General features: G+C 43.4%; 59 protein-coding genes (2 of these 59 only partly in view). 20 read left to right on the top strand and 39 right to left on the bottom strand.

Going from position 1 to position 57,671, the window contains the following annotated elements; genetic code table 11:
- A protein-coding gene (locus tag J7384_RS06655) for a tetratricopeptide repeat-containing sulfotransferase family protein (RefSeq protein ID WP_209112319.1) crosses the window boundary here: on the top strand, positions 1–1,870 show its 3' portion. 92 nt of this gene lie to the left of the window's left edge; only the last 1,870 of its 1,962 coding nucleotides appear in the window; its start codon lies off the left edge, out of view; it ends in the stop codon at positions 1,868–1,870.
- Positions 1,871–1,897: 27 nt separating this feature from the next.
- On the opposite strand, the gene J7384_RS06650 is transcribed toward J7384_RS06655, so the two are convergent.
- Genes J7384_RS06650 through J7384_RS06640 form a run of 3 tightly spaced genes read right to left on the bottom strand, consistent with a single transcriptional unit; the run spans position 1,898 to position 4,819 of the window.
- Positions 1,898–3,610 (bottom strand): GMC family oxidoreductase, encoded by a 1,713-nt coding sequence (locus J7384_RS06650; protein WP_209112317.1) that lies wholly within the window; start codon positions 3,608–3,610, stop codon positions 1,898–1,900.
- The gene (locus tag J7384_RS06645) at positions 3,607–4,260 is read right to left on the bottom strand and encodes a gluconate 2-dehydrogenase subunit 3 family protein (RefSeq protein ID WP_209112315.1); all 654 of its coding nucleotides are present in this window, start codon (positions 4,258–4,260) and stop codon (positions 3,607–3,609) included. Before J7384_RS06645 ends, J7384_RS06650 begins: the two co-directional genes overlap by 4 nt.
- A 40-nt stretch (positions 4,261–4,300) precedes the next feature.
- A complete protein-coding gene (locus J7384_RS06640) occupies positions 4,301–4,819 on the bottom strand; it encodes a thioredoxin family protein (protein WP_209112313.1) in 519 nt (172 codons plus the stop codon).
- Between the two features lie 266 nt (positions 4,820–5,085).
- Here J7384_RS06640 and rph point away from each other — a divergent pair, with 266 nt between their 5' ends.
- Complete coding sequence (gene rph, locus J7384_RS06635) at positions 5,086–5,799, top strand: ribonuclease PH (RefSeq protein ID WP_209112311.1); 714 nt, start codon at positions 5,086–5,088, stop codon at positions 5,797–5,799.
- 34 nt (positions 5,800–5,833) lie between these two features.
- Positions 5,834–6,487, top strand: coding sequence for an orotate phosphoribosyltransferase (pyrE, locus tag J7384_RS06630; protein WP_209112309.1), 654 nt, complete (start codon positions 5,834–5,836; stop codon positions 6,485–6,487).
- Positions 6,488–6,565: 78 nt separating this feature from the next.
- Here the strand turns inward: pyrE and J7384_RS06625 are convergent, their stop codons facing one another.
- The 6 genes from J7384_RS06625 to bioH form a co-directional block, all read right to left on the bottom strand.
- Complete coding sequence (locus J7384_RS06625) at positions 6,566–8,167, bottom strand: methyl-accepting chemotaxis protein (RefSeq protein ID WP_209112307.1); 1,602 nt, start codon at positions 8,165–8,167, stop codon at positions 6,566–6,568.
- Between the two features lie 10 nt (positions 8,168–8,177).
- The gene (locus J7384_RS06620) at positions 8,178–9,182 is read right to left on the bottom strand and encodes a cytochrome c peroxidase (protein WP_209112305.1); all 1,005 of its coding nucleotides are present in this window, start codon (positions 9,180–9,182) and stop codon (positions 8,178–8,180) included.
- Between the two features lie 261 nt (positions 9,183–9,443).
- Positions 9,444–11,465 (bottom strand): hypothetical protein, encoded by a 2,022-nt coding sequence (locus J7384_RS06615; RefSeq protein ID WP_209112303.1) that lies wholly within the window; start codon positions 11,463–11,465, stop codon positions 9,444–9,446.
- 161 nt (positions 11,466–11,626) lie between these two features.
- A complete protein-coding gene (locus J7384_RS06610; RefSeq protein ID WP_209112301.1) occupies positions 11,627–12,631 on the bottom strand; it encodes a putative metalloprotease CJM1_0395 family protein in 1,005 nt (334 codons plus the stop codon).
- Between the two features lie 12 nt (positions 12,632–12,643).
- Complete coding sequence (locus tag J7384_RS06605) at positions 12,644–12,937, bottom strand: hypothetical protein (protein WP_209112299.1); 294 nt, start codon at positions 12,935–12,937, stop codon at positions 12,644–12,646.
- Positions 12,938–13,081: 144 nt separating this feature from the next.
- Positions 13,082–13,864, bottom strand: a complete 783-nt coding sequence (gene bioH / locus J7384_RS06600; protein ID WP_209112297.1) for a pimeloyl-ACP methyl ester esterase BioH — start codon at positions 13,862–13,864, stop codon at positions 13,082–13,084.
- Between the two features lie 120 nt (positions 13,865–13,984).
- On the opposite strand from bioH, the gene J7384_RS06595 reads away from it, so the two are divergent.
- Positions 13,985–14,827 (top strand): ComF family protein, encoded by an 843-nt coding sequence (locus tag J7384_RS06595; RefSeq protein WP_209112295.1) that lies wholly within the window; start codon positions 13,985–13,987, stop codon positions 14,825–14,827.
- A gap of 6 nt (positions 14,828–14,833) precedes the next feature.
- On the opposite strand, the gene J7384_RS06590 is transcribed toward J7384_RS06595, so the two are convergent.
- Positions 14,834–17,398: a M14 family zinc carboxypeptidase gene (locus tag J7384_RS06590; protein ID WP_209112293.1), complete on the bottom strand. Its 2,565-nt coding sequence runs from the start codon at positions 17,396–17,398 to the stop codon at positions 14,834–14,836.
- Between the two features lie 197 nt (positions 17,399–17,595).
- On the opposite strand from J7384_RS06590, the gene nfuA reads away from it, so the two are divergent.
- Positions 17,596–18,174, top strand: coding sequence for a Fe-S biogenesis protein NfuA (gene nfuA / locus J7384_RS06585; protein WP_209112291.1), 579 nt, complete (start codon positions 17,596–17,598; stop codon positions 18,172–18,174).
- Between the two features lie 93 nt (positions 18,175–18,267).
- On the opposite strand, the gene J7384_RS06580 is transcribed toward nfuA, so the two are convergent.
- Positions 18,268–19,602: an MATE family efflux transporter gene (locus J7384_RS06580; RefSeq protein WP_209112289.1), complete on the bottom strand. Its 1,335-nt coding sequence runs from the start codon at positions 19,600–19,602 to the stop codon at positions 18,268–18,270.
- Positions 19,603–19,697: 95 nt separating this feature from the next.
- Here J7384_RS06580 and J7384_RS06575 point away from each other — a divergent pair, with 95 nt between their 5' ends.
- A complete protein-coding gene (locus tag J7384_RS06575; protein ID WP_209112287.1) occupies positions 19,698–20,819 on the top strand; it encodes a polysaccharide deacetylase family protein in 1,122 nt (373 codons plus the stop codon).
- A 16-nt stretch (positions 20,820–20,835) separates the two neighbouring features.
- Here J7384_RS06575 and J7384_RS06570 read toward each other — a convergent pair whose 3' ends face one another.
- The 5 genes from J7384_RS06570 to J7384_RS06550 are packed head-to-tail and all read right to left on the bottom strand — an operon-like array spanning position 20,836 to position 24,894.
- On the bottom strand, positions 20,836–21,468 hold the full coding sequence (locus J7384_RS06570) for an SCO family protein (protein WP_209112285.1): 633 nt from the start codon (positions 21,466–21,468) through the stop codon (positions 20,836–20,838).
- Positions 21,469–21,502: 34 nt separating this feature from the next.
- Positions 21,503–22,423: a heme o synthase gene (cyoE, locus tag J7384_RS06565; protein ID WP_209112283.1), complete on the bottom strand. Its 921-nt coding sequence runs from the start codon at positions 22,421–22,423 to the stop codon at positions 21,503–21,505.
- A 9-nt stretch (positions 22,424–22,432) separates the two neighbouring features.
- On the bottom strand, positions 22,433–23,425 hold the full coding sequence (locus J7384_RS06560; RefSeq protein ID WP_209112281.1) for a COX15/CtaA family protein: 993 nt from the start codon (positions 23,423–23,425) through the stop codon (positions 22,433–22,435).
- Positions 23,426–24,106 (bottom strand): SCO family protein, encoded by a 681-nt coding sequence (locus J7384_RS06555; RefSeq protein ID WP_209112279.1) that lies wholly within the window; start codon positions 24,104–24,106, stop codon positions 23,426–23,428.
- Between the two features lie 2 nt (positions 24,107–24,108).
- A complete protein-coding gene (locus J7384_RS06550) occupies positions 24,109–24,894 on the bottom strand; it encodes an SURF1 family protein (protein ID WP_209112277.1) in 786 nt (261 codons plus the stop codon).
- Between the two features lie 32 nt (positions 24,895–24,926).
- Between J7384_RS06550 and J7384_RS06545 the strand changes: the two genes are divergently transcribed.
- Positions 24,927–25,157 (top strand): DUF2909 domain-containing protein, encoded by a 231-nt coding sequence (locus J7384_RS06545; protein ID WP_280636323.1) that lies wholly within the window; start codon positions 24,927–24,929, stop codon positions 25,155–25,157.
- A 29-nt stretch (positions 25,158–25,186) separates the two neighbouring features.
- Here the strand turns inward: J7384_RS06545 and J7384_RS06540 are convergent, their stop codons facing one another.
- The 4 genes from J7384_RS06540 to coxB are packed head-to-tail and all read right to left on the bottom strand — an operon-like array spanning position 25,187 to position 29,892.
- Entirely contained in the window at positions 25,187–26,074 is an 888-nt protein-coding gene (locus J7384_RS06540; protein WP_348523849.1) for a cytochrome c oxidase subunit 3, read from the bottom strand.
- A 35-nt stretch (positions 26,075–26,109) separates the two neighbouring features.
- Entirely contained in the window at positions 26,110–26,664 is a 555-nt protein-coding gene (locus tag J7384_RS06535; protein WP_209112273.1) for a cytochrome c oxidase assembly protein, read from the bottom strand.
- A 12-nt stretch (positions 26,665–26,676) separates the two neighbouring features.
- A complete protein-coding gene (ctaD, locus tag J7384_RS06530) occupies positions 26,677–28,275 on the bottom strand; it encodes a cytochrome c oxidase subunit I (protein ID WP_209112272.1) in 1,599 nt (532 codons plus the stop codon).
- Between the two features lie 12 nt (positions 28,276–28,287).
- Positions 28,288–29,892, bottom strand: coding sequence for a cytochrome c oxidase subunit II (gene coxB, locus J7384_RS06525; RefSeq protein WP_348523848.1), 1,605 nt, complete (start codon positions 29,890–29,892; stop codon positions 28,288–28,290).
- 555 nt (positions 29,893–30,447) lie between these two features.
- Between coxB and dld the strand changes: the two genes are divergently transcribed.
- Positions 30,448–32,157, top strand: coding sequence for a D-lactate dehydrogenase (dld, locus tag J7384_RS06520; RefSeq protein ID WP_209112270.1), 1,710 nt, complete (start codon positions 30,448–30,450; stop codon positions 32,155–32,157).
- 90 nt (positions 32,158–32,247) lie between these two features.
- Here the strand turns inward: dld and J7384_RS06515 are convergent, their stop codons facing one another.
- The 3 genes from J7384_RS06515 to J7384_RS06505 form a co-directional block, all read right to left on the bottom strand.
- The gene (locus J7384_RS06515) at positions 32,248–32,799 is read right to left on the bottom strand and encodes a cytochrome b (RefSeq protein ID WP_209112268.1); all 552 of its coding nucleotides are present in this window, start codon (positions 32,797–32,799) and stop codon (positions 32,248–32,250) included.
- A gap of 191 nt (positions 32,800–32,990) precedes the next feature.
- Positions 32,991–33,608 (bottom strand): transcriptional repressor LexA, encoded by a 618-nt coding sequence (gene lexA / locus J7384_RS06510; protein ID WP_209112366.1) that lies wholly within the window; start codon positions 33,606–33,608, stop codon positions 32,991–32,993.
- Positions 33,609–33,780: 172 nt separating this feature from the next.
- Positions 33,781–34,437 carry a hypothetical protein gene (locus J7384_RS06505; protein WP_209112266.1) on the bottom strand — a complete coding sequence of 219 codons (657 nt, stop codon included), beginning with the start codon at positions 34,435–34,437 and terminating at the stop codon, positions 33,781–33,783.
- A 170-nt stretch (positions 34,438–34,607) separates the two neighbouring features.
- Here J7384_RS06505 and plsB point away from each other — a divergent pair, with 170 nt between their 5' ends.
- Positions 34,608–37,061 carry a glycerol-3-phosphate 1-O-acyltransferase PlsB gene (gene plsB, locus J7384_RS06500; protein WP_209112264.1) on the top strand — a complete coding sequence of 818 codons (2,454 nt, stop codon included), beginning with the start codon at positions 34,608–34,610 and terminating at the stop codon, positions 37,059–37,061.
- 162 nt (positions 37,062–37,223) lie between these two features.
- Positions 37,224–37,547, top strand: a complete 324-nt coding sequence (locus J7384_RS06495; protein ID WP_209112262.1) for a DUF4870 domain-containing protein — start codon at positions 37,224–37,226, stop codon at positions 37,545–37,547.
- 61 nt (positions 37,548–37,608) lie between these two features.
- On the opposite strand, the gene ubiA is transcribed toward J7384_RS06495, so the two are convergent.
- A complete protein-coding gene (ubiA, locus tag J7384_RS06490) occupies positions 37,609–38,469 on the bottom strand; it encodes a 4-hydroxybenzoate octaprenyltransferase (protein WP_209112260.1) in 861 nt (286 codons plus the stop codon).
- On the bottom strand, positions 38,466–39,083 hold the full coding sequence (locus J7384_RS06485) for a chorismate lyase (protein ID WP_209112258.1): 618 nt from the start codon (positions 39,081–39,083) through the stop codon (positions 38,466–38,468). Before J7384_RS06485 ends, ubiA begins: the two co-directional genes overlap by 4 nt.
- 151 nt (positions 39,084–39,234) lie before the next feature.
- Between J7384_RS06485 and J7384_RS06480 the strand changes: the two genes are divergently transcribed.
- Entirely contained in the window at positions 39,235–39,951 is a 717-nt protein-coding gene (locus tag J7384_RS06480) for a ZIP family metal transporter (protein WP_209112256.1), read from the top strand.
- Positions 39,952–40,154: 203 nt separating this feature from the next.
- A complete protein-coding gene (locus J7384_RS06475) occupies positions 40,155–40,544 on the top strand; it encodes a flagellar basal body-associated protein FliL (protein WP_209112254.1) in 390 nt (129 codons plus the stop codon).
- Positions 40,545–40,549: 5 nt separating this feature from the next.
- On the opposite strand, the gene J7384_RS19300 is transcribed toward J7384_RS06475, so the two are convergent.
- The 4 genes from J7384_RS19300 to J7384_RS06455 form a co-directional block, all read right to left on the bottom strand.
- Positions 40,550–41,023 (bottom strand): rhomboid family intramembrane serine protease, encoded by a 474-nt coding sequence (locus tag J7384_RS19300; RefSeq protein ID WP_280636326.1) that lies wholly within the window; start codon positions 41,021–41,023, stop codon positions 40,550–40,552.
- A 184-nt stretch (positions 41,024–41,207) separates the two neighbouring features.
- The gene (glpE, locus tag J7384_RS06465) at positions 41,208–41,528 is read right to left on the bottom strand and encodes a thiosulfate sulfurtransferase GlpE (protein WP_209112250.1); all 321 of its coding nucleotides are present in this window, start codon (positions 41,526–41,528) and stop codon (positions 41,208–41,210) included.
- A gap of 36 nt (positions 41,529–41,564) precedes the next feature.
- Positions 41,565–42,590 (bottom strand): L-threonine 3-dehydrogenase, encoded by a 1,026-nt coding sequence (tdh, locus tag J7384_RS06460; protein ID WP_209112364.1) that lies wholly within the window; start codon positions 42,588–42,590, stop codon positions 41,565–41,567.
- Between the two features lie 8 nt (positions 42,591–42,598).
- Positions 42,599–43,804 (bottom strand): glycine C-acetyltransferase, encoded by a 1,206-nt coding sequence (locus J7384_RS06455; protein ID WP_209112248.1) that lies wholly within the window; start codon positions 43,802–43,804, stop codon positions 42,599–42,601.
- Positions 43,805–43,997: 193 nt separating this feature from the next.
- Here J7384_RS06455 and J7384_RS06450 point away from each other — a divergent pair, with 193 nt between their 5' ends.
- Both J7384_RS06450 and waaA read left to right on the top strand, forming a co-directional pair.
- Positions 43,998–44,429, top strand: a complete 432-nt coding sequence (locus tag J7384_RS06450; RefSeq protein ID WP_209112246.1) for an Lrp/AsnC family transcriptional regulator — start codon at positions 43,998–44,000, stop codon at positions 44,427–44,429.
- 104 nt (positions 44,430–44,533) lie between these two features.
- On the top strand, positions 44,534–45,823 hold the full coding sequence (gene waaA / locus J7384_RS06445; protein ID WP_209112245.1) for a lipid IV(A) 3-deoxy-D-manno-octulosonic acid transferase: 1,290 nt from the start codon (positions 44,534–44,536) through the stop codon (positions 45,821–45,823).
- 50 nt (positions 45,824–45,873) lie between these two features.
- On the opposite strand, the gene J7384_RS06440 is transcribed toward waaA, so the two are convergent.
- Positions 45,874–46,944 (bottom strand): glycosyltransferase family 9 protein, encoded by a 1,071-nt coding sequence (locus J7384_RS06440; RefSeq protein WP_209112243.1) that lies wholly within the window; start codon positions 46,942–46,944, stop codon positions 45,874–45,876.
- 136 nt (positions 46,945–47,080) lie between these two features.
- On the opposite strand from J7384_RS06440, the gene J7384_RS06435 reads away from it, so the two are divergent.
- The gene (locus J7384_RS06435; RefSeq protein WP_209112241.1) at positions 47,081–47,842 is read left to right on the top strand and encodes a 3-deoxy-D-manno-octulosonic acid kinase; all 762 of its coding nucleotides are present in this window, start codon (positions 47,081–47,083) and stop codon (positions 47,840–47,842) included.
- A 54-nt stretch (positions 47,843–47,896) separates the two neighbouring features.
- Here J7384_RS06435 and J7384_RS06430 read toward each other — a convergent pair whose 3' ends face one another.
- Positions 47,897–48,553 carry a TetR/AcrR family transcriptional regulator gene (locus J7384_RS06430; protein WP_209112239.1) on the bottom strand — a complete coding sequence of 219 codons (657 nt, stop codon included), beginning with the start codon at positions 48,551–48,553 and terminating at the stop codon, positions 47,897–47,899.
- Positions 48,554–48,793: 240 nt separating this feature from the next.
- Here J7384_RS06430 and coaD point away from each other — a divergent pair, with 240 nt between their 5' ends.
- Positions 48,794–49,279 (top strand): pantetheine-phosphate adenylyltransferase, encoded by a 486-nt coding sequence (coaD, locus tag J7384_RS06425; RefSeq protein ID WP_209112237.1) that lies wholly within the window; start codon positions 48,794–48,796, stop codon positions 49,277–49,279.
- Positions 49,280–49,314: 35 nt separating this feature from the next.
- Here the strand turns inward: coaD and mutM are convergent, their stop codons facing one another.
- From mutM to radC, 8 genes are all read right to left on the bottom strand, one after another.
- A complete protein-coding gene (mutM, locus tag J7384_RS06420; protein WP_209112236.1) occupies positions 49,315–50,130 on the bottom strand; it encodes a bifunctional DNA-formamidopyrimidine glycosylase/DNA-(apurinic or apyrimidinic site) lyase in 816 nt (271 codons plus the stop codon).
- 53 nt (positions 50,131–50,183) lie between these two features.
- On the bottom strand, positions 50,184–50,666 hold the full coding sequence (locus J7384_RS06415) for a hypothetical protein (RefSeq protein ID WP_209112234.1): 483 nt from the start codon (positions 50,664–50,666) through the stop codon (positions 50,184–50,186).
- A 108-nt stretch (positions 50,667–50,774) separates the two neighbouring features.
- Positions 50,775–50,930, bottom strand: a complete 156-nt coding sequence (gene rpmG, locus J7384_RS06410) for a 50S ribosomal protein L33 (protein ID WP_033078277.1) — start codon at positions 50,928–50,930, stop codon at positions 50,775–50,777.
- A gap of 11 nt (positions 50,931–50,941) precedes the next feature.
- Positions 50,942–51,178 (bottom strand): 50S ribosomal protein L28, encoded by a 237-nt coding sequence (gene rpmB / locus J7384_RS06405; protein ID WP_084692866.1) that lies wholly within the window; start codon positions 51,176–51,178, stop codon positions 50,942–50,944.
- Between the two features lie 296 nt (positions 51,179–51,474).
- Positions 51,475–51,888 carry a hypothetical protein gene (locus J7384_RS06400; RefSeq protein WP_209112232.1) on the bottom strand — a complete coding sequence of 138 codons (414 nt, stop codon included), beginning with the start codon at positions 51,886–51,888 and terminating at the stop codon, positions 51,475–51,477.
- Positions 51,875–52,543: an AAA family ATPase gene (locus tag J7384_RS06395; protein ID WP_209112230.1), complete on the bottom strand. Its 669-nt coding sequence runs from the start codon at positions 52,541–52,543 to the stop codon at positions 51,875–51,877. Before J7384_RS06395 ends, J7384_RS06400 begins: the two co-directional genes overlap by 14 nt.
- 89 nt (positions 52,544–52,632) lie before the next feature.
- Complete coding sequence (locus J7384_RS06390; protein WP_209112228.1) at positions 52,633–52,947, bottom strand: PilZ domain-containing protein; 315 nt, start codon at positions 52,945–52,947, stop codon at positions 52,633–52,635.
- 117 nt (positions 52,948–53,064) lie between these two features.
- A complete protein-coding gene (radC, locus tag J7384_RS06385) occupies positions 53,065–53,736 on the bottom strand; it encodes a DNA repair protein RadC (RefSeq protein WP_209112226.1) in 672 nt (223 codons plus the stop codon).
- A gap of 101 nt (positions 53,737–53,837) precedes the next feature.
- Between radC and coaBC the strand changes: the two genes are divergently transcribed.
- The 4 genes from coaBC to rpoH form a co-directional block, all read left to right on the top strand.
- On the top strand, positions 53,838–55,055 hold the full coding sequence (coaBC, locus tag J7384_RS06380; RefSeq protein WP_209112224.1) for a bifunctional phosphopantothenoylcysteine decarboxylase/phosphopantothenate--cysteine ligase CoaBC: 1,218 nt from the start codon (positions 53,838–53,840) through the stop codon (positions 55,053–55,055).
- A gap of 90 nt (positions 55,056–55,145) precedes the next feature.
- On the top strand, positions 55,146–55,730 hold the full coding sequence (slmA, locus tag J7384_RS06375) for a nucleoid occlusion factor SlmA (RefSeq protein ID WP_209112222.1): 585 nt from the start codon (positions 55,146–55,148) through the stop codon (positions 55,728–55,730).
- A gap of 81 nt (positions 55,731–55,811) precedes the next feature.
- Positions 55,812–57,281: an aminoacyl-histidine dipeptidase gene (locus tag J7384_RS06370; protein WP_209112220.1), complete on the top strand. Its 1,470-nt coding sequence runs from the start codon at positions 55,812–55,814 to the stop codon at positions 57,279–57,281.
- Between the two features lie 387 nt (positions 57,282–57,668).
- Positions 57,669–57,671, top strand: the 5' portion of a protein-coding gene (gene rpoH / locus J7384_RS06365; protein WP_209112218.1) for an RNA polymerase sigma factor RpoH. Its footprint extends 864 nt past the window's final position; the window shows 3 of its 867 coding nt (coding positions 1–3); it begins with the start codon at positions 57,669–57,671; the stop codon falls past the right edge of the window.

Raw genomic sequence — 57,671 nt, 5'->3', positions numbered from 1 at the left:
GCCGACCGATCAAGAACTACTGTATTTTAGCGCAGTTGCCCAGCGCTTTTTAAAGCAGCCGCAGCAAGCCATTAACAGTATCAACAAGCTGTTAGATATTGTGCCTAATCACGGCCGAGCGCACCAAGAAGCAGGCTATTGTTACCTAGCACTCAATCACGTTGAGCAAGCCCAGCAAGCGTTTCACTATGCGACCGTTTGCAATCCAGCGTTACTAACAGCATGGCAACAACTAAAAAAACTGCAAGATAACCATACGGAATTAGCAGCAGATAATAATAACAGTGCAATAACCCAACAAATAACCCGGTTATCGGCACTACCCAAACAAATATTGGGGGCAATGGATTTAGTGCACGAAGGCAAATACGCCTTGGCAGAGCAAGTTTGTCGCGGCTACCTCAAACAAGATAAGCACAATCCAGATGCCATGTGCCTATTGGCAGAAATCGGGGTATTGACTAAGGTTTATGACGATGCGATCTTTTTACTGGAAACCTGTATTGAGCTACACCCTGAGTATTTACCGGCAAAAATTCAATGGGCGAATTTGCTCAATACCTTGGGTCAGCACCATAGAGCCAAGCCCGTGGCGTTAGCATATTTAGCTGAAAAGCCCGATGATAATTTTGCTCAGTCAGCCCTTGCTAACAGTTTAATTGGCATTGGTGAAATGGAACAAGGCATTGATATTTATCACCAAATTCTAAAACGCGAACCTCAGCGAGCTGGTATTCATCTGCAACTTGGTCACGCCTTAAAAGCTCAGGGTAAACTCAGTGAGGCGATCAACGCCTACCAACAGGCTTATCAAATTAAACCGAGCTTTGGCGACGCTTATTGGTCATTGGCCAACACCAAAACCTATCGCTTTAGTGAGCAAGAAATTACTAGTATGAAACGCTATGCTGACCTTAGCCAAGGGGAACATATCGATCGCATTCAATTTTGTTTCGCGCTCGGTAAAGCGTTTGAAGACCAACAACAATTTGAGCAGTCATTTCACTATTACCAGCTAGGTAACCAGTTAAAAGCCAAAACCACGGGTTATGATCCTGATTACCAGCAAAAGCTTGTCGATTTGCAAATAAAGCACTGCACCACTGAATTATTTGACCAAGCACCACCAGCCAATTCATTGGCAGCCCCGATATTTATTCTCGGCTTGCCCCGTGCAGGCTCTACCCTGTTAGAGCAAATTTTGTCGTCGCACTCACAAGTTGATGCAACAATGGAGTTGCACAACATCTTAGGCATGGCAATGAAGCTGCGTGGCCGTATGACTAACGACACGCCAGCATATCCAGCTAATTTGGCTCAGCTCAGCGGTGAGCAGCTCAAAGCCCTGGGTGATAAGTTTATTGAAGAAACTCAACACTATCGCCAAGGTGCACCTTATTTTATTGACAAGATGCCGAATAACTTTATCCATATCGGCTTAATTAAGCTGATTTTGCCTAACGCTAAAATTATTGATGCCCGACGGGCGCCAATGGCTTGTTGTTTTAGTGGCTTTAAACAGTTATTTGGCGAAGGCCAAGAGTTCAGCTATGGTCTAGAAAGTATGGGCCGTTACTACAACGACTACCTTCGCTTGATGGATCATTGGGACCAAGTGCTACCTGGTTTTGTTTTACGGATTAACCACGAAGACGTCATTGACGATCTCGAAGGTAGCGTCAAACGCATCCTCGACTTTTGTCAGCTGCCGTTTGAACAAGCCTGTGTTGAATTTCACAAAAACAAGCGAGTGGTAAAAACGCCTAGTTCAGAGCAAGTTCGACAGCCAATTTATCGCAGTGCCATGGAGCAGTGGAAAAATTACGAGCAATTTTTAACGCCACTAAAACAAATACTAGTGCACCAGTAATCGAGGGCTAAACTAGTGGCGCTAATGCTATCCGTTTACTTGCTTTTTCCAACGCTGTTTTATGTGGTCGGCAACGCGGAATGCGTTCGCATAAATAGTGTAAGTGTATGGCACACTGCCACCTGTTGGCATAAATGAAGCATCAGTAACGAATAAATTGTCAACCTCATGAGCTTGGCAGTATTTATTCAATACCGATGTTTTAGGATCGTCACCAAAACGACAGCCACCCGCTTGAAGGTTGGGCGCTGGTGAGCCGCTGATTGAAGAATAAACGTTGGTGGCGCCCATAGCTTTTAACAGTTGCTCACCCTTTTCAGCAAGGTATTCACCCACTTTCAAGTCGTGCTCATGAAAGCCAACTCGAATCTTAGCTACTGGGTCACCCCACTTGTCGGTAACCTCTTCGTCGAGCTCAACAAAGCAGTTGTCGGTTGGTAACCAATCGTTAAACACTTCAAAACGCAGTGTTTTATACGTGGTAAATTCTTCTTTCAAGTTGGCCTTGAGTTGCTCGCCCCAAACGAGGTTGTCGTTATTGTCCCACTGACTGCCTCTAGCGCGAGCAATCGGATTTTGGTGAAAGAGAAAATCTATTGTCCCGCCTTTGGCTTTGCCGCTGGCATTAGCTCCTTCAAAGCTCTTGTCGTCAATTTGATACCAGTCTTGCAAGGCGCGATTAATAAACGGCCCTACTTGGCGAATTTGCGCTTCTTGTTCTTTGGTCAAATCTTTAAACAAAAAATCACCGCGCCCTGTGCCACCAGCACTGAACACGATATTTTTGCCAACTTGGCCATTATTATTGGCCAACCCATTTGGAAACTTAGCGCCTTTTGACGCCAGCAATAATCTTGACGTTTCAACCGCCTGACAAGCGATGACATAAATGCCCGCTTGAACTTTTTGCTTTCGGCCTTGTTTGTCGTAGTACCAAACCCCGTCGATTTCGCCTTGATCATCCGTTGATATTTTAAAGACTTTGGCGTTCGGTTTAATGGTGCAGTTGCCGCTTGCAACAGCGTGATTTAATAACGCCGCTCTGCCACTGCCTTTGGCGCCAGTGGCACAGCCATAACTACTGCAATAGCCGGCGTATTCACAACTGCGTCGGCCCATTGCAGGTAACGACAAAACTGCACGAGGCACCGGCATGCTGTGAAAGCCAATATCACTCGCGGCTTTGTCAATCCAACTTGAGACCGCGTGTTCAGCCGTAGGTGGAAAGGGAAAATCTTTCGATCTCGGCTCTTGATGCGGATGATCTACAACTTTGCCCGACACCCCAACCTTGTGGTCAACCATAGTGTAGTAGGGTTCCATATCATCATAGCTGATTGGCCAATCGACCACGTTGGCGCCATCAATATCACCAAAAGTTGATTTTAATTTGAAATCAACCGGTTTAAGTCGGTGAAAGTAACCGCTCATAAAGTTAGATGAACCACCAACAACGGTGCCGTTCCAAAAACTCCAACCAGACTCGCTGGTCGCTTCACCTTGCCAATAACTTGAACCGTCGTCACGAATGTATTCGTCTTCAATGACGTGTTGTTCATCTTCTAGCTTAGGGTTGTAAGCATCGCGTAAGCTAATAGTAATTTCGTCTTTAAAGAACTCTTTTTCGGTTAGCCATGGGCCCTTTTCCAACACCAAGACTTTAGCGCCGGCTTCAGCGAGGGTATACGCAACCGGCGAGGCTCCGGCGCCACTGCCGACAATACAAATATCGTACTTCATGATTTGGTCTTTTCCTCTACCGGCATATTGTTAACTGAGGTTTGATGAGTGCCCGGTAACTCGTAATAACGCTTACCTTGTGGTGGCAAAGGAAACCCAGCTTGGTGTTCAAGCCACTGCCAGCCAATACCATCGGGATTACCGCCGTATGCCGAGGGAGAAAGCATGGCTTCATATAAGTAGTTAATCAGTGTATTTAGCCAGTTTTCGCCAGCTCGTGATCGACTAATGGCTCTGAGCATGGTTTCTTTTTCTTCGTTGGTTAGCTCGACAAAATTCTTTTGCACTTGAGACTGGCTGTAACCATTGAGCCAACCAATGCCTTTAAAAATAAAGTCTTTTTCCGCTTGCTCAATAGGTTGTTCATGAACCAAATTGTAAAAATAAGCTAGCGCCCTAATTTCTTTCGCTCCAGGCCCCGTTGAAGAGCTTGGCAATAAATGCGCTAGTACTTGTTCCAAGGTCATCCAAGGGTCTGTTTTTGCTAATTGCGCCAATTGACTGGCACTTTGCTCAGCCTTGGCATTAACAAAACTTGGCATCGCGGCAATTGTTGTAGCCCCCAATGCCGACTTCAACGCTGTGCGACGTGATAACTTGCGTTTTAGCCACGCAGGCGTACGATAATTTTTATCAAAAAAAGAATTCATTACTTCCCCAAATAGAATAAATTCAAGGCTTTAACCTGAGCTAGTTTTTTGCTTGTAACTCGAGCAATGCTTTTGTCGCCTTTGGCTGCCACTGGTCGATAAAACTCAGCCAGTTTTCCACTGAATATTTGCCGTTTTGCTGTAATTCGGCGGTATCTTTTGATAATAGCATTTTGCCCTTCGCCGTTGATACATACATGTGTGGATAACCCAACACTGGCGGCAATGCCTTCATAAAAGCCTCATTTTCATTGGCGTCGCTAACACTGACCTTTAAAACAACAAAGTTGTCGTGTAATGCTGTTGCCACGTTAGGATTGGCTTCTAAAAACGCATCCATTTTGTGACACCAAGTACACCAAGTACCGCCAATTTCTATTAATACATTACGGTCAGTTTGCTGTGCGAGTTTAATTGCAGCGGCCGCATCCTTAAAAGGGTCGCGTTGCTCATCGTAAATACGGCTGTATTCAGGTAAGTTTTGGTCAGCATAAACCGAGTTCGCAGTTGCGATTGAACTGATAAGGACAAACAAGAGACTAACAAATAATTTGGGCATAAGTTTTACCATACAAAATTCAAAGCCAAGTCTTTCAATAATGTATTTCAATGACTTTGGCTTTTCAAAAAAACTAAACAATTTGACCTTACAGGCAGTCACTATATTTCAACACGTACTAACAGTCAGTAATTAAAAGGTATTTTTTTATAACTCAATCAACAGTCGTATTGGCCGATAAATTATCGGTCAAAAGCTATAAAAATACAGTTCCACTCTTTATAATAGCGCATTCTTACAACCCTAACTCAAGACAGGAAGGTGCTATGCGTCCAAGCGGCAGAACTCCAGGACAAATTCGTCCGGTTACTATTACTCGTCAATTCACTGCTCATGCTGAAGGTTCAGTATTAATTGAATTTGGCGATACCAAAGTTATATGTACTGCTAGCGTCGAAGAAGGGGTACCAAGGTTTTTAAAAGGCCAAGGAAAAGGTTGGGTAACTGCAGAGTACGGCATGTTGCCTCGTTCAACTCACACCCGCATGCGCCGTGAAGCTGCCAGTGGTAAACAAAGTGGCCGCACCCTTGAAATTTCTCGCTTAATCGCTCGTTCATTGCGCGCTGCGTTAGACTTAACTGCACTAGGCGAAAACACCATTACCGTTGATTGTGACGTGATTCAAGCCGACGGTGGTACGCGTACGGCATCAATTACCGGTGCATGTGTTGCGCTTGTCGACGCATTAAACCACATGCGTGCTAAAGACATTATTAAAACTAACCCGTTAAAACACATGATTGCCGCGGTGTCTGTTGGTATTTACCAAGGGACGCCAATTGCTGATTTGGACTACCCAGAAGATTCAGCGGCTGAAACCGATATGAACGTTGTTATGACCGAAACTGGCAAACTGATTGAAGTACAAGGCACTGCTGAAGAAGAGCCGTTTAGCTTCGATGAAATGCAAGACATGATGCTACTTGCCAAGCACGGTATTAATGAACTGTTCGATGCGCAAAAAGCAGCATTGAGTTAATTCTTACCAACGATTACATTACGAGACAATTGCAATGAAAGCATATCAACAAGAATTTATTGAATTTGCCCTTGCTAAACAAGTGTTGCGCTTTGGTCAGTTCACTTTGAAATCTGGCCGCACGAGTCCTTACTTTTTCAATGCAGGCTTGTTTAACACAGGTGGCGATCTAGCCAAGCTTGGCCGCTTTTACGCCGCCGCATTAGCGGATTCAGGTATTGACTACGACTTGTTATTTGGCCCAGCGTACAAAGGTATTCCAATAGCAACAACAACCGCTGTTGCACTGGCTGATTACCACGACATTGACATGCCGTATTGCTTTAACCGCAAAGAAGCGAAAACTCACGGTGAAGGTGGCAACTTAGTAGGTTCTGCGCTTGAAGGTAAGGTTATGCTAGTGGATGACGTTATCACCGCTGGCACCGCTATTCGCGAATCAATGGAAATTATTAAGGCCAATGGTGCTGAATTATCGGGGGTTTTAATCGCACTTGACCGCCAAGAAAAAGGCAAAGGCGAACTGTCAGCGATTCAAGAGGTAGAACGCGACTTTGGTACGAGTGTCATCTCAATAATCACCCTAGCAGATCTGATTAGCTATTTAGAAAGCAATCTAGACAGCAAACCTGAAATGGCTGAACATTTAGCGAATATTAAACAATACCGCCAAGACTACGGTATTTAGTTTGATTACTGCTTGATATAAAAAACGCGAGCTTAGCTCGCGTTTTTTATTGCCAACTCAAAATGTCTACAAGCTCACTTACACTCTAAACTCAGCGACTGTATTTTCAACCTCGTGCATTGACGCTACCACAGCTTGACTATTTTGCTGCAACTGTTCACTGCCCTGTGCGGTCTGATCAGCAATATTGACAATACTGTTCAAGTATTCGTTAACGTGGTTAATCGCTTGGTCTTGCTGTCTAGTGTGTTCGTTAATTGCCACACTGGTTTGACGAATATCATCAACACTCGACAAAATTTGCTCTAACGACTCGGCTAAGGTTTGGTTTTTGGTTGAACACGCTCGCGCTTCGGCTCGACCTTGCTCCATCATCACTTTCGCTTCGTCTGCTTGTTGCTGAATTTTAGCAATGGTGTTCTGAATGTTTAATGTTGATTCTTGAGTTTTCATTGCCAAGTTTCTCACCTCGTCAGCAACAACAGAGAATCCACGACCAGCGTCGCCAGCGCGCGCGGCTTCAATCGCCGCATTAAGTGCCAACAAGTTGGTCTGCTCAGCAATATTTTCTATCACCTCTAACACAGAGCCGATTTCAGTGCTTGAATTACTCAAAGTGAAAATAACGTCACTGGCTTGTTCAACTTTATCGGTTAAATTAGCCATATCGCGGCGAGTATCCTGTACTAACTCAACGCCACTTTTCGTGTCTTGAAAAATACTGTCTACTTGCTGCTCTGCTTGATTCGTTGATGCCGATACCGAGGCAACAGAATCAACCACTTGAGTCATGGCACTACTAATGCTCTCAATTTCTGACTTTTGCTGTGCTGTGCCCTGCTGAGTCTGCACCGATATCGCTGAAAACTCATTGAGCTGTTCGTGGGTATTAGACACTGAACGAGCAATATTGGACACTGATTGGTGAATTTTCTCGATGAAGTGATTGAACTCTGTCGATAACTTGCCGACTTCATCTTGTCGCTCAATAGTCAAACGACGAGTCAAATCGCCATCACCGCGCGACAATTCAATTACCGCACTTCTAAGTTTAAACAACGGCTTGAGTAAATTCGTTGTCAAAAAGAATACAGACAACAAAGCAACCGAAGAAATAATCACCAACAAAGTAAACACAGTGATCATCTGACCATCGACATCTTCCGTAACCTGCTCCGCCATCAGCTTGGCAGACTTTTGGGTGTCGTGAGCTAAGGCAGCGAGTCGCTCTTGAATCGCTTGACCATTAGCATTTAACAATCTTAGGTCAACTAGCTGTTGCTGATTTTGACCGGTAACATGAGCACCAATTTGGTCAAACCACTTTTGACCTAACGATAAAATATCGCTGCTTTCAGCCATTGCCGTTTCAGTTAAGCTGTTCTCTTTGGCATGAGCTATTTGCTCAATAAAGCTTGTTTTTAGTTCATTAAATCGCGCAGTTACCGTTTGACTTTCACGCGGAAATTTAAACGCCAAAACGTCGTCAGCAAAACGACTCGCTTGCTTGAAAGTTTCGGATGCCGCGCGACTACTGTTGACGGCATTCAAAGGCTGATTAAACGCATAAATGGTTTGTTGTCCTTGCTTTTGCAAGGCAAAGGTTACATACAAGCTCAACCCCGAAAAGATTGCAATCAGCACGATGTAACTGAGTAATAGTTTTTGTCTACTGGTCATAAGTTACTCGCTAATATGGCAATATCGGTAAGCTAACGGCGGCATCTTCACCGGTTAGAGTCAGCAAAAACGCTTCTAAGTCGTTGATATCTTGTCGAGTCAATGGCACTGGTTTCATTTTGTTTGACAAGCTAGGACGCCTTATACCTCCAGGGATATAATGAGCAATAACCGCCTTTAAGTCGACAAAACGACCGTCGTGCATATACGGCGCCCGTTGGCTGATATTTCTCAAACTCGGCGTTTTAAAGGCAAAGTTATCTTTGCTATTACCAGTACGAGCTCCTAAACCTTTGTCTTCACCAGATAAGCCAATATCGTGAAATGCATAATCAGTGAAGTTCCAACCGGTGTGACAATCGGCACAGGCGGCTTTGCCATTAAACAAGTCAAAACCGCGCTTTGCCGAAGCTGATATCGCATTTTCGTCACCCTCAACCCAAAGGTCAAATGGCGCTTGACCAGAAACCACGGTGCGTTCAAAGGTAGCAATCGCCTTAGTGACGTTTTCACCAGTAAGGCCGGAAGGGCCAAACACACGAGTGAACCATTGCTGATAGCTAGGCACCTGAGCGAGACGCTTAACAGCAACATCCATCGGCAAATTCATTTCAACATTGCTCTCAATCGGCCCCTTTGCTTGATCTTCAAGCGAGGCAGCGCGACCGTCCCAGAAGTAAGTTTTACCCCAGGCAGCATTGATAATGGTGGGCGAGTGTCGATCGAGATTTGAATTTTGCGCACCAATCGATGTAGGCGTTGCATCTTCCCAACCGAAACTAGGATTGTGGCATGTTGCACAGGTCATATTGCGGTTTTTGCTGAGCCTTGGCTCAAAAAACAGCATTTTACCCAAAGCAGCTTTTTCCACAGAGTATGGATTGTCCGCGGGAAACGGAATAGATTCGGGCCTTTTGTATTGGCCTTTCAGCGGGTTAGCTTGTACTTTTGTCCCTAGAAGTAACAATATGCATAACCAATAAAGCGTACGACCTAAAAACTTTTTATCGAGCATAACGACTTCTTACTTTCGTAATTGTAACAGTTTGTAAACCAGTAGACTGGTTTTTATATGGTAAAATTTCTCCTGTTAGAAAAGCAAGACAAATATTTATTATTCCCATAATAAATATGTGGACAATGATGAATATTTTCTATAACACTAAGCTATTGATTAATTTAGTTTTATATTTTTTATCTATTTTTAACAATTAGTTAATAAATAAAAAGCAGCAGTATTTCTCTGCTGCTTTAGTTGCTAAATATAAAAAATAACTTATTGAACAGGTAACGTAATAGTACCGGTTTTTACTTCACCACTTTTCGTCTCAAAAGCGTATTCATAGCTAACGCTATTTTCTGATCCAACAAGGTTGTCTGATAAAAATTCAGAACTAGACACTCGGTAAATAAAAGGGGTGTCTCCTTGCGCTGTACCTAGAATAACTGATGGACCAAAACGATCTATTTGAACATTTTCATTGGCCGCAACTCTTAAAAGAGCAACTCGTCCTACATTGACATTGCCATCACTAACAACATTAAATGTATTAATATTAGTTCTACTGATACCATCCGACACTACGTTTACTTTTCTCAGTGTAAAGTTCTTTAAGCTATCAATACTGGCTGGAAAATATAAATAAGCAGAACGGTCAAAATTTTGAGAGTTTGACGCTTCATTGGCAGTATTAGTTGTCACTATAGTATTGCCATTGGTGGTGAAATTTCCATTGTCCAAACGAACATCATTGATATCAAAAGCTTGATTTTCAGCTCTATGTACAAAAGATAATGAGTCACCTGATGGGTTAACGATAGTCGTTGTGCCTTTAATTCCAAGTTCAGCAATATCGTACTGATAATTGCCTGGTACTGTGATTGCTGAAGTAGGAGTCACTTTCAAACGCGTATCATTTAATGATAATTCAGCTTTTATTGGTATTTCAGTACCAAATGTCACCACAGTAGTACCAGGTAAAACGAGATCGCTGTCACTTTCATTACCGCGTAAAAAGTTAACACCATTTCTATTTCTCAAACTCACAGAATTTGACCTAAGGCTAATAGGGCGCGAGTATAAAGCGGTATAACTTGAGTCTGTTGAATTAACTTGCGATGAGCTAAACACTACTTCTAAGTTATTGTTATTAGCAACAACTCTAGGTTGGAGCGCTAACGATATTGTCGCCGTGTCATCAATATTGTAGCAACAATTACCACTTGCATTCGTTGTATTAACCCGCAATTGACCAGTGCCATCTCTAAATACTCGAATAGAAGCACTTTGATAGTTAACGCCATCACTTTCGAATGCTGGCATAGTCAGCTCAATTGAGTTTTCAAACCTTGCATTCACCACATATTGCTGAGTATTGTTATCAAAACTTGAGCGAACACCTGAGTTATTAATATCATCTACCGAGAACATTGCTCCAGTGATGGTATTTGCAGCATTATCAAGCAAAGAAATCCGATACTCTATGTTAGAGATAGCTGGATCGACAACCTCATTAACATATAAAGTAGAACTTTCAAGGTTGTTAGCATCGCGAATAATGAGATTGAGGCCACTTAAGTTATTGTTTGATTCTGGTCGAAAATCAATATCACCATCGCCATTGAAATCTAAATTAGCACGGATATCAGTTGAAATATTTTTGGGGATACTAATTTTATACACGCCCATATCAGCATCATAGCTTGACGTATGCTTGTATTGATTAAATGTAGAACTCGTACCAACATGAGAAAAAGCATTAAACTCTAATCGTTCAAACGCCAGCCCTGTCCCTTGGTTTAATACCGTAATATCTAGCTCAAGCGGTTCTGAGACAGAAAAAGTGCCAAAATCACGTGTAACATTTCCTGAAGTAGCATCGCCAGTGTTTAAAAAGAATGCGCGTTGCAATAACGTATTGTTTTCACTTGTAATAATAACTTCAATATCAGAATTAGGTAGTAAATTGGCGACTTCAAATTGTCCATTAGTCGCAGCCAGGTTTTCAACAATAGTTTTTGAGCCAAGTTTTACTGTAACCAAAGCACTTGATACCGCATTACCATCCAATGCGTTAGTAACAAGACCTCTAAAGGTAACTGTATTTTGTTGGTTTTGTGATGCGATTGCTTGAGTTTGATTTTGAATAGCTTGAGCAATTTCGGCATTGCCCGAATCATCAACATCAAAACAACCGTTGAGTAAAAAGAGCGAAAGCCCTGGAGCGATAAAGTGATTATATTTCAACTTCCTTTCCTTAAATATCGACAAGGAAGCACAGAGATATGACATGAACACTACACTTCCTTGGTGTTTTTAATTATATGATTATTGAACCTAGTTTTTAGGCGTTACAGCAACAGTAAAGTGTACTTTTCATCATCTAAATGAAAGATACACAAATAGACCTGCGGTGGGGATTATATTTGATGTGCTTTAAACTGCAAACGTAATTTTAACTAAGCAGTTATTTCAAACTGAAAACGAGGTGGGCGCTCAAAAGCTTGATTGATATTGGCGTAGAAGGTTTCGATACGAGCCGCTCGCTCAGTAATCTCTAATGAACGGGTGTTGAGGTCTGGTACAACTTGATCTTGTGCGGCAATAGTTCGGTTGATCAACTGATCAAAACCTTCACTACTATTTTCCAGTGTGCCGCTAGCAGTAGCCTGTGTTTCCCCTAGTACTTGGTTGGCACGTATATTAGGATTGCTTTGATCTGGCGCTTCAGTACCCGTTTGCTGAGCAACCAGTTCAGACTGGGCTTGGGCAATTAACTGTTGTGCTTGGGCGGCAACCCGGGTGTCTTGAATAGAAGGATTTGCAGGTGCAAGTGCTGCCGCATACACTTGTTGTAACTTAGCAATGGTCGCTCTCGGGTTGCCATCGATAGTTGAAAGGTCAACTTGTACTTCACCTTCAACCGCGTACCTGCGACCGTCTGGACCGGTTTCAAAGGTATATTGCGGTGTGCCAGCATAAGGGCCACCAACAGCAGCATGAGCTTGTTCGTGAGCTCTTACTTCTCTGTCACGCGCTTGTAACTCGAGTATCTGTTGCTGCTCAGCAAATTCTTGTTGTGGACTAGGCTCGTCACTGTCACCGGAATTTTGCTGATCATCGTCTTGCGAACGTTCAGCGCGGTTCTCGGTGTCCTCAGCGTTTTGACCAGATGCTTGCCCTTGTTGCTCAGAGGAGTCTTGTTGATTTTGCTCTGAACCATTAATTCGCGCAGCTTCTTGCTCTGCTTGCTCTTGAATAGCGGCAAAATCAATATTATCAACATTGTTGTTATTCGGCCTGGCTTCCCGATCTCGAGCTAACCCTCGTTCCGCTGCCGATTGTCCTGCAGCCGTTGTCTGGCTAATGACCTCTCGTTGATTGTTTTCACGGCGCAAAGTATCTGTCGGCGGGTTGACGACAGTTGCTAACGGTAAATTGTTAACTTGCGGCGTAATATTCATAACGAACTGAAACTATACTCTAACGTCGAGCAAGGTCCCCAACACTTCATCAGCGGTTTGAATCACTTCAGCTGAAGCACGCGCTTGTACTTCGGCCACTCTTAAATCGACAATCGATTCAGTTAAATTAGTTGGCTGTTGCTGGTTTACATTTATCGGACTTGTTGTTTGTCCTGTTTGCCCAATATCGCTAGCAGACTGATTAAACAGGTCCGCACTGGCAATTTCTGATGCTGCTTGATTAGCATCTTGGGTCGCACGCTGAAAGCCTTGCAAACCTGCATTGAATGTAGATGAAATATCCATGTTAACTCCTCGGGTTAAACTGCAACCTCAACTATTGAGTTAAATCGATGAAAGGCCAGAGCCTTGATGTTAATTTAACAAATCAGACATGGTTAATTATTCACCAAAAAGACAAAAAAGTAAACTAAAGGATCCGTGGCTGAACTACGCGCTATTGCCAGAGGTATTGGCGCCAAGCCAAGTGATTAAGGTCTGGCAAAAGTTATCAAAATCAGAAATAAACGGTGCGTGTGATGCTTGTTCAAATACGTGTTGCTGGCTTTGCGGCGCTAGTTTAGCAATATCAGCAATCGCTCGACGCGGCACTAAACTGTCGTTTTTACCATACAAGCGCAAAAACGGCTGTTGAATATTGACCAACTGCTGACGAAGATCGCAATCGGAAAGTAAGTTGAGTGATTGATCGAGCGTATCCCTAGTCGCCATGGGTTGCTTCATAACCAGATCGCGAATTTGTTTAATATCGTGTTTTAGCTGTGGGCTGCCCATTGCTTGAATTTTCAAAAAACCATCAATGGTTTTGGCGACATCATCTGAGAGCTGACGGTGAAAGCTCGCTAAAACATTTGCTTTGATACCATGCCATTGGTCTCGCTCGACAAACATTGGGCTGCTCGCTACGGTGACAAGCGCTGTCACTTTTTCTGGATAGGATAAGGCCAACTCGGTGGCAATTAGCCCCCCCATTGACCAACCAATTATCACCGATGGCTGTTCAATGACTTCAGCGACTAATGAGCAAACTTTTTTGAGGTCATAGTTATTAACTGTGCAATCAACACTATTGCCAAAGCCCGGTAAATCGACAGTGACGACATGAAAGTGCTGACTTAGACGCTGTGCTACAGGTTGCCATATTCCCGCGTTTAATCCCCAACCGTGAAGAAAAACCAAACTTTGCCCGTGGCCTTGACTGGAAAATTTCAACTTTTGCGCCATGCTTACCTAGACCTTATGTCGATTTGATCGAAGCTAACCATTCAACAAAGTACGGTTAACTTAGTGCTCATTGATAAAAATCAGTAGTTTACTGAAAGGAGCCATAAAATGGAATTTCACCGCCTTGGCAGCTTATTGCATCGCCGCGATATCGACCAAAGTAAACACTTACAGCAACAGCTTTCAACCGGGATAAAAAGCTCGGCCTACGGCCAAAAAAGTTGGCTATCTTTGTTTGCACTCTTTTACGCAAGGCTGACTAACGAATTGCATCAAACGAAACACAAAGTGAGTTGCTGTTTGCTGTGCCAAGGCACAACCCAACAACATCCCTTAATTTGCCCTCACTGCCAAGCCGATATTCAATATTTTGAACTTGAAAAAATTGACCATAACTTGCTGCACTGGCCAGCTATTGCCAGTCATATTAATCACCAACACTTTGAGCAACTAATTTGTTTGGCACCACACCAATGGCCATTATCAACTTGGCTATCGGCGCTAAAATATCAGCAGCGCTTTGAACTTGCCGATTTAATCGCTTTCTTACTTGCCAGCCGCCTCAAAGCTAGCCTACATGTGTCGAGCAATACAGTGTTAACGGCAGTACCCATCCATATTGAACGATGGCAGGAGCGAGGCTTTAACCAAAGCCATTTAATTGCAAAAGCACTCGCTAACTATTTGTCAATCACCTACCAGCCAATGCTGTTAGCAAAGGAGAAAGTCACTCAACCACAAGTCGGACTAAGTGGTGCTGAGCGCAGAAAGAATGTCAAAAATAGCTTTGTCGTTACTCAGCCAAAATTGGTATCAATGTCACCTGACATTGTGCTGTTTGATGATGTGATCACGACTGGAAGTACAGCGAATGAGGCATGTAAAACATTAAAGCTTGGTGGAGCCAATAAAATCACCGTTGTTTCGGCGACCTTGGCTCCTCCGAGCTAGTAGACGTTACTCCGCTTTGGCGTCAAACGCTTTAGCAAAGAACAAGCTATTGGCAAGCAATTTTGCACTGCCCAGCCAATACCCGCGAAACGCTAAAACATCTGAACTTGCAATAACACGCCCTTGACCATAGTTGTGCCCCAATAACGCAACATTGTTCGCCACTTGGTTGACCAAATTGCGATCACTGTAACCGCTCAGTAATGGCGATGCGGTATATTGCGCGACGCCAACAAATGGAGAATTTGGCTTTTCAAAGATTAAGCTACTATTTTTAAACAGCGGCAAGTTTTGTTCAGTGTACCCATAGGCCAAAGGATGACTGGTATCGAGTTTAGTACCGTAAATTGCACCTGCTATACGTTTGCGCGCGGCCAGAGATTCTTTGTCTTGATAGGTTAACGTTTCGGTCGCGAACATTTCATCAATGCGTTTTTTACTGACAAAATTCGCTTTTAAAATTTCTTGTTCAGCCAGCCATTTTGCAGCGCTCTTTTGACCAAACAAAACACCACCAGCACGCACCCAATTGGTGAGCTTGTTAACAGTTTTCTTAGACAAGTCACTGTAGTTACCGTTAACCATGATAATATGGCTGTAGTCTGCTAAGTTCACTCGAGCCAAACGCGATTTTTCAACCAAAGACACTGGAATGCCTTGCATTTGATCAAGATAGAAACGAATCTCGCCAGCTTCGTATTGCGACACGCCATTACCACCTACTAATAGCACTTTAACTGGCTCAACTGGCAATAACGTCCGGCTGCCCAAATCAGCACCCTTAGGTGTCAAACCGGTATTAATATTGAAAATTTCAATACCCGCTTCAGTGGCTGCGCTCGCCACTAAGTCGCGCCAATTTTCTTCTGTTTGAATACCCGCAGGAATAACAATAGTACCTAAAGCAAAGTCTTTACTATCACCAGCAAGCACACTGGTAAATGCTTTAGTAGCAACTCGAGCCTTGATACCTTGGCTCAATAACTTGTTCAGTAGCTTAGGCGCCAAGAAATGATGCCACTCGAAAGCATAGGCATAAGCATTTTGGTCGAGTTCGACCGTTTCAGTTGGCGCTGATTGCCAAGCTTGTTCAGACCACTTTAGACCCCAAGTGCGAGTAATCGGTTGAAACTCAATGTTCATTGCATAAGGCAATGTCCAACCGGAAACGTCGTAAAAGGTATTATCTTGGAAATCTGTCTCTGTGGTAAATAGTGCTTTTACAACTCGGTATTGCTTTTGTTCAAGCGGAATAAAATAGCTAGTTGCTTTACTGTAGACCTTATCATTAAGACGATAATCAGAGGTTAAAGGGTAAGCTTCAACGTGGTGTTGTTTTAACTTACCGAGAAAATCAGCCATGCGGAAGTTGTCATGACCTTCGTGAACGAGGTAGCCGCTAATCTTTTCTTTCGACGCTTGTTGCTCACCCTGCTGATAAAAATCATAGCGATATTGCTTTAATGCTTTACTGTTAGCAGTAGCGCCAGCTAGGGTCGACAATGAAGTTAACACTTGGTTTTGAATACCAAATTCAAAGGTCAGCAAACCGTTAATCGTGTCTACTTGATAACCGCGACTACTGGCTTGCTCAAACAAAATACCAACGCCACCATTGATATCTGGATAAGTTGAACCTTTGCCATAATAAAAATCGTCAAAGTTCTCTTCACTAACATATAAACGATCTTTACCGTCTAGTGCTGCTGCATGGAACTTAGCAATCTCTTGAGTTAGTTCAGTATTTTTCTGTAACGTTAACGGATGGGTGCGAGTTGGAATACCAGGTTGGAAGAAGTAAGTACTGTTGCGTCCCATTTCATGGAAGTCGCCCAAAACATTCGGTTGGTATTGGTAAAAATACTTGATGCGATTGCGAGTTTCTTGTTGTGACAACAACAACCAGTCGCGATTTAAATCAAACCAAAAGTGGTTAGTACGGCCACTCACCCAGCCTTGGTTGTGCTCGCTGTGATAAGGGTCGATATTATCGCTGGTATTGCGATAAGTCATCACCCATTGGGCGAATCTGTCCATACCATCGGGGTTTAAGCTTGGTTCAATAACAATAATAGTATTGTCGAGTAACGCCTTTACTTCAGGGCTTTGGCTCGCTGTTAGGTGGTAAGCGACAGCAAGCGACGCATGAGTACCTGAAATTTCATCACCGTGAACACTGTAGCCGAGCCATACAACCAATGGGTCGTTTTCATTGACCTTACTAACATCATTGCGACGAGCCAAAATTTGAGACAGATTATCGAGATTTTGCTGGCTAGAAATGGTTAATAGAATTTGTTCGCGATGCTGTGCAGTGCGGCCAATACTAGTTTTAATCATGTTTGGAGAGCGTTCAGCAAGCGCCGACATATACTGCAGTACTTGATAGTGCATTAAATGACGCTCGCCAATTTCAACACCTAAAACCTGCTTCGGTGTCGGAATATCTGCGTTATAACGCTGCGCTTTTGGCAAGTAATCAGCTACGGGTAGCGCTGATGTCTGAAACGAAACTAATACCGTCGACAGCAAGCCAATTAGAAAAAATAACAATCCACGCATCACCTGCATGTAAGCCCCCACATATAATTATTCGTGTAAATACTAAGTCAAAACTGTACTAGCTTAGCACAAATGACCTATCGATATTGATTAACTTCTACTAGCATAGCGTTGCGATGCAGAGTAAAATGCTCATAGTTGACCAATTTACTAAGGTATTTGCTCAAGTCAGCAGCAAAACCGCCTGATAGAGAGTATTCAGCATTATGATCAATATATCAGAATCTGCACAAGCGCATTTCGCTAAGTTGCTTTCACAACAAGACGAAGGCACAAACATTCGCGTATTTGTTGTTAACCCCGGTACCCCAAGCGCTGAGTGTGGCGTTTCATATTGCCCGACCGATGCCGTTGAACCTGACGATACTGAGTTAACATTCAATGAATTCTCGGCTTTTGTCGACAAAGATAGCAAACCTTTTTTGGATGAAGCTGAAATTGATTTTGTTACCGACCAAATGGGTTCGCAGTTAACCTTAAAAGCGCCTAACGCAAAATTGCGTAAAGTTGCTGATGACGCACCACTATTCGATCGCGTTAACTACTTTTTACAAGCTGAAGTAAATCCACAATTAGCTGGCCATGGCGGTGAATGTACACTCATGGAAATTACCGAAGATGGTTATGCCGTATTGCAATTTGGCGGTGGTTGTAATGGCTGTAGTCAAATTGACGTAACCGTTAAAGACGGTATTGAAAAGCAATTGATTGAAATTATGGGTGATGAAATCAAAGGCGTTCGCGATATGACCGAACATCAACGCGGTGAGCACTCATACTACTAATCACTCGCACATAACATTTTCAGCAGCGACAGAATTTTTAGATGTCGCTGCTTACTTCCCACCAAGTCAATTTCTAACCTCAAAAAGTTACTGCTAGCGATACTGATAACGATAATAGTGCCAAGCTAAACTGACTCCTCGCGCGAGCATAAAACCACAAAACGCTGCCCACAAACCGTGATTACCAAAACTCTGTAAAGCAAACCACAACGGGAAAAATCCGCCAAAGGTCGCTATTACCATAGTGTTGCGCATAATTTTCGCGAGCATCAATCCAACATAAACACCGTCAAATAAAAAGCACCAGCACGCTAACACAGGTAACGCCATTAACCACGGCAAATACTGATTAGCAACAGTTAAAACACTGTCGATATCGGTAATCATACTCAGTAGCCAATCGCCAAAAACAATAAAAGCCAAACTGTAAACACAGGCAAAACCAAAGCTCCACATCAGGCCTACATTGACTAGCTTTGTTAGTCGACGGTTGTTGTTAGCACCTTTAGCTTCACCAACCATAGCCTCACTGGCGTTAGCAATACCATCTAAACCAAAGGAAATTAACAACAAAAAATTCATTAAGATTGCATTAGCCGCGACAATATCATCACCGAGGCGAGCGCCTTGAAAGGTAATAAAAACAAAGCACAGTTCTAAACACAGAGTGCGAATTAAGATGTCTCGATTGAGTTTGAAATAGCGAATCAGCTCTGCACTTTGAAACAACAACTGATGAATTTTTTCACTGAATCGCCATGACAATTTAACTTGTTTAATCGCCGCTAAGCCGATCAACAAACCTGAATACTCAGCCACTAAGGTCGCTGCCGCAACACCTTGTACCTGCCAACCAAGACCTAAGACAAACCACAAATCCAACAGTAAATTAATACTATTGGTTAGCAGCAAAATAACCAACACCGCTCTGGTTTTTTGGTGACCGAGCAACCACCCTAAAACCACTAAGTTGGCCAACGCCGCAGGTAATCCCCAAATCCGTATTTCACTGTATTGACGTGCGTAAAACTGCACTTGTTCTGAACCGCCCGCCAATGCTAAGGAAATATCCAAATACGGACTTTGCAGCATTATCATGAGCGCGCCTAACGCGAATGCCACCAGTAAGCCTCTGAGTAAAATTAACTGACTCAATTCGCTGTTTTGGGCGCCAAAACTCTGCGCTGCCAAACCAGTCGTCGACATCCGCAAAAAACTACAGAGCCAAGTGACAAAGGTGATAATCATGGCACCAACCGTGCTACCACCGAGAAAATAAGCATGGGACAAATGGCCAATAACCGCTGTATCAACCAAACCAAGTAGAGGTACCGTGATATTGGATAAGATCATCGGAATCGCCAAAGCAAACAGCTTGCGATGATCTTCGGTTTGACCAAACTTATTAGCAAAAAAATGAGCTACCACAAATAAACTTCCTAAAGCACTAGAGTTTTGCGCCAAATCGCGCTATTTTTCGCATTACTCGCTGCTGCTATTCGTTATCAATAAAGATCTCTATTATGCCTGACTTTATCACTAAATTATTTGCTTACTTGCCATTCAATCGGCTAAAAACATGGGTAAAAAGTCAGCGCAATAACGCTTTAGTAACCCTATTACTAGCCAGCTTTGCTTTGCCGAGTTATGCCGCAGTGGTCTTGCAATACCATCACGTCAGTAGTGAAACACCAAAAAGTACCAGTATTAGCCCAGACCAATTTCGCGCGCACTTGCAATACCTTGCCGACAACCAATTTAAAGTGGTGCCATTGTCAGAAATTGTCGATGCGATTAAGCACCAACAACCCATGCCTGATCGCGCTGTTGCCATCACCTTTGACGATGCTTTTCGCGACATTTTAACTAACGCCAAACCGATTTTAGACCAGTTCAATTTTCCCTATACCATTTTTGTTAATCCCGGGGTTGTCGAAAAAAACAGTAAAAGTAATTTAACTTGGGACGAGCTTAAAAGCCTCGCGGAGCAAAACGTGATCATTGCTAATCACGGTTACTACCACGATTCACTGGCGCGCAAACCAAGCAATATTAACGAACAAGACTGGTTAACACTGCAAACTGAATTGTTAATGAAGTCTGAGCGTTTGATCAAAGAAAAAACCGGCGCTAATTGGCGTTACTTTGCTTACCCGTACGGAGAATTCACACCAGCGCTACAAACTTGGTTGACTGAGCACGGGTTTGTTGGTTTTTCTCAGCAATCAGGTGCTATTGGCTTAACAACAGATACCAGTATTCTACCGCGCTTTCCGGTATCACAGCCGTATGACAAAATCGCGAGCTTGCGAGATAAGTTAAACTCCCTCGCCTTTACCATCAGCTTCGATTCAGCTGAACAGCAAACTATTTTCCCCTATCAAGAAAAGCGCTCATCGACTTTTAATATCGAAGTTAACGATTTCAACCCCAATCAGGTCAACTGCTATGTGTCAGGTTTAGGTCGTCAAAAACTGCATTGGCAAGACAATACCAGTTTCACGATAAACTTTAGTAAACCTTTGCCAAGTGGTCGCGTACGCAGCAACTGTACCGCACCTAGTTTGAGTAAACCGGGCAGATTTTACTGGTACTCAAAACCTTGGTTTGTCTTAAAGCCCAACGGCGAGTGGTATCCACTGTAGTTTGCAGTGTTAACTTTTAGTAACCAGCAACAATTTTAGCAAAATCACTGATCAGGTTATCGGCATTAATGGTCGGTACTTTGCCCACTTCGTGCTTGGGTTTGAAAATGGCGGCAATATCGCCATTGGGGTTGGTCAAGACAATCGACGCACTGTGATCGACTAAATAGCTAGCATTTGCATCAGCTTCATCACCAGCAATGGCATACATCAACCCCAAGTTGCGCGCGAATGGAAACAAAGCACTGTGATCCCCACGCAACGCGACAAAATCTGGGTGAAAATAGCGAATGTATTGAGCGAGTTTGTCTTGGCTGTCTCGTTTGGGATCAACAGTAACTAACAAGACTTGATTGTTATCAGCTATTTTCTGCAATTCTGGATAGGCAAAATTGAGCTCTTGTAGCGTCGTAGGGCAAATATCTGGACACGAAGTATAACCGAGAAAAAACCACGACCATTTACCCTTTAGTTCACTGTTACCAAACGCTTGTCCTTTGTGATCCGACAGGGTGAACGGTTTAATAACTCTCGGCTGCTGATAATACAAAGCATGTTCCGGCGCTGGTGTTTTGTTCACCGAATTAAACACCAAAACACCAGCAACTATCGCTGCACCAGCAATTAACACCAACAACAAATTTTTCATTTCACTCAGCCTACTACTATCGAAAATTACTGACTTATGGCAACGGCAGTAAATAGTGATCTAACAATAATGCGATAAATAATAGCATTAAATGAATGATAGAAAACTTAAAAGTCGCCATTGCAGTATTGGCTTGGGCGTGAAATTTCAGCTGCCACGCATAGGCGAGGAAAACTCCATTGAGCACAACTGCCGACAATAAATAAAGCCAATTACTCATTCCGACAAGATAAGGCAGCAGACAAACGACAAACAGCAATAAAGTATAAAGGAGGATTTGGGTTTTGGTAAATTCGATGCCATGGGTCACCGGTAACATTGGAATGTTAACTTTGGCATAGTCGTCGCGACGATGAATCGCTAGTGCCCAAAAGTGCGGCGGTGTCCAAGTAAAAATAATCAGCACTAACAACAGTGCATTGCCGTGAATTTCATTGGTTACCGCTGTCCAGCCTAGTAATGGTGGTATTGCCCCGGCTAAACCGCCAATCGTGATATTTTGTGGCGTTGCTCGCTTTAAGTACATGGTATAAACAAAGCTGTACCCCACTAAACCAGAAAAGGTCAGCCAAGCGGTCAGCGGGTTTACCCAATAAAAGAGCATGACAAAGCCCAGTAACGCCAGCACGACAGCAAAGGTAATCGCACTGGTTTGACTAATACGGCCATTTGGCATTGGTCGATTGTGAGTGCGCGCCATCATGCTATCAATGCGCTGATCAACGATGTGATTAATAGCCGCCGCTGCAGATGATAGTAAACCAATGCCCAAAATAGCGGGAATTAGCACTTGCCATGGGATAGTACCAGGCACTGCCAAACTCATGCCCACTAAAGCAGTCAATACCAAAAGTGCAACCACTCTGGGTTTAGTTATTTGATAATAATCACGCCAACTCGCTTTGGTTAGCTGGCGATCAATGCCAGCGCTTGCGTTAACAGTTGTTGCTTTCATCAGCGCCCCCTATATTTTTCGTTTTAGGCTATAAGTCAAAGTAATCAAAATCATCATCAAGCAGGCCGCGACAACATTGTGACTAACGGCAACCGACAAGGGTAGTGAAAACCAAACATTACTCACACCAAGACTCACTTGTACCAATAAAATAATGGCTAGGCCAAGCGCTGCACTTTTAAAAAATTGGCTTTGCGCCCGGCTAAACAAAACAAAGGCCAACCAACCCAAGTAAAGTGCGGTAACAATAGCGCCAATTCGGTGCATAACGTGAATGGTCACCCGTGATGCGTGATCGAGGTGGCCAAATTCGTAACTTTCACGCTCAGGCGGTATCAAATCAAAAGAATCGGTAAAGGTAAGTTGTTCAAGCCAACCAGACTGACAAATAGGTAACTCAGTACAGGTCAAAGCAGCATAGTTAGACGATGTCCAGCCACCAAGTGCTATTTGTGCAGTTAGAATAACAATACCGATAACACCAAATTTTGCGTATCGTTTAATATGAGTATCGCCACCGGGTACCCGATAGGGCTTTAGCCGTAAATAGAGTAAATGCAATAAACACAAGGTGGTAATACCGCCCAGTAAATGTCCCATAACGACCACTGGCATCAATTTCATGGTCACTGTCCACATGCCCAGTGCCGCCTGAAAAGTCACTAAGGCCAGCAGCGCCATTGGCAGCATAACTGGCGTCCCTTGCCGACGATTTTTTATCGCAAGAATAGCAATAGCCAAAATCAGTAATCCTAAGCTGCCGGCAAAATAACGATGAATCATCTCATTCCACGCTTTTTGCTGTTCAACTGGTCGCTCAGGAAAGGCTTGTTCCGCTTTAGCTATTTCTTGACTGGTTTGCGGTACATCGATCAGCCCATAACAACCAGGCCAATCAGGGCAACCAAGCCCAGCATGAGTCAAACGAGTAAAAGCACCCAAGCTGACCACCAACAAAGCCAGCACTATTGCGGTTAACACTAATCTGCGCATCAATACCATCTAACCAATCCTCGAATACTTCAACAATTTCTTGAAATCAGCCAACACTAATTTGCCAAAACTCGCCAGTTTCTGGGCGCGCTGCTGTTCGACCATTACTTGATTATGAGCTTGATCACGAGCTTCATTACTACCGCTAGTCGCAATAACCATGTCAGGAATTGAGTGATGCAAAACCAGATTACCGAGCGCGTCAACGATCACCACTTGTTCGTTGCCAAGCTTTACAGCACTCTCTGGTGTATCAACCAATATTTGCCATTTTGCCGATGGTAGTTTTTGTGCTACTTGATCTGCCATCGCTTCAGTGGTCAATAACACGGGGGTCACTCTTGGTACTTCTCGTCCCAATGCAGTATAGGTATTTTGTATGCTTTGTAGAGTCGCTAAACAGGTTTGCTGACAAGTACTCGGCATTCTGTAAAGCAGTAACCATTTTTGCTTAAAGTCTTGGCTAAAACCGAGTTCAGCCATAGACAACGGCTTATCATACAGTTGACCTTTGTTAGTAACGCCATAGTTAAACCATTGCAGTTCAAGCGCCAGTTTCGCTAAAACCACGGGAACAATAAAAACCGCTAATAATAGAACAAAGCTGCGCCTCGATTTAGTTACTTTTTCATTATTAGGTTTTTGATTGTGCTTATCATAAGGCTTAGTATCTAGCTGAGTTGACGTCATTATCACTCCTCTGAAGCTATAGAAGAATTCGCTGCTGAACTAACTTTCACCGCGAGAGTTAACATCAAGATTAACCAAGCGATTGCCAAACAAAACCATTGAAAAGCATAAGCTTGGTGTTTTTCTGGCGGCATCACAATTGGCTGCCATTGTTTGGTGAAGCCGATATTTTGCTCTTGGTCTAAATACAGGACAAAAGGCATTAACTCTACTTGGTATAACTCGGCAATTTTATCCAGCTCTATCTGCTGAATGCGCTGCGGCCATTGTCCTTGAATAAATTGTTGCGGCGTTAACATTACGCCTAGTTCAACTAAACGGACGTTGCCAGTAATCGAGATGCGGCCGTGAAAGTCAGTCACCTCAGGAATATAATCGCGATTTTTACTGCCTTTAATCCAACCTAAATTAACCAAAACATTACCGAAATCAGTGACAAATAATTGCAACACTCGATAGCCAAGTTGTCCTTGATGAACTTGATTATCAAGCAATAAACTTTGTCCCTGAATAAATTGTCCGGTCAGCGCAAGCGGTAAATCATTAATTTGCTCATTGCGTTTTTGTAGTACCGCCAACTCATTCAAACTCAGCGCTTGTTGTTGGCTATACTCAGCAATCCTAATCAAGCGCGCCGACTTTTCTTGCGCGCGCTGATGTTGCCAATGAGAAAGCTTGATTAATCCACCAAAAACCAGCAAGGTAAATATCACCCATAGCCAATGTTTAGCTAAAAATAACGGCGAAAGAACCTGTTGTAGTTGCCGAAAAACATTAATTAGTAACATTAGTTAATAACATCAACACAGAGCAATTACCTATGCTAATACTGTTTAAAATCCTACTTGTTGCGGCGCTTTTTTTTATGATTTTCAATTTATTTAAAGCGCTGATTATTATGAATAAACACGATCCAAGTCAGCCTAGTTCATCACAACCAAAAATGTCGAAATACATCGGCCGTCGGGTCTTGATCTCGGTGATCATTGTCATCAGTCTGTTAGTCGCTATTGCTACCGGACTGATCACCCCCAATCCAACACCTCGTTAACTGAGCTGTTGTAATTTACGTAAACTCAGTTAAATGATGTAAACAAAAATAAATAAACCAACCCAAACAACATCAACAAAGTGCCAATACCAACTGGCCGCTTGAAAGGCAAAGTGGTTCTCAGGGGTAAAATGCCCTTTTAAAACTCTTAAAAACACGACAAACAACATGATGGTACCTAAGGTCACATGTAAGCCGTGAAAGCCGGTTAGCATGTAAAAGGTGTTGCCGTAAATACCACTGTCTAAGTACAACTTCATTTCATCGGAATAACCGTGGGCATATTCCAACACTTGTAAACTGAGAAAGATAACACCAAGCACAATGGTCAACCCGAGCCAAGCTTTCAACTGCGGGCGTTTGTTTTGCTCCAATGCGACATGGGCAAAATGAGCTGTGACTGAAGAGGTCAATAACAAAATAGTGTTGATTAGGGGTAAGCCATACCAGCCCATGCCCGTTGTTTCAGTGCCATCAGGGGTCTTAATCAATGGCCAAGTGGCGGTGAATTCAGGCCATAACACGGCCCCTGTCATCGCATTGTTGCCAGCGCCATCTAACCAAGGTACCGCAAAAACACGGGCGTAAAATAAGGCGCCAAAAAAGGCGGCAAAGAACATCACTTCAGAGAAGATAAACCAACTCATCCCTTGTTTAAATGAGCCGTCCATTTGCGCCGAGTATTTACCCGCCATCGACTCGTTAATAACATTGCCAAACCAGCCGAAAACCATGTAAATGATTAAAGCGATACCGGCGAGTAAAACCCAACCACCCCAGCTACTTTGTTCACTGGCAAGCGTTGAAACGTATTGACCAGCACCGACAGCAATTAAAAAAAGTGCCACTGCACCAACAATTGGCCAATGACTTTGTGCAGGTACGTAATAACTTTCATATTGTTTTGTTGTCATCATTATTCCCCGTTGTCCGTTGACGCTAAGCCGCTAGACTACTTGCCAACACTGGCGGTGATGTCGTACAACGTGTATGACAAGGTCAGTGTTGAGATGTCTTTTGGCAACTCAGGGTCAACATAAAATTGCAGTGCCATTTCAATCGATTCTTGCCCCTTTAGCGGTTGATGATTAAAACAAAAACACTCAATTTTTTGAAAATATAACGCCGCTTGGCCCGGTGATACTGAAGGTACAGCTTGGCCAATAATGTCTCGCTGCGCTTCGTTTTTTGCGAAAAACTTAACCACTTTTCGCTCACCCGGATGCACTTTAATTTCGCGCACCATAGGCTCGAATTGCCATGGAATTCCCTTCGCCATGCGGCTGATAAACTGCACCGTCACCAAACGCTCTTTGTCGACACCTTCGACACTGTATTGAGCCGCTTGGGTATTGGTTTTGCCATTGAGGCCAGTGATGTCACAAAAAACGTCGTACAATGGCACCAAGGCAAAACCGAAACCAAACATGGCAAAGACCCCCAACACTAAACGCGTTAGTGTTTTCTTAACTCTTGGGTCGAGACCTGTTTGATTCGGCGCAGTCATGCTTATCCTCGATTAGTCGACTTTAGGCGGCTTTTCAAAGGTGTGATAGGGTGCCGGGCTAGCCACTGTCCACTCTAAACCTTCTGCACCATCCCAAGGTTTAGCCTCAGCTTGTTTACCGCCGCGAATACATTTGATCACTACGGCGAGGAAAATTAGCTGTGATAAACCAAAGGCAAAACCGCCAATACTGACCCACTTGTTAAAGTCGGCAAACTGCAAGGCGTAGTCTGGAATTCGGCGCGGCATACCTGCTAACCCCAAAAAGTGCATTGGGAAAAACAAAACGTTAACCGAAATTAATGAACACCAAAAATGCGCTTTACTCAAGGTTTCATCAAACATGTAGCCGGTCCACTTAGGCAACCAATAGTAAACACCTGCATAAATTGAGAACAGCGCCCCCGTCACTAAGACATAATGGAAGTGAGCAACGACAAAGTAAGTATCGTGGTACTGAAAGTCGACTGGCGTCAGCGCCAACATCAAGCCAGAGAAACCACCAATGGTAAACAGGATTACAAAGGCGATTGAAAACAGCATCGGGGTCTCAAAGGTGATTGCTCCGCGCCACATAGTCGCGACCCAGTTAAACACTTTCACCCCAGTCGGCACTGCTATCAGCATAGTACAGTACATAAAGAACAGCTCACCGAAGAGTGGCATGCCTGTGGTAAACATATGATGCGCCCAGACGATAAATGACAGGAACGCAATCGATGCAGTCGCGTATACCATTGAGCTGTAACCAAACAGCTTCTTGCGTGAAAAAGCTGGAATCGTGGTAGAGACAATGCCAAAGGCTGGCAAAATCATGATGTAAACTTCGGGGTGACCAAAGAACCAGAAAATATGCTGGAACATCACAGGGTCGCCACCACCGGCGGCATCAAAGAAGCTAGTACCAAAATAAGTATCTGTTAGCACCATAGTAACGACACCGGCTAATACTGGCATTACCGCCACCAATAAATATGCGGTGATGAAGAAGGTCCAGACGAACAATGGCATCTTCATGTAGGTCATGCCCGGCGCGCGCATATTCATAATAGTGACGACAATATTAATCGCCCCCATAATGGATGAAATGCCCATAATGTGAACCGCAAACACGAAAAACGCGGTACTGCCGTTACTATAAGTCGTCGACAACGGTGCATAAAAAGTCCAACCAAAGTTTGGTGCACCACCAGCCATAAAGAACGACGATAACAAAATCGTAAAGGCAAAGGGCAAAATCCAAAAGCTCCAGTTGTTGAGGCGTGGCAAAGCCATATCTGGCGCGCCAATCATCATTGGAATCATCCAGTTTGCCAAGCCAGTAAAGGCCGGCATAATCGCACCAAAAACCATGATCAAGCCGTGTACTGTGGTCATCTGGTTGAAAAAGTCAGGTGAGATAATTTGCAAACCCGGCTGGAACAGCTCAGCGCGAATGACCATAGCCATTGCACCGCCAGTTAGCAGCATAATGAATGAAAACCAAAGATACATAGAACCGATATCTTTGTGGTTAGTGGTAAACAACCAGCGCTTAATGCCAGTCATTTTGTGATCATGATGGTCGTGAGCGTCGTCGTGCGAATCATGGCTAATCGTTTCAGTCGTCATTTCAATGCCCTCCTACTTCGCACTTGCTTGTTTTAGTTTTGCAACGTCACTTGGCTGCACTGTATCGCCGGTATTGTTACCCCAAGCATTGCGTTCAAAAGTGACAACTGCCGCGATATCAGTGGCCGATAAACTGGCACCAAACGCTGCCATTGCCGGATTAGTCGCACTGCCGTTAACAACAATATCAACGTGTTTAGTGACATCACCTAGCGCAATTGGACTGTCTTTTAAGGCCGGGAACGCTGGCGGTAATCCCATACCAGAGGCTTGATGACATGCACTACAAGCGGTGTTGTATACCTGCTCGCCTTTTGTCATCAACTCATCCATAGTGTAAACCTTGCTCAGATCTTCAGTTTTAGCTGTTGCTACTTCTGCGACCTGTTCAACTACTTCGGCAACATTTTCTTCGACACTAGCCACCGTTTGTGCAGCTGCTTCAACCAAGCCACCGGTATTGTCAGCATTAGCACTTGCTCCACCGGCTTGTGCATTAACATCTGATGCTTGAACCGTCTCGCCAGTGTCATTACCCCAAGCATTGCGCTCATAGGTAACAACCGCGGCAATTTCTTTTAGTGATAATTGCTTACCAAACGCGGGCATGGCATTTTTACCGTTGAGCACAATGTCAATGTGCTCGCCGATCAAATCAGTTGTTGTTGCAATATTACTGCCTTTAAGTGCTGGAAAAGCAGGGGGTAAACCACCGCCACCGGGTTGGTGACAAGCGGCACAATAAGCGATGTAGGTGGTTTCACCTAAGCTCATAAGCTCGTCCATAGAAGCGTCTGCTGAAAGCGATTGCTTTTCAGCTTCCGCCGCTTGTGCAATCAAGGCTTTTTGCTCAGCAAGCCAAGCGTCATAATCAGCTTCACTTTTCACTTCGACAACAACAGGCATGTAACCGTGGTCTTTACCACACAGCTCCGCACATTGGCCGCGATAGGTGCCAGGTTTATCAACCTTAGTCCATGCTTCATTAATGAACCCCGGGTTGGCATCTTGCTTAACGGCAAACGCCGGTACCCACCAAGAGTGAATGACATCGTCAGAGGTAATTAAGAAACGGACTTTTTTATTAGTCGGAATAACCAATGGCTTGTCGACTTCCAATAAGTAATTGTCGCCTTTGGCAATAGGCTCGCCTTCTCGGTTATCGAACTGCTCTCTCGGCGTTGACAACACGGAATAGAACTCTACGCCTTGGTCAAAGTATTTGTAGTGCCATTTCCACTGAGAACCAGTGACTTGGATGGTAATATCTGAATCGTCGTTGTTTTCCATTTCGATCAGCGTTTTGGTGGCGGGAATTGCCATAGCGATCAAAATTACGATGGGAATTGCGGTCCACAGTATTTCAACTTTTGTGCTTTCGTGAAAATCGGCCGGCTTAACGCCTTTAGATTTTCGGTGAAACACCATAGACCAAAACATAGCACCAAATACGACGATGCCTATAACCGTACAAATGTAGAGTACCAGCATGTGCAAGTCATAGACTTCCTTGCTGATTGCGGTAACTCCCTCGGTTAAATTCAATTGCATTTCTGCCCAGGCCGAAAAGGAAAGTGTAGTTCCCATCAACAGCCAACCTAGGTTACGTCTTTTCACTCGACATCTCCTCTGCCCACAATGCAAAACAAAAGCCCAACCCGAACGGCAGAACAGAGTTCTTTAACGACGGAAAAGTGATTTTGTTTTTGACTGCAACGTAAGATGAAGTTAGCGCCTACGTTGCCGATATTTTTATTGTTATAATTTTTTATTATTGTTTATTTTCTAACCTAGAATTACCTAATTTTTTATTGAGGTCTAGCCTTTTTTTTCAAACAAAAACCCAAAAAAGCCAACAATTTCAGTAGAGTAAGCGCTCTAAAACATTCTCTAGCACCTAACACAGCTACTGTACACAATTCGTTCAAGGCAAATTCTAACGCTGTAAAATTTTGCAAAAAAATTATTACTCCACTCAAACTAAGCATAGAGCAAAAAAATAAAAAGCGAGAAATCAATTAAATAAAATTTTATCGGCGAAACTAAATAGCGTAGTAGTTAAGATTGAAGACCAGAAGTTATGATTTATAGCACAGTATTATTCGCATCTTAGCTGCGCTTTTGGATATAATATCGCCAAGCAATTATTCGATTTTTTACCTGAGACTTTCCATGGCTGACAACTCTGCAAAAGATTCCCTGATCCAAGATCTGAAAACCATTGTCGGTGCGAGCTACACGCTTACCGAACAAGCTAAAATACAACCTTATAGCAAGGGGTTTCGCTTTGGCTCAGGTGAAGCAATGGCGGTTGTTAGACCTGCGACGCTCGTCGAAATTTGGCGCGTATTAAAGGCCTGTGTCGCTGCCGATGTTATTGTCATCATGCAAGCCGCCAATACTGGGCTAACTGGCGGCTCAACGCCTGACGGCAACAATTACGATCGTCCTATCGTTATTATCAGTACCATGCGTATCGACGATATTCAGTTGATCGACCAAGGCAAACAGATTGTCGGCTTAGCGGGTAGTACCTTGTTTGGCTTAGAAGACAAACTCAAACCTTATGGTCGCGAACCACATTCAGTGATTGGTTCGTCGTGTATTGGCGCCTCAATCGTTGGTGGTATTTGTAATAACTCAGGCGGCGCCTTAGTACAAAGAGGCCCAGCGTATACCGAGTTGGCTCTGTATGCTCAAATAGATGATGCAGGTAACTTATCACTGGTGAACAACATTGGTATTCACTTAGGTGACGAGCCAGAACAAATACTGGATAACCTACAAAAACAAAATTACCGCGAAACTGATGTTGAATATGGTGAGCTGCGAGCATCAGATAACGAGTATCAAGAACGTGTTCGCCAAATCGATGAGCCAACACCATCGCGCTTTAACAACGATGGCCGCCGTTTGCACGAGGCTTCGGGTTGTGCCGGTAAACTCGCTGTGTTTGCCGTTCGTCTAGACACTTTCCCAATTCCAGAAAAACAACAAGTGTTTTATGTTGGTACCAATGACCCAGGTGTACTTGCGCAAATTCGTCGCGATATGCTGTCAAAATTTGAAACTTTGCCAGTATCTGGTGAGTATTTACACAGAGGTTGTTACGATGCATCAAAAAAATACGGCAAAGATACGTTTATCGTTATCGACAAATTAGGCGCAAAATACATTCCGAAAATGTTTGCCATGAAACGTAGCGTTGACCGCATTGCAGATAAGTTTAAATTTTTGCCAAGTAAGTTCTCTGACAAAATCATGCAATACATGAGCTACTTATGGCCAAACCACCTTCCTAAAAGAATGGAAGCTTACCGAGATCAATACGAACATCATTGGATTGTTGAAATGAGCGGTGGCGGTGTCGATGAAGCCAGGCAGTATCTCAGCGAGTTTTTCAAAAATAACGAAGGCGATTATTTCGAATGTACGCAAGAAGAAGGTGATAAAGCCATTTTACATCGCTTTGTTGCCGGTGGTGCAATCGGCCGTATGCATGCAATGAAAGCCAACGAACTCGGCTCAGTAATGACAATTGATGTTGCTTTTCCACGCAATGAAAAAGAGTGGTTTGAAACACTGCCCAAAGAGCTTGACGATCAAATCGCCGTTAAACTCTACTACGGGCACTTGTTCTGTCACGTAATGCACCAGAACTACATCTTGAAAAAAGGCGTTGATGCCAAAAAAGTGAAGAATCAAATTCTTGCAACTTTCGACGCACGTGGCGCTGAATACCCGGCTGAACACAATGTTGGCCACGAATACTCGGCTAAAGACGAGTTAAAAGCATTTTACAAAAAGCTCGACCCTACCAACTCATTTAATCCTGGTATTGGTAAAACGAGTAAGTGTAAACATTGGGCTGAATCCGAATAATCGCCTGACGGAAAAAAGGCGCTAAGCAGTACTTAGCGCCTTTGATTTTTAATGATTAATACTCAAACCTGCAAACAGCAAACGTTTTACTTAACCTCTGCCAAGCATACGCTTCAAAGTATTGTCTTTGTAGACTAAATGATGCTTGTAAGCGCCAATAATATGCAACGCAATAGCTGCAATCATTACCCACATTAAAATGCCATGCATTTCATAACCTAAGCCAGCAAGTGTTTCATTCAAAGGCGCGACTTTACCTGTAACAGGGTCAGTATTCTTTGCCAATAATTCAACGCCGAATACATACAAGCCACGACCGCCAGCTCCCGACATCATCATACCCGAAATTGGAAATAAGACAGTGCCAATAATCAACACCCAATGGACAACTTTAGCTGCTAGCTGTTCTACTTTTTTGACCGCACCAACAGGTTTCGGCCAACCATTTAACATTCGCCACACCACTCGCAATAACACAGCAATAATAATCAAAATGCCAAATGACTTATGAATCGGATACAAGGCATAAGTTTCGGTTTGTTCCATGTAAGTTCCGACAGCGATCAGGCTAATCATAGCCAATGCGACTAGCCAGTGCAGGACAATGGTCGTTTTAGAAAATTTTTGTTCAGTGTCTTTCATTAGCTCCCCCAAGCATGAAAATGTTAGTAGTCGAAATCAACTTACCAAGGCGAGCATTAAAATAGGATTAAGGGCTAAATGCAAATAAAAAAGCTATTGCCAGCGGATAAACTGGCAATAGCTTTATGTTCGAGTATAAACCTCTGCTACACAGAGTTATTCATTGAGGAGTTTGCGCTAGCGCAACTCGTTTACATCCAATCGGCACTGCGAATAACGCCAACGGCAATTCCTTCAACGTTAAAAGCTTGACTCGCTAAATCAACTTTAATCGGCGAAAAGTCTTCGTTTTCTGCGTGTAAATAGACAACATTACCTTCTCGTTTAAAGCGCTTAACGGTTACGTCATCTTCAACTCTAGCGACAATGACTTGGCCATTTTTAACATCTGCTGTTTGATGCACGGCCAGTAAGTCACCATCGAGAATGCCAATATCTTTCATACTTTCACCGTGCACACGCAACAAATAATCTGCGGCAGGATGAAACAAGTTACCATCAATTTGATAATTATCTTCAACGTGCTCTTGCGCTAAAATCGGTTCACCAGCGGCAACTCGGCCAATAAGCGGTAAGCCTTGCTCTTCTTGATTGAATTCTTCAGCTAATCGAATACCGCGAGATGTGCCCGGCAACATCTCAATATAACCTTTTTTCGCCAGCGCTTTTAAGTGTTCTTCTGCGGCATTGGCTGACTTAAAACCAAAAAAGTCAGCAATTTCAGCACGAGTGGGTGGCATTCCAGTGGCAGAAATTTTTTCTTTAATTAAATCAAAAATCTGTGACTGTCGCGGCGTTAAAGGTTTCAATATGGTCATAATTAGCCTGTTATTCTATACAGTATCAACTGTTAGTATATACAGGCTGTAAATAAAGGCAAGTAATTGGTTGAGTAATAATCAGGTTTACAAAGTCAAAACAAAGATCGCGATTAAAGTACGCCAACAAGATTGATAACAAGGTACGACATTATATTGCGCATCATACTTTTATTTTTCCTGTTGCTTGCCATTGTGCTTGCCAGTCAGGTAATACTGCTAATAGGTTTTCATCGGTCGCATCGAATTCCACTCTCTGAAAACCATGTTCATCAGAATAAAAGTAATCGATAAAATCGAACTTACCTAAATAAGCGGCCAAACAGCATAAAGCTGTACCAGATAGCCCTCGATAGCATATTGACGATTGCTTCATGACCTCGAAAAGTTTTGTATAATCATCAATAGGCCAAGCACTTTCCATATGATTGCCAGCAACCGTTAACCAGCGAGCTATCTCTTGAGCAATCAACTCATCACTAGAGGCATCTTCACCTTCTAATGTTATTGAGCGATAGCCCTTTGTTAACGAATCAGTATGAATGATATCAAGTGATTCAGAGAAAATGATTTCAGATTTAAAGCCGATAGACTGCTTTAAGTGTGAAATGCTATCAACCATTTTGACAACTTGCGGTAATTTTACTTCACCACAGATTTCAAACCGAAAGTAGCCACCTTTAAAACTCAGGTTCGGTGCAATAATATAGTGGGCATCTTTATTAATTTTTTTAACAAACTTACCACTGATAAATTGCCAACCGTGCTCAACGGCTATTTGCTTACACATTGCTAATATTCTTGCTTTATGGGATGCCATTTACATTTCCTTTCTAAACTCGCTATCGCAAATTATATACAAGCCACAGCCAAAAAATAACTGCTCTGTTATTCAGTGAATTCTCATTGCCAAGCAACCATAATGTCAGTAAGGACAAATCAACTTAGCAATGGTAGAATGCGCCCATTAATCACACTGAATTTATTCCAATGATGTTGGCTTTAAGAGCTTTTTTTTACTTTTTACTAAAACTGCCTATTAAATTACTGGTGCGCGCTAAAGTTGTGCCAGACAGCGCGTTAGATACCGATAACACAGATCCTAAAAAACCTATTTTTTATGTTATTAGCCATCAGTCAGCCAGTGATTTACTGACGTTGCAGCAGGCTTGTAAAATGCTCAACCTGCCCGATCCTTTGGGTACCATCAAGCTCAATGGCAAAACCTTTCTGCGCACCTTGTGTTTAGAAAAACCAACACCGTTATTACCTTGGCGCAAGGCAAGCCCGACTAAGGCAAAATCTCACGGTATCGCGCTCTTGAGCAAACACCAGAGTGACTTGGAGCTAGACGCTCAGTTGATTCCAGTAAACCTCAACTGGGGCAGAACACCAACAAAAGAAAAGAACAACGCCAATGTTGGTACTCTGCTGGCCGACCAAGAGTCACCTACTTGGTTACGCAAGTTCTTTATTGTTTTATTCCTTGGTCGCCACACTCTCGCGCGTTTTAGTCAGGCTATTTCAATTCGCGAAATGGCTGACCATCACGGCAATCAAAACAATTGGGGCGCGGTTGCCCATAAGTTTTTGCGCGTTGCCCGCTTTCATTTTCATCGCCAAAACATTGCTGCTGCTGGCCCAAGGTTAATGCATCGAGAGCAAATGTTTACCGCTTTGTTGGCTAATCCGTCGATTAAGCGACTGATTAGTGATGAAGCAAAAGCGAAAAAGTTACCTGAAGAAAAAGTGCGTAAGCAAGCACTGAAAATGATGGACGAAATTGCCGGTGATTACCGCAATTCGATGATTCGCTTTGGCGACCGCGTATTAACTTGGTTGTGGAATCGCCTCTACAACGGGATTGAAGTCAACAACGCTGAAACCTTGCGAAAAGTGGCGCAAGACGGTCACGAAATTATCTACGTGCCTTGTCATCGCAGCCACATGGATTACTTGTTGTTAACTTATGTGATTTATCACGAAGGGCTAGTACCGCCACGCATTGCTGCCGGTATTAACCTAAACTTTTGGCCAGCGGGTCCCATTTTTAGAAAAGCAGGCGCCTTTTTCATTCGTCGAAGCTTTCGCGGTAACCGTTTGTATTCAACAATTTTCCGCGAATATCTCGGTTTGTTATTTGAACGCGGATACTCGGTTAAATACTACACCGAAGGCGGCCGCAGCCGCACCGGTCGTTTATTAGCGCCTAAAACCGGCATGCTTGCTATGACCATTCAAAGCTTGTTGCGCGGTGTTGATCGCCCATTGACGCTTATTCCTGTTTATATTGGCTACGAGCACGTAATGGAGGTAAAAACCTACCACAAAGAGCTCAGTGGCAGTAAAAAAGAAGGCGAGTCAATTTTTGGCGTACTCAAGGCGATTAAAAACTTGCGCAACTACGGCAAGGGCTATGTTAATTTTGGTCAGCCAATTAATATTAACCAATTCCTCAATCAACAAGTGCCAGATTGGAAACAAGATATCGACCCAATCGACCCGCAAAAGCCAAGTTGGTTAACGCCAAGTGTCAATGTACTTGCAGAACAAGTAATGACCAGTATCAACCAGTCAGCCGCTCTTAACGGTGTTGCCCTGGTCGCACTCATCTTACACGCTAGTGAACACAAAGCATTGGCAAAATCTGAGCTTGAGGCACAGCTTGATTTCTTCTTAACCGTGCAGCGTCAAGCGCCTTACAGTAGTTCAACGACAGTACCTGAGTGCTCAGGTAAAGAGCTGCTTAACGATGTTATTGCATTAAATAAGGTAACGGTGAATCACGATAACTTGGGCGATTTCATCTCGTTGACACCATCATCAGCGTTAGAAATGCGCTACTATCGCAACAACATCTTACACACATACTTAGTGCCGGCTCTAGTCTGCTGTTTACTGGATAGACAGGCGAAAAGCGCGCATCAAGACATCATTGCTCAAGTACAACAACTGACGGCACTATTGAGCAATGAATTCTTCTTGTGGCAAGGTAACGATGACGTTGCTGAACAAGTTGAGCGTGTGCTTGCAGTATTAGAGCAGCAGGAAATGGCCAAGCAGACAAAAGCTCAATTTTGGTCGTTAACTGACGATACTGCGCTCCATGCCCAAGTGAGACTAATGGCCGAATGCGCTGACGAAAGCTTACAGCGACTAACTATTGCCAGCTCCTTGCTGCACCGTTTGGCGCCAATAACCAAGGGTGCATTAGAAGAGCAAGTTGTGGCAATAGCACAGCGTTTATCGGTACTAAACAATATCAATGCGCCTGAGTTTGTCGATAAAAAAGCGCAAGCCGCACTGATAAATACCATGAAAGATTTAGGTTATATTAAAGCGAATGATCAAGGGCTACTGATTGACACGCCAGAGCTCGTTCAGCTTAAAACCCTAGTCAGCAGTTTAGTCGATATCGAAGTACTACAGAGTATCGCCCGCTAGTTCAATGATCTTCAGCGAGTACGGCTTATTTATTCAGCTGTACTCGCTTGCAAACAACCGATCACTATACCATTCTCGTTTAAATAATTTGCCAAACCCTTAACTTGTCGGCTGAAATACCATAGTATTTGATACTCATACAAAAACATGGATTTGCAAACAATGACAGTTAATCAAGACAGTAAAAATCTCGCCCTGATCGTCTGGGTAGCTACAATATTTTTTGGCTTTATTCCGGGCTTAATTGGCTATTTGGTAAAAAAAGACGACAGCTTTGTTCTGGACCACTCAAAAGAAGCGCTAAATTGGTCGATCACTGTGATCATTGGCTACTTTATCGCAACTGTATTAAGCATTATTGTGATTGGCGCCTTTCTATTTCCAATCATTGGCTTATGCCACTTAATTTTCTGCATTATGGCGGTGATTAAGGCATCAGATGGCCTAACGTATCGCGCACCTTTTGCAGTTCGATTGATCAAGTAACCTCTAGTTAAGCAACATGCGAGGCAAGTGCTGAACACTATCAGCACTTGTTATTGAGCAATTACAGATACTCGACAAAAATGCCGAGAAACACCACTAAGCCAACCCAATGGTTGTTGAGAAATGCCTGAAAGCAGGCCTCTCTTTGACGATTGGCAATTAGCATTTGCTGATAGCAAAACAAACCAGCGGCAATGACTAACGCGAGCAAATACGGCCAACCAAAGGCCAGTAACTCACCAACGCTAAACAACAAAGCCAAAGTAGCCAGTTGCAAAAGCGCAATGATACGTTTGTCATGTTGACCAAATAAAATAGCTGTCGATTTAACGCCTATCTTCAAGTCATCGTCGCGATCGACCATGGCATACATAGTGTCGTAAGCAACTGTCCACAATAAATTAGCACTAAACAGCAACCACGCCACCATAGGCACCTGACCATCGAGTTCGGCAAATGCCATAATCATGCCCCAACTAAAGGCGGCACCCAGCACAACTTGTGGTAAATGCGTATAACGCTTCATAAATGGATAACTGGCGGCCAGCAGCAAGGCAACAACCGATAATTGAATCGCGTACCAAGACAAGGTCAACGCTAAACTAAACGCCATCATCACTAAGGCAAAAAACAGGAAAAGCGCTTCTTTGCTCGATAGCAAACCCGTCACCAAGGGACGCTGATTGGTGCGTTTAACTTTGCCATCAACTTTTCGATCAGCAAAATCATTAATTACACAACCGGCACTGCGCATCAAAAAAACGCCTGCGCTAAAAACAAATAACAGGTGAAAGCTCGGCACGCTGTCGGCGGCTACCCATAACGCCCAAAACGTTGGCCACAGCAACAAATAAGTGCCAATGGGTTTATCCATTCGGGTGATCTGCTTAACGCCGTGCCACTTGCTCGCTAAACTAGTCATGACACACCGCAACTATCCGAAGCATTCATATTGGCACCTGCTGAATAAGCAAATGCCCCGGGCAAAAATACTTCAGCAACTAGAATCGGTTTGTCCGCGACCATAAACATTGAACGTCGTCCCCACAGTTCAGCCTGACTGGTTGACCGAGTACTGTCTTGTATCTGTTTGGCCAGCTTAACCACGTTAGTATCGGCGCCAAATTTTGCAACTTGTTGACTATGACGAACCAAATCGGGGTGATTAAACAAGACTTGACCCAACGGTTGATTGCCCAATTGAGCGAGTTGCTGTTGCTCACCAGTCAGGCTTGATAATGGTAAAAGGCTGCGAGCAAACACTTGTGCATGACCGTCACAATAAAGTAAAACCTCGCGCACCAATACTTCTTCCCCAGCTTTAACGGCACCAATGGCTTCCTCAGCACTGCAGGCTTCAACCCTTTGTCCTATAACCTCAACCGAAAAATGAGTCGCGTGTTTTTTTAAGCGCGCAGTTAACGAACTGGCGTCGTATAACCAATCAGATAAGTGCAGGGATAAGCCGCTAGGCGCTTGATCAAGCCAAGTTGCGGCAAGCGTGACAGGAAAAAAATGTTGTAAATTGTTCATCATACGTAGAGACATCAATAACTAGCGCTATAATAACAGGCTTTGATAAGTCTGCCTAATGGCATACGCCCGATTTTCTGGCTTAATATTGAAGCTAGATGTTGGGTATTTATCGGCGTAATATAAGCGCAAATCACTTATCAATAATCAGTTAATGTCTGAATTACTTACTATTGTTGCCCTGACGACACTCGCTGGTATCTGTATTCCACTCGGTGGCTTTTTGGCCAGTATTGAACACATTCATACCAACTGGTTGGAACAAGAGTTTCGTCACTTTGTTATTGCGCTTGGCGGTGGTATTTTGCTGGGTGCAACGACTCTTGTACTGATCCCAGAAGGCCGTCATCACTTGTCAATTCCAGTATTAACTGTACCAATCATCTTAGTCGGCGGTTTAATTTTTTTCTCACTGGAGCGCTACCTAGGCCTTAAACGCAGAGAAAGCCCACAACTGACAGGAATGCTTCTAGACTATGTCCCTGAAGCGCTCGCTTTAGGTGGCTTAGTGGCACTCAACTCACCACTTGCTCTGCTACTCGCGGTATTAATTGGCTTGCAAAACTTACCTGAGGGCTTCAACGCCTTTAAAGAGCTTAAACAGCAACAACTCAGCGATAGAAAAATTCTCGGTTATATGCTCGGCCTAGTTGTGATTGGCCCTATCTCAGGCCTTATTGGATTTTATTGGCTAAGTAATCACAGCTTAGTGTTAGGGTTAATTATGTTGTTGGCGGCGGGCGGCATCTTATATTTGATTTTTCAGGATATAGCGCCACAATCAAGACTTGAACATCACTGGGCACCACCGCTAGGTGCAGTAATCGGTTTTTGCGTTACCCTGTTAGGCCAACAACTACTTGGCGCATAATGTATAATCATTTGAAAAATAATGGGTTAAACTCAAAAGCTAAATTAGAAAAAGAAAGTTAATCAAAACTAAAAAAGACAGAAAAAGATTGAAATTTGCCCGCGAACAAGGCAAATTTTCTACTAGAATATCGTTATCAAGTAACCCTTGATTGCCGGAGCAAAGACGCTGCGGTTCACGAATGCCAATTGAGACTAACTATCATGAAAAACCTTGCTGTCATTGCCTTCGGCTTAGCCATATCAGTGCTATCTTTGCCTAGCAAAGCCGCCGAATATGCCTATTTTGGTTTTGAACCGGATATCATTACCAATTACGTTGCCGTTAAGAAAAAGCTTGGTTATGTACGTTTAACCGTCGAACTTATGGTCGAAGGCCCTGATAATCTCGAAGTGGTCGAACACCACTCTCCACTGCTGCGCGATGCCATTATCAATATTATTGGTCAACAACCAGAAGAAAAAGTTAAATCAATTAAGGGACGTAGCGAAATTCAGCGCTTGTGTGAAGAAAAAGTAAAAAACTTACTCACCCAAGAAACCGGCAAGCCACTAGTTAAAAAGCTCTTATTTACTCAGTGGCTAGATAACTAAGATTATTATTTTTTACCGGAAACTAAACTAGTTTTTACGTCAATCAACGCAATAAGACAACCGCAAATAAGGCCGGCTAAATGGCCTGCGTTCCCAGACATTACTGGTAACATGTCAATAAAGCCCATCGCCAACCATATTAAGGCTCCAACGATTACAGCCTTCGGCAGATAGATCTCTGCTTTGTTGTCCAATAAATTAATCCACCAAATATAGCCAACTAAGGCATAAATAACGCCAGATATACCAGCAAAATTTGGCCCTATAACTAAAAACTGTGTCAAATTTGGTATCGAACTAGAAGCGACTAGCAATATTACCAGTACTCTCTTACTGATATACGTTTCTATACTACCCGCCAACTGCCACCACAAAATACTATTAAACAAGATATGTAGCCATGTGGTGTGAAAAAATATTGGCGAAAGTAAGTTGTAAGGTGCTGTAAATAAATACTCAATATTAACGCAATTAGGCAATAGCAGTAGCTGCCTAGCTCGAAATGGATCACCGAATATTGAGTAGAAAAAAGCTAACCAACAACAAATAAAAACAACTACCGTCAATGGTTTAGTAGCCAGAGATGCCTTTAGTGATAATATGTAGTTTTTTACGTTAATCAAAACGAGTTAAAAAAACATCAAACCAAAAACAATATTCTTTTTAGTTCTCAGTGTCATTGGGAAACGTACTTTGCCACTCGGTAAAGCCGCCATCGAGGGAATAGACATCAGTAAAGTCTTGGCCAATTAAATACTGAGCCGCTTGTTGGCTAGAAATACCGTGATAACAACAGACAACAGTTGGCGCGTCATAGTCAGCGTCGCGCAAAAAGTCAGTTAACGACTCATTGGTTAAGTGAAAGGCGCCGGGGATTCTGCCAGCATGAAACGACGCAGGATCTCGGGTATCAAGTACAACATAGTGTTGGTTGCTTAACTCTTTGTGTAAATCTTGAACCGATAAGTGTTTAAACGTCGTCATGCTGATTACCTTGTCTGTACTGCTCTAATAACTATTTTAGCGCCAATTTAGGATAACTTTACCCGATTGGCCAGAGCGCATAGTATCAAATCCCTGTTGAAAATCATCCACAGAAAATTCATGGGTAATAATTGGCGTTAAATCTAAACCGGATTGAATCAAACTCGCCATCTTATACCAGGTTTCAAACATTTCACGGCCGTAGATACCTTTAATGGTTAAACCTTTGAAGATAACCTTGCTCCAGTCGATAGCCATATCTTGCCCAGGAATACCTAGCATGGCTATTTTGCCGCCATTATTCATGTTTTCAAGCATATCGGTAAATGCCATTGGTACACCCGACATTTCAAGGCCAACATCGAAGCCCTCAGTCATGCCGAGTTCAGCCATCACATCAGTAAGCTTTTCATTAGCGACATTCACCGCTTTAGTGGCGCCCATTTTACGAGCCAGATCTAAGCGGTATTCATTAACGTCTGTAACCACAACATGACGAGCGCCAACGTGTTTGGCCACTGCGGCTGCCATAATACCAATTGGCCCTGCACCGGTAATCAAGACATCTTCGCCGACTAGATCGAACGATAAGGCCGTGTGTACCGCATTGCCAAACGGGTCAAAAATAGCGGCCAACTCATCTGGGATTTCATCTGGCAACTTAAATGCGTTGAAAGCAGGAATAACCAAATACTCGGCAAATGCGCCAGCGCGATCAACACCAACACCAACCGTATTGCGACACAAGTGGGTGCGACCACCGCGACAGTTGCGGCAATGGCCACAAGTAATATGGCCCTCACCAGATACGCGATCGCCAATGTCAAAACCGCGCACTTCTTGGCCGATAGCAACAACTTCGCCAGCGTATTCATGGCCAACCACCATAGGCACAGGAATCGTTTTTTGCGACCATTCATCCCAGTTATAAATATGAATATCGGTGCCACAAATCGCAGTTTTATTAATCCGAATCAACAAATCGTTATGACCTAATTCTGGCTTGGGTGAGTCGGTCATCCAAATGCCTTCTCGAGCGTGTAATTTGGCAAGTGATTTCATGGTTGTCATTAGATAACTCCCATTTCTTTACCGATACGAGTAAACGCCGAAATAGCGTGATCGAGCTGTGCTTTACTGTGCGCGGCAGAAATTTGCGTGCGAATGCGCGCTTGGCCTTTCGGCACCACTGGGAAGGAGAAGCCAATAACATAAATGCCTTCAGCTAATAAACGGTCCGCCATTTCACTGGCTAACTTAGCATCGCCAAGCATTACAGGAACAATGGCATGGTCGGCACCGGCACAGGTGAAACCAGCGGCTTCCATGTTGCTGCGGAAATACTGTGCGTTATCTTTTAACTGACGGCGCAAATCATCACCTTCAGCTAATAAATCTAAAACGCGGATAGAAGCGCTAACAATGGCTGGCGCAAGTGAATTTGAAAACAAGTAAGGACGAGAGCGTTGACGCAACCAATCGATAACTTCCTTTTTACCTGAAGTATAACCACCTGAGGCACCGCCCATCGCTTTACCTAAGGTACCGGTAATGATGTCAACACGATCCATCACTTGGCAGTATTCGTGACTGCCGCGACCTTGTTCACCAACAAAACCAACAGCATGAGAATCATCAACCATCACTAAAGCGTTATATTTATCAGCAAGGTCGCAAATGCCCTGCAAATTAGCGATTACACCGTCCATTGAAAACACGCCATCGGTGGCAATCAGTTTAAACCGAGCACCCGCTTGATCCGCTTCTTGTAAACGCGCTTCTAACTCAGCCATGTCGTTGTTGGCATAACGAAAACGCTTAGCTTTACACAAGCGCACGCCATCGATGATTGATGCGTGATTTAACGCATCACTAATAATGGCGTCTTCAGGGCCTAAAATAGTTTCAAACAAACCAGCATTGGCATCAAAACACGATGAATACAATATCGTGTCTTCCATGCTGAGAAACTGACTGAGCTTGTGTTCAAGGGTTTTGTGAATATCTTGAGTACCGCAAATAAAGCGTACCGATGCCATACCAAAACCGTGGTCGTCTAAGCCTGCTTTTGCCGCTTCAATTAAACTTGGGTGATTCGCTAAGCCCAAGTAGTTATTCGCACAAAAGTTTATCACTTGATTGCTTGATGTTACTGCAATTTCAGCTTGCTGAGCACTGGTGATAACGCGCTCTGCTTTGTACAAACCATCGGCTTTCACTTGCTCAAGCTCTTGGCTTAGGTGTTGATAAAAATGACCATTGTTATTGTTTGACATATTGCCCCCAAATATTCATACGCTTTCGCTCTAAAGAGTATTATCGTCAGTTTTGATTTTGCAAACTAGCGTCTAAATGATTAAAATTGCAAGCCATATATACCAATATGACACTTCAAATAGACATATTGACCAATAAAATTAGCAAATTGTATTAACTAAAGAAAAATAAGCGTGGAATTAAGGTAAGCTAATGGCGTTGAGTGAAAAAGATGAACAACTACTGGCAATCTTGCGTTGTAACGCCAGAGCAAGTGTTTCTGACTTAGCGCGCGGCCTCAATGTTTCTCGAACCACAGTGCAAAACCGCATTGCTAAACTTGAAAATAGTGGCGTGATTAAAAGCTACAGTGTCGAACTGGGTGAAACCTACGCCAGTGGTTTAGTGTCGGTACACGTTTCGTTAAAAGTAACCCCTAAACTGCGCCAGCAAGTGAGTATTGCACTGCGTAAAATCCATCAAATATCACAGCACTACTCAATTAGTGGTGACTACGATTTTCTCGCCATTATTCGCGCGCCCAGTTTAGCGCAAGTCAGCCAAATTTTAGATGATATTTGCCAACTGGACGGCGTTGAACGCACCAACTCATCACTAATACTGGAAACGATTTTTACCCGCTAGTAATGATTTGCTTTATTTGCCGTTGTCGCAGAGCGCGCGACTTTGTCTCACTTCGTCATTACGAGTATACTAAGCGCTGACAAAATTTCTCTGGCTGACAGCAAGTGTTCGCGTTATTTCTCTATCGATTATTGTTTTTACTGTTACTTCCCGTATTGCTAATCGCATTATTAGTTCGCTCGCGCAGTCAAAAGGCCTATCGAGCAAGAATCAGCGAACGTTTAGGGCTAGCTTCACTTGAACGCACCGATATCTTGATTCACGCGGCAAGTGTTGGTGAAGTACTGGCGTTAAAACAATTCGTTAATCAATTAATTGCTGAGCAGCCAGCGCTCAAAATCACTTTTACCACTTTTACCCCAACCGGCTCAGAGCAAGTGACCAAGCTCTTCGGCGATCGCGTTCAACATTGTTATTTGCCGCTTGATATCTGGCCGTGTACTCAGTTGTTCCTCGCTAAACTGCAACCGAAAACCTTAGTGTTTATGGAAACGGAGCTATGGCCTAACTTAGTCGCACAAGCGAAAAGTCGCGGCTGTAAATTGCTACTGATCAACGGTCGGTTATCAGCAAAATCAACGCCTAAATATAAAAAACTCTCTGCCTTAATTTCACCGTGTTTACAGCGTTTCGATGCGATTCTTTGTCAAAGTCATGAGAGCCTAGAACGGTTTTTATCACTTGGCGCTGCGCCAGCTAACACCCAATACTCAGGTAACCTCAAATACGATATTGAGATCACCAAAGCTATATCGGAGAAACAACAAGAACTCGCCGCTTATCTATCGTCTCAAGGTACAAGCCCAAATGATAGAAAAGTCTGGTTAGTAGCCAGTACTCACCCTGGTGATAACGAAATAGTGCTAGCAGCATTTAAACAACTGCTAGCCCACTGCCCTGATCTGCTACTGATAGTCGTGCCCCGTCACCCAGAGCGCTTCAATCAAGTTGCCGAACTTTGCCAACAAACGGCAAAAACAGTGCGACGAAGTGACCAACAAGCCGTTTCAGCGCATGACAATATTTGGTTACTCGACAGTTTAGGGGAATTATCTGCCGCTTTTGGTTTAGCGGATATCATCACTATGGGCGGCAGCTTTAGCAGTGTTGGCGGTCACAACCCGCTAGAGCCAGCGCTATTTAAAAAAGCCATTATCACTGGCCCTAATATGAGTAATTTTAGCGAGGTTCAAGCCCAGCTGTTAGCCGAGAACGGTGTTATTCAACTCGCTGACGACAACAATATCAGTGGTGAATTAGCTGAGCGTGTCAATCAGCTACTGACGGATAACGAGCTTGCCAAGACACTCGGCCAAAACGCTTTAACCGTGGTAAAAAGCAATCAAGGGGCGATTGCCAAAACGTTAACTGCACTGAACAAGTTACTAAACTAACAATCTAGCTGATAATCTACCAGCGATTGGTTAACTAAGCTTATTACTCACTAACCTAGTTCAGGATAAAAATCACTGATCAAAAGCGCTAGCTTTTCTTCGACTTGTTCAATCGTAATCGCCTGCATCAACTCACCACCTTTGGCTCTTATGCCCCAAGGTAACTGGCTAACTGCCTTTTGATATTGTTTGAAGATCGCCTGAGGGTAATCACTGACGACATATTTTTGATACAAATACGGACCGGTACGACCGGGGTTGGAATGGGCGTACAAACCTACCACGGGTGTGCCAACCGTCACTGCCATATGAGCTGGGCCCGTATCAGGGGCAACGACTAAATGTGCCAACTTCAACACCGCGAGCAGCTGCTTAAGCGATGTTTTTGCAACTAAGTTGACTAGCTCACTGCCACTGGCCGCGATAATTTGTTCACTAAGAGTTTTCTCAAGTTCTGTTGGACCACCACAAAGGACAACGGTAAAACCTCGTTTGACTAAACTATTAGCAATCGCGGCGTAGCCTTGAGCATGCCAATTGCGCTCTGCTTTACTCGCCGCCGGACTGATCACCGCAATCGGTTTATCGCCGCTAAACTGTTCACTCGCCCACAACTGGTCTTGGTCTGACAATGGCATTTGCCACTGCGGAGTGGCTTTGGACGATGCTTTGACTATTGGAGGCAAACCGAGTGCTTCGGTAAAGCCAAAAAAGCCTTCAAGCACATGAGGATGAGTTTGACTGGCAATTTTTTGGTTGGTGAAGAGCCACTGCCCTTCTTTCGCTCGGCTTTTGTCAAAACCAATTTTGACCTTAGCAGGAATACACAAGCTCGCTAAACTCGCACGAAACGCCACTTGCATGTGTAGTAAGACATCGAATTTTTGACCTTTAAAAGCGGCACGTAAGTCTTTAAAGCCCTGTAAACCTGCTTTTTTGTCAAAAATAACAAATTCAACACCCGGTAGACCCGCCAACAGATTTGCTTCGATTTTACCTATCACCCAGGTGATTTTTGTTTCCGGCCAATGGCGTTGAATATGCTGCACCATGGCAACGGCGTGACAAACATCACCTATCGCTGACAATCGCAATAAACACAAACTCTTCGGCATTGTCATTTTATCCAACATAGTATTTGACCCAACATCAAGGAATCACCACAATAGTGGCCAATTAACCGCACAGTTCTTTGAAGCTTTGAACAACCTTCTTTGAACGATTAATCACGAGTAACGAAATAAGTAGGTTATTATCTTGAACCCGTCGACAATTGTAAAACCCTGCCGCGAAAAAGTTCTTCATTTGGGCAACAACTACTGCTTATTTAGTCCGTCTTTAACGGAGAACTGCACCGTCGATTATTTTGTTGCTGACTATTGGTCACAGCAGCAAGCGGTTGTTGGCACTGCTAAAGGGCGTGGTACCACTTGGTTTGTCGACGCAACAGCGCAAGCAACAGCATCAGCGCCGCAGCAATGGGTGTTAAAACACTATTACCGCGGCGGCTTAATCGGCAAATTCAACAAAGACAGTTATTGGTTTAACGGTTTTGAAAACACACGTGCGGTGCAAGAGTTCAAACTGCTCAACACACTGGCAGATTTAAATTTGCCCGCTCCACAAGCGGTCGCCTGCAAAGTCAGTCGCCACCTATTGAGCTATAAAGCCGATTTGATCACAACCCGAGTAGAAAACGCGAGTGATTTGGTTGGTATATTAACCAAGCAAACAGTCTCTGACGACTTATGGCGTAAAGTAGGCGCTTGTATTAAAAGATTTCACCAGGCTGGCATCTATCACGACGATCTCAACTGTCACAATATTTTGATTGATAACCATGACAAGGTTTGGTTAATTGATTTTGATCGGGGTCAGCAACGAGCGGTTGAAAGCAGTTGGCAACAAGCTAATTTGGCGCGTTTAAAGCGTTCATTTGAAAAAGAATTAACGCGTTTACCGACCTTTTATTTTCAACAAACAAACTGGCAAACCCTATTAGAAGGTTATCGGGCTTAGTGCAATACGCCGACAAGGTTATCGGCGAGTCGTGATAAGAAATATTGGGGTATGCTACGCAACGTCCTGTGCGTCTTGGAAACGACGTTGATAAATCGCTTGAGCTTCGTTGAACTCGGCCAAGGCTGATTCAGTGACGTACGGACGTAAAATAACAAGAATTTTTAATACGCCTTGTAAAAATACCGAAGGACCAATATCAGTGTCTGAAGTTTGGGTTTGGTAAAAGCTCAACCAAAAGGTATTAATTAAGCGCAGAATACTAACAATATCTGCCAGTTCTTCATCTTCAAACGATACGATACCCGCTTTGCGCAATGACAACATCAATTCACCAACACGGGTGTTAAGTTGACTTTGTACTTCGATATATTTGTCTTTCAAAATTGGGCTTTTTGATAACAAAACTGGTAAATTTGCATAAAAAAAGCGGAACTTAGACATTGCTTGAAAAACCGCATCCATATACATAATTACGGTATCTAGCGGTTTGAAGTCTGCCGAAACAATTGGGAAAGTCTCAAGCAATAAATTACGAGCATATTCTTCGTAAATCGATAAAATAATATCTTCTTTGTTGCGAAAGTGGTAATACAGATTCCCTGGACTAATGCCTAAATGCGCTGCGATATGGTTAGTGGTAACATTGCGTTCACCTTGCTCATTAAAGAGCTCAATACTGGCTTGAACAATTCTATCGCGCGTTTTCATTCTAACTACTTCCCCCTTCACTTTCGTAGTCAAATTATCATACTATCAAACCCGCAATAACTTAAAGGCTTTTTCGAGCAAATGCTTTAACATTTTTAATCAAGTAATAACAAAAATGTCATAAATGCCGTACATCGCCGTAATAACAGTGCTTACTCACCAAATTAAAAGATGGCAAAAAAGCGCATTTTCGGTACACTTTGCAGCAAAATAACGAGAACAACGATAAAAGAACCTGTTATGACAATAAAAGCAATTTACCCTGGCACTTTTGATCCGGTTACTAATGGTCACACCGATCTGATTGTTCGTGCTAGTCAGCTATTTCAACACGTTATTGTCGGTGTCGCTGCCAACCCTAGTAAACAACCTTGCTTTGATTTAGACACTCGAGTCAAGTTGATTGAGCAAGTTACTCAGCACCTAGACAATGTTAGCGTTGTTGGTTTTAGTGGTTTGTTGGTCGACTTTGCCAAACAACATCAAGCCAAAGTGCTTATTCGCGGTTTGCGAGCCGTGTCAGACTTTGAGTATGAGTTCCAACTCGCCAATATGAATAGACGCTTGTACAGTGAATTAGAAAGTGTCTTTTTAACACCTGCTGAAGAAAATTCTTTTATCTCTTCAACCTTAGTAAAAGAAGTAACACTTCACCACGGCGATGTCAGTGAATTTGTCCACCCAAAAGTAAAGTCTGCTCTAGAACAAAAGCTTCAGCAGGGTTAATTACCCCGCTGAAAATTAATTTTTTGATTAACGACCTAATTTTTCTGACAGCTAGGACAATAAACCGATGCTCGATTCGATTGACGAATCTCCACGAGTGTTTTTTGACAAACGACACACTCTTCTCCGCCGCGACCGTAAACATTAAGCGATTGCGCGAAGTAACCCGGCTTACCATCAGCCTGAGTAAAATCTTTGAGTGTCGTGCCGCCTTGAGTAATAGCCGCCGATAGTACAGCTTTTATTGTGTCAGTAAGATTATCAAAACGTCGCTTACTAATATTACCCGCTAACGCTGTTGGACGAATACCACTGAGGAATAGCGCTTCATTAGCATAAATATTACCGACCCCGACCACAATGTCATTATTCATTAAGAAGTTTTTAATCGGGGTTTTGCGGTTGCGAGCGCGCTCATATAAATAGCCGTGGCCAAAGTCGTCGCTCAGTGGTTCTGGGCCCAGCTTCGCCAATATTCCATCATTATCGAGATGATTTTCAAGCCAAAGTACAGCACCAAAGCGGCGCGGATCATTGAGCCGGAGTAACTTGCCATTGCTAAACGCTAAATCAAAATGATCGTGTTTAACCACTGGGGTATCCGCCTCAATCACTCTAATGGTACCTGACATTCCCAAATGCAACAGCAAAGTACCGCTATCAAATTTAAGTAGTAAATACTTAGAACGGCGACTAACCGAGCGCAGCACTTGGCCTTTTAGGTCTTCAACTTCAACCGGAATCGGCCAGCGCAACTGCCAATGGCGAACCACGACATCCGTCACTGTTTCATCGATAATATGAGGACTAATGCCCAAACGACAAACTTCTACTTCAGGTAATTCAGGCATAAACACGCTATCCTAATTATTGTTTTGTTTAGCTAATATCAATTCGTATTAGATTATAGTTGTAGCGCTTTTGGCAACAACTGAAAATACAATGGTCGCGCTAATTGAAACCATTGTTGATTGTCGTGATTGAGCACTAACAGAGCATCTTCAAGTAAATACAAACTGTAGAAGCTAGCATCTTGTCGGCCAGCAAACCAGATACTAATAATAACCGCTTGATTGGGGTTTAAGCCTGTTTGTGGTGCCACTGCTTGACCTTGAACAATATGCCACGAAGCCATCATTTGCGCTAAACGCTGGCCTGATATATTGGCAGGTTGCGCGCGCCAAGCCTGACCAATACGTTCAATCTTTAATTGCTGATCAATTTCTAGGGCAACGATAACGTTTTCCCCTATTAATGCTTGTTCAGTATCAAGGTACTCAGGCTCACTTTCAAAGGCACCTTGCTGAGAGAGGTTGATGAGCAGAATAAAAGCCAAAATTGAAAAAATAATGACATTGTTCCAAGCCGGCCGAGAGAGTCTAAACATAACAGAGGGTTTAATGCAGTGGTTCAATACTATTGTAGATAGTCATAATACTGAATTTTAGGTAATAAAAAACCCAGCAAGTGCTGGGTTTTTGACAAAAAAGAAAAATTACTTAATTTTTGCTTCTTTGTAGATCACGTGCTTACGCGCTTTTGGATCAAATTTTTTGATTTCCATTTTTTCAGGCATAGTCTTTTTATTCTTGTCAGTAGTATAAAAATGACCTGTACCAGCACTAGAAACTAAACGAATTTTATCACGCATGATATGGCTCCTTAAACTTTCTCGCCACGGGCACGAATGTCAGCTAATACTGCATCGATGCCTTTCTTGTCGATAATACGCATTCCTTTCGGAGTTAAACGTAATTTAACGAAACGGTTTTCGCTCTCAACCCAAAAACGGTGAGATTGAAGGTTAGGTAAGAAACGACGACGAGTCGCATTTCTTGCGTGAGAACGGTTGTTCCCTACGACTGGTTTCTTGCCTGTTACTTGGCAAACTTTAGACATGTGAGTCACTCCAAAAATTAATTTCAGCTCGAGCTATCTTGCCCCATGGCCGTCGCCTTGGGATCCTGAAAAAGGTGGCATATTATAGTGAAAGAACTAGGGTATTGCTAGTCTTTAGCTTCAATTTCACTAAAAACCTAATAAAATCTTTATAAATCAAAAAAATAAAGGGTAAAAAAGTGGAAGAAAATTCACTGAAACTGACTATTTTTACATCATTAATGCGTTATTTTACCCGATACTCGCTGTTTATTCCGCCAAGTTAAGATTATTTGGATACTCTTAACTTGGATTATTTAGTCAATTTTAGTCGCGAGTAGCTTGGTTAAGCGTTGACGTTGTTCATCGCTAGCTAACTCATTGATCAAAATACGTAAAATATGTGATTTGGCGAGTTTAGTTTCTTCAGCAAGTTCAGATAGCTGTTTAATGGCTTGCTCGCTTAAAGTGAAAGTTGCATGTCTAAACGGTTTATCGCCCTTGCGCTTTGAACGAACATGCTGCTGTTCAGCGATATCGAGCGCTTGGTCGAGCTCCAGCTCTTGTAACTGCTTGCCTGCTGGAGCTGCCGTCGTTGAACTTACTAACTGAGGAACGCCTTTGGCATAGTTATCGGCGTCGTTAATAAAGTCGTCAACAGTAAACTTTTTGTCCTGTTCTGCTTTATCTCCCTTGCCTTTAGCGCCCTTTTTTAAATCAGTTAAACTCATGTGAGTTATCCGGTTTCATCGCTAATAATTCTTCGGCAATGGCGACAATTTCTTGCGACGCCTTGCCTTCTGGGTCAATTTCCAGCACTGACGAGCCACTCTCTTCACTGTCATCGTAAATATTGCGATTAAAAGTCACCGCATTGAGTACATTTATGCCGTATGAAGAACAAACGTCTTTCGCCTCTAAGATGCGATTGGCTTGATTGGGTAAGGCTGGACATTGAGTAATGACGAAAGATGCCAGTAACTTAGGGTTAACCATTTTACACGTGCTTAGCATATCTTCCATATGAGGCACTGTTTTTAAATCGCGACGTTTGGGGCGCAGTGGGATAATCGCGTGATCAGCCACCGACATTGCTGCCCGCAGCGCGAGGTTATCTTGACCACCACAATCAACAATGACATAGTCGTAATGTTGATTGAGACTCAATAGATCATTGCGAATTTTGCCATACAGTTGAATACAATTAATTGCTGGTAAGCTAGGGTCGGTGTTGCGTGCCTGAATCCAATCTGAAGTGGTGCGTTGCGGGTCGCAATCAACCATTAAGACAATGCCCTTTTTCTCTTTGGCAAAATACACTGCCAAGTTTTGTGCGAGACAACTTTTACCGCTACCACCTTTCTCGCCACCTACTAAAATCATCATACACTTTAGTCCTTCTATTTACTGCTCTAAGGTACTTTTGGGTTATGTTCAATCGCTATACCGATTTATCAGTATAGAACAAATCAAAATCAATCGCGGTTTATCGTTTGCAATGCTATGTGGTACCAACCGTTATCTTGTAGAGCACAGCGAATAACTTGAGCACTCAAACGTTGGCTTTGAGCTTCATGCGCTTTAAACGTAACGGCAACTTCAGTACCTACTTCAATTGATTGGTCACAGTCAACTTTAATACCGCCGCGAGCAAAGTCGAGACATGCAGTTTTTTTAACTTGGACATGGCCTTCGGCATCTTGCCAACTCAAATCAATTAATTCTTTTTCCATGTCTAAGCGAAATGACTGACGTCGTTCGTCGTCATCGCTATAAAGTTCATCACTCATTGAATATCCTCACATTACAACAGAAGCCCATAAAAACGCTTCTAAGGTTAGGTTCTGTCTAAAAATTTAACACTTTAACGCTAAACTGCAAGTAAATCGTTTAAAATTAACACGCTTTTAAAGTTTTCCGTGTTCGGCGAAAGAATAACTTTGATGTTGTGCAACAATGATGTGGTCTAGCACTTTAACCTCTATCAAGCGAAGTGCATCAATCAAACGTTGAGTAATTTGTTGATCGGCAACACTGGGCTCGGCAACTCCTGAAGGGTGATTGTGACAAAGAATAACGGCAGCTGCTTGCTGCTTTAATGCCAGCTCAACGACGACGCGGGGATAAATAGTGGCACTGTCTAAAGTGCCAGAAAACAGCCGCTCAAAGCCGATGATTTGATGTTGACTGTCGAGTAGCAGCGCCGCAAAAAACTCATTGTGCTCGGCTCTTAATTCAGCAATGAGATAGTTGCGCGTAGCTACAGAACTGGTCAGTGCGGTTTGCTCAGGTAATTGCTCAGCCAAATAGCGCTTGCTCATTTCCAAACACGCTTGCAGTTGAACAAACTTGGCCAACCCTAGCCCCTGTTTTTGACAAAAACTGAAGCGGTCGGCGGCGAAAATAGCTGAAATGCTACCAAACTGCTGTAACAACTGCCTTGCGAGATCAACCACATGGCAGCCCTTAACGCCCGTACGCAAAAATATCGCTAATAACTCAGCATCACTTAAACTATTCGCCCCTTGATGCAATAATTTTTCACGTGGACGCTCGTGCTCTGGCCAATCTTTAATCACAGTAAAATCCTTTTAATTTGTCGGTGCTAATACTCGCATAATGAGGTTATTTGGGTATATACTGCCGCTAATTTTTACCACTCTTTTAAGATTAGCAGCATATGTCAGAAATTCAGGGCAAAAATATTGTATTAGCGATTACTGGTGGTATTGCCGCCTACAAAACACCTGAATTAGTTCGCCGATTAAAAGACCAAGGCGCCAATATTCGGGTCGTGATGACCGAAGGGGCGAAAGCCTTTATTACGCCGCTAACCCTGCAAGCGGTATCTGCTAACCCCGTGTCAGACTCATTACTCGACCCGGCCGCGGAATTAGCCATGGGGCATATTGAACTGGCTAAATGGGCCGATATGATTTTGGTGGCACCGGCATCGGCCGATGCCATTGCTCGTATCAGCAACGGTTTAGCTAATGATTTATTAACCACTATTTGCTTGGCAAGCGAGGCACCGCTAGTGTTAGCACCGGCGATGAACCAACAAATGTGGCGCGCCTTAGCCACGCAAGAGAACATTGAGCGCCTGCAAAAGCGCGGCGTTACTATTTGGGGGCCAGGTGCAGGCGAACAAGCTTGTGGTGATGTTGGCCCAGGTCGAATGTTAGAAGTAGTTGAATTGGTTGAGCTTAGTGTTGGCTTTTTCCAGCAAAGCGGTATCCGTGCACTTGCAGGTCAAAAGTGGGTCATTACTGCTGGCCCGACGCGCGAAGCGATTGACCCAGTGAGATATATCTCAAATCACAGCTCAGGCAAAATGGGCTATGCGATTGCCCAAGCCGCAGCGCGCGCAGGTGCTGACGTTACTATTATTTCAGGGCCAGTTAACCTAACAACACCGACAAACTGCGAGCGCATCGACGTCAGCAGTGCCCGTGATATGCATAAACACGCACTATCTTTAGCATCACAAGCGGATATTTTTATTGCCTGTGCCGCGGTCGCAGACTATCGAGTTGCCGAAGTCGCCGAACACAAAATTAAAAAGACCGATGACAATGACGAAATGCGCATTGAGCTGGTTAAAAATCCAGACATCGTCGCCGATGTCTCCAAGCTCAACGATAAACCGTTTACCGTAGGTTTTGCCGCTGAAACCCAAGACGTTGAAAAATACGCACTTGGCAAGCTCACCCGCAAGAATTTAGACTTAATTGCCGCCAATAACGTTGCTACTGAAGGCCAGGGTTTTAACAGTGATAACAATGCGCTCACCGTTTATTCAAAGGACGATAAATACCCTCTGCCATTAACTAGTAAAAGCGAACTGGCCAGCCAGCTAGTCAATATCATTGGTCAACAATTTACTAAGCGCCAGTAAACTATTTTTATTGGCTCGCACTATAACCTTTTGTACTTGTTTTAAATTTAAGACTGATTTCAGCACAACAATAATAATAGAAACACCATTATGCCTGCACAACCAAAAACTAACCGCAAACAACAAATTTTAGAATGTTTAGCGCTGATGCTTCAAACCAGCCCAGGTGAGCGTATTACCACAGCCAAATTAGCGGCTGAAGTAGGCGTTTCAGAGGCGGCGTTGTATCGACATTTTCCATCGAAAGCGCGAATGTTCGAAGGTTTACTAGAGTTCATCGAAGAGTCGATATTCTCGCGTGTAAATTTAATCTTAACCGATCACAAAGAAGCGTTGGTTCGCTGTCATCACATATTACACGTGTTACTTATTTTTGCTGAGCGCAACCCTGGCATTTGCCGCATTTTATCTGGTGATGCATTAATGGGTGAAAACGAACGTTTACGAATTCGAGTAAATCAGTTTTTTGATAAATTAGAGTCGCAATTTAAACAAATCTTGAGAGAGCGTAAACTGCGAGAAGGTAAAAGCTTCGCCGTTAGCGAATTAGCATTGGCCAATATGTTAGTAGCCTTTGCTGAAGGCAAGATTAGCCAGTATGTTCGATCCGGCTATAGCAAAAAGCCGAGCGACCAGTTTAACGAACAATGGCAAGTAATGATGGCTGACAAGTAGCAAATATTAAGTCGCCATCGCCACATCAATAACGCTAGCCTTGCTGGCGTTTTTTATTTGAGATAACAGGAAACTAGCCTTATGACTCAACTTTCAGACCTGACCCCAAACAAACTATGGCAATTATTTGAACATATTTGTTCAATTCCTCATCCGTCAAAACACGAGCAAAAGATTTCAGCTTGGATTCAGTCTTGGGCACTTGAACTGGGCTTGAGTGTCAAAGAAGACAAAGTTGGTAACCTCATTATCAAAAAAGCCGCCACTAAAGGTATGGAAGATCGCCAAGGCGTTATATTACAGGCTCACATGGATATGGTGCCGCAAAAAAATGCCAATATTGATCATGACTTCCTGACCGATCCAATTAAGCCTTACATCATTTCAGAGGCCGATGGTTATTGGGTAACAGCAACTGATACCACGCTTGGCGCCGACAACGGCATTGGCTTAGCATCTGCACTTGCTGTATTAGCCAGTGACGATATCCCTCATGGCCCACTAGAAGTATTAGTAACCATTGACGAAGAAGCGGGTATGACTGGGGCGTTTGGCCTTGAATCAGGCTGGTTAGACGGAAAAATATTGGTCAATACTGACTCAGAGCAAGACGGTGAAGTCTACATGGGCTGTGCCGGCGGCATAGATGGCAATGCAGTATTCAATCTCGAGTTTGAACCTGTACCTGAAGGTTACAACGCCTTTAATTTGTCAATTTCAGGACTTAAAGGCGGCCACTCTGGTGTCGATATTGATACCGGTCGCGCTAACGCCAACAAACTGTTAGGACACTTTTTATTAGTTGCAAGTGAGCAGTTTGAGATAAGACTAACGGAACTTAACGGCGGCAGCTTGCGCAATGCAATTCCGCGTGAAGCAAACGCTAGTTTAGTGATCGCCGAAAAAGACATCGCACCATTCAAAGCAGCACTAGAGCAGTATCAAGCGAGTTTACAAGCAAACTTAAAAGTAGTTGAAGGCAATATTTCCTTCTTACTTATTTCACCAGAAGAATTTGACTTGTGCTGGACACAAAGCTGCCAACAACAAGTTTTAAGAGCGATTAACGCCTGTCCTAACGGTGTCATGCGCATGAGCGATGAAATTGAAGGTATTGCTGAAACGTCACTAAATTTGGGTGTTATTCGTATGAAGGGCAAGCGTTTAGAAGTGATGACCTTAATTCGAAGCCTACACGATGATGGCCGTGCACAGTGCCAGCGCAGTGTTCAATCTGTATTTGAACTCGCCGGTGCAAGTATCAAATTTAGTGGCGCCTACCCAGGTTGGAAACCTGACACTAATTCAGCCATCATGCAAACCGTGCGCGACTGCTACCAAGAGCTATTTAACAAAGTACCCGACATTATGGTCATTCACGCTGGTCTTGAATGTGGCTTGTTTAAAACTGCCTACCCAGATTGGGATATGGTGTCATTTGGCCCAACCATTAAATTCCCTCACTCACCAGATGAAAAGGTCGATATTGCCAGTGTCGAACGCTACTGGCAGTTGTTAGTAGCAGTATTGGCTAAAGCACCGAAGGCATAGGCTAATTTATCAACGGCCGCTATGTCACACAGACTGACACTGCGGCCGAGTGCCAAAGCTTTGTATAAACATTATAGATGAAACTTTTACCACAATTTTGGGTCTACTGAGCTATCGATAACATTGACAAGTCGATACTATTGAAAAAGCGATTATGACAATCGCAATAATAAATTGGTCAAATAGCTGATTTATTGTGTAGGGTTGATGACAACCTTGCAAATGTCACAATAGCGTCATGCAAATAAATTATGCTGATTTGTAAGCATTTGTAAGTTTTACTTGTCTATTAGGCATAATATCGCTATAACCTATCCTTCAGCACGGATGCATAGCAGTAAAGCTTGTGTTAAAATCGCGAGCGAATGAGTACAAAAGAGGTTTTAAATG

Origin of the sequence: Endozoicomonas sp. G2_1, assembly GCF_017744155.1 — a bacterium.
Classification (GTDB): Bacteria; Pseudomonadota; Gammaproteobacteria; order Enterobacterales; family Alteromonadaceae; genus JAGHQT01.
The sequence above is the reverse complement of the archived record's forward strand: the minus strand, read 5'-3'. Positions and strand labels throughout refer to the sequence as shown.

Bases quoted from the DNA above. Each gene is read 5' to 3' on its own strand.
- J7384_RS06650 (WP_209112317.1), bottom strand. From the start codon at position 3,610: ATGAAGTACGATATTTGTATTGTCGGCAGTGGCGCCGGAGCCTCGCCG.
- J7384_RS06645 (WP_209112315.1), bottom strand. From the start codon at position 4,260: ATGAATTCTTTTTTTGATAAAAATTATCGTACGCCTGCGTGGCTAAAA.
- J7384_RS06640 (WP_209112313.1), bottom strand. From the start codon at position 4,819: ATGCCCAAATTATTTGTTAGTCTCTTGTTTGTCCTTATCAGTTCAATC.
- rph (WP_209112311.1), top strand. From the start codon at position 5,086: ATGCGTCCAAGCGGCAGAACTCCAGGACAAATTCGTCCGGTTACTATT.
- pyrE (WP_209112309.1), top strand. From the start codon at position 5,834: ATGAAAGCATATCAACAAGAATTTATTGAATTTGCCCTTGCTAAACAA.
- J7384_RS06625 (WP_209112307.1), bottom strand. From the start codon at position 8,167: ATGACCAGTAGACAAAAACTATTACTCAGTTACATCGTGCTGATTGCA.
- J7384_RS06620 (WP_209112305.1), bottom strand. From the start codon at position 9,182: ATGCTCGATAAAAAGTTTTTAGGTCGTACGCTTTATTGGTTATGCATA.
- J7384_RS06610 (WP_209112301.1), bottom strand. From the start codon at position 12,631: ATGAATATTACGCCGCAAGTTAACAATTTACCGTTAGCAACTGTCGTC.
- J7384_RS06605 (WP_209112299.1), bottom strand. From the start codon at position 12,937: ATGGATATTTCATCTACATTCAATGCAGGTTTGCAAGGCTTTCAGCGT.
- J7384_RS06595 (WP_209112295.1), top strand. From the start codon at position 13,985: ATGGAATTTCACCGCCTTGGCAGCTTATTGCATCGCCGCGATATCGAC.
- J7384_RS06590 (WP_209112293.1), bottom strand. From the start codon at position 17,398: ATGCAGGTGATGCGTGGATTGTTATTTTTTCTAATTGGCTTGCTGTCG.
- nfuA (WP_209112291.1), top strand. From the start codon at position 17,596: ATGATCAATATATCAGAATCTGCACAAGCGCATTTCGCTAAGTTGCTT.
- J7384_RS06575 (WP_209112287.1), top strand. From the start codon at position 19,698: ATGCCTGACTTTATCACTAAATTATTTGCTTACTTGCCATTCAATCGG.
- J7384_RS06570 (WP_209112285.1), bottom strand. From the start codon at position 21,468: ATGAAAAATTTGTTGTTGGTGTTAATTGCTGGTGCAGCGATAGTTGCT.
- cyoE (WP_209112283.1), bottom strand. From the start codon at position 22,423: ATGAAAGCAACAACTGTTAACGCAAGCGCTGGCATTGATCGCCAGCTA.
- J7384_RS06560 (WP_209112281.1), bottom strand. From the start codon at position 23,425: ATGGTATTGATGCGCAGATTAGTGTTAACCGCAATAGTGCTGGCTTTG.
- J7384_RS06555 (WP_209112279.1), bottom strand. From the start codon at position 24,106: ATGACGTCAACTCAGCTAGATACTAAGCCTTATGATAAGCACAATCAA.
- J7384_RS06550 (WP_209112277.1), bottom strand. From the start codon at position 24,894: ATGTTACTAATTAATGTTTTTCGGCAACTACAACAGGTTCTTTCGCCG.
- J7384_RS06545 (WP_280636323.1), top strand. From the start codon at position 24,927: ATGCTAATACTGTTTAAAATCCTACTTGTTGCGGCGCTTTTTTTTATG.
- J7384_RS06540 (WP_348523849.1), bottom strand. From the start codon at position 26,074: ATGATGACAACAAAACAATATGAAAGTTATTACGTACCTGCACAAAGT.
- J7384_RS06535 (WP_209112273.1), bottom strand. From the start codon at position 26,664: ATGACTGCGCCGAATCAAACAGGTCTCGACCCAAGAGTTAAGAAAACA.
- ctaD (WP_209112272.1), bottom strand. From the start codon at position 28,275: ATGACGACTGAAACGATTAGCCATGATTCGCACGACGACGCTCACGAC.
- dld (WP_209112270.1), top strand. From the start codon at position 30,448: ATGGCTGACAACTCTGCAAAAGATTCCCTGATCCAAGATCTGAAAACC.
- J7384_RS06515 (WP_209112268.1), bottom strand. From the start codon at position 32,799: ATGAAAGACACTGAACAAAAATTTTCTAAAACGACCATTGTCCTGCAC.
- J7384_RS06505 (WP_209112266.1), bottom strand. From the start codon at position 34,437: ATGGCATCCCATAAAGCAAGAATATTAGCAATGTGTAAGCAAATAGCC.
- plsB (WP_209112264.1), top strand. From the start codon at position 34,608: ATGATGTTGGCTTTAAGAGCTTTTTTTTACTTTTTACTAAAACTGCCT.
- J7384_RS06495 (WP_209112262.1), top strand. From the start codon at position 37,224: ATGACAGTTAATCAAGACAGTAAAAATCTCGCCCTGATCGTCTGGGTA.
- ubiA (WP_209112260.1), bottom strand. From the start codon at position 38,469: ATGACTAGTTTAGCGAGCAAGTGGCACGGCGTTAAGCAGATCACCCGA.
- J7384_RS06485 (WP_209112258.1), bottom strand. From the start codon at position 39,083: ATGATGAACAATTTACAACATTTTTTTCCTGTCACGCTTGCCGCAACT.
- J7384_RS06480 (WP_209112256.1), top strand. From the start codon at position 39,235: ATGTCTGAATTACTTACTATTGTTGCCCTGACGACACTCGCTGGTATC.
- J7384_RS06475 (WP_209112254.1), top strand. From the start codon at position 40,155: ATGAAAAACCTTGCTGTCATTGCCTTCGGCTTAGCCATATCAGTGCTA.
- glpE (WP_209112250.1), bottom strand. From the start codon at position 41,528: ATGACGACGTTTAAACACTTATCGGTTCAAGATTTACACAAAGAGTTA.
- tdh (WP_209112364.1), bottom strand. From the start codon at position 42,590: ATGAAATCACTTGCCAAATTACACGCTCGAGAAGGCATTTGGATGACC.
- J7384_RS06455 (WP_209112248.1), bottom strand. From the start codon at position 43,804: ATGTCAAACAATAACAATGGTCATTTTTATCAACACCTAAGCCAAGAG.
- J7384_RS06450 (WP_209112246.1), top strand. From the start codon at position 43,998: ATGGCGTTGAGTGAAAAAGATGAACAACTACTGGCAATCTTGCGTTGT.
- J7384_RS06440 (WP_209112243.1), bottom strand. From the start codon at position 46,944: ATGACAATGCCGAAGAGTTTGTGTTTATTGCGATTGTCAGCGATAGGT.
- J7384_RS06430 (WP_209112239.1), bottom strand. From the start codon at position 48,553: ATGAAAACGCGCGATAGAATTGTTCAAGCCAGTATTGAGCTCTTTAAT.
- coaD (WP_209112237.1), top strand. From the start codon at position 48,794: ATGACAATAAAAGCAATTTACCCTGGCACTTTTGATCCGGTTACTAAT.
- mutM (WP_209112236.1), bottom strand. From the start codon at position 50,130: ATGCCTGAATTACCTGAAGTAGAAGTTTGTCGTTTGGGCATTAGTCCT.
- J7384_RS06415 (WP_209112234.1), bottom strand. From the start codon at position 50,666: ATGTTTAGACTCTCTCGGCCGGCTTGGAACAATGTCATTATTTTTTCA.
- rpmG (WP_033078277.1), bottom strand. From the start codon at position 50,930: ATGCGTGATAAAATTCGTTTAGTTTCTAGTGCTGGTACAGGTCATTTT.
- rpmB (WP_084692866.1), bottom strand. From the start codon at position 51,178: ATGTCTAAAGTTTGCCAAGTAACAGGCAAGAAACCAGTCGTAGGGAAC.
- J7384_RS06400 (WP_209112232.1), bottom strand. From the start codon at position 51,888: ATGAGTTTAACTGATTTAAAAAAGGGCGCTAAAGGCAAGGGAGATAAA.
- J7384_RS06395 (WP_209112230.1), bottom strand. From the start codon at position 52,543: ATGATGATTTTAGTAGGTGGCGAGAAAGGTGGTAGCGGTAAAAGTTGT.
- J7384_RS06390 (WP_209112228.1), bottom strand. From the start codon at position 52,947: ATGAGTGATGAACTTTATAGCGATGACGACGAACGACGTCAGTCATTT.
- coaBC (WP_209112224.1), top strand. From the start codon at position 53,838: ATGTCAGAAATTCAGGGCAAAAATATTGTATTAGCGATTACTGGTGGT.
- slmA (WP_209112222.1), top strand. From the start codon at position 55,146: ATGCCTGCACAACCAAAAACTAACCGCAAACAACAAATTTTAGAATGT.
- J7384_RS06370 (WP_209112220.1), top strand. From the start codon at position 55,812: ATGACTCAACTTTCAGACCTGACCCCAAACAAACTATGGCAATTATTT.